The organism is Okeania sp. SIO3I5, from assembly GCF_010672085.1.
Classification (GTDB): Bacteria; Cyanobacteriota; Cyanobacteriia; order Cyanobacteriales; family Microcoleaceae; genus Trichodesmium.
Window position 1 is genome coordinate 27,837 of sequence record NZ_JAAHHT010000006.1, and the last position, 57,671, is coordinate 85,507.

Annotated in this window: 39 protein-coding genes and 1 pseudogene (1 of these 40 only partly in view); 16 read left to right on the forward strand and 24 right to left on the reverse strand. The window is 34.6% G+C overall.

The window, feature by feature from the left end:
- The first annotated feature begins 57 nt into the window (after positions 1 to 57).
- Positions 58 to 375, forward strand: coding sequence for a hypothetical protein (locus F6K40_RS02205; RefSeq protein WP_293130730.1), 318 nt, complete (start codon positions 58 to 60; stop codon positions 373 to 375).
- 208 nt (positions 376 to 583) lie between these two features.
- Here F6K40_RS02205 and F6K40_RS02210 read toward each other — a convergent pair whose 3' ends face one another.
- On the reverse strand, positions 584 to 2,977 hold the full coding sequence (locus tag F6K40_RS02210; protein WP_293130733.1) for a caspase family protein: 2,394 nt from the start codon (positions 2,975 to 2,977) through the stop codon (positions 584 to 586).
- Positions 2,978 to 2,983: 6 nt separating this feature from the next.
- The gene (locus F6K40_RS02215; protein ID WP_293130736.1) at positions 2,984 to 3,406 is read right to left on the reverse strand and encodes a hypothetical protein; all 423 of its coding nucleotides are present in this window, start codon (positions 3,404 to 3,406) and stop codon (positions 2,984 to 2,986) included.
- Between the two features lie 413 nt (positions 3,407 to 3,819).
- On the opposite strand from F6K40_RS02215, the gene F6K40_RS02220 reads away from it, so the two are divergent.
- On the forward strand, positions 3,820 to 4,014 hold the full coding sequence (locus F6K40_RS02220) for a hypothetical protein (RefSeq protein ID WP_293130739.1): 195 nt from the start codon (positions 3,820 to 3,822) through the stop codon (positions 4,012 to 4,014).
- A 114-nt stretch (positions 4,015 to 4,128) separates the two neighbouring features.
- Here the strand turns inward: F6K40_RS02220 and F6K40_RS02225 are convergent, their stop codons facing one another.
- From F6K40_RS02225 to F6K40_RS02245, 5 genes are all read right to left on the reverse strand, one after another.
- Positions 4,129 to 4,890, reverse strand: coding sequence for a hypothetical protein (locus tag F6K40_RS02225; protein WP_293130742.1), 762 nt, complete (start codon positions 4,888 to 4,890; stop codon positions 4,129 to 4,131).
- 128 nt (positions 4,891 to 5,018) lie between these two features.
- Entirely contained in the window at positions 5,019 to 5,360 is a 342-nt protein-coding gene (locus F6K40_RS02230) for a DUF4365 domain-containing protein (protein WP_293130908.1), read from the reverse strand.
- A gap of 21 nt (positions 5,361 to 5,381) precedes the next feature.
- Positions 5,382 to 5,522: a DUF4365 domain-containing protein gene (locus tag F6K40_RS02235; protein WP_293130745.1), complete on the reverse strand. Its 141-nt coding sequence runs from the start codon at positions 5,520 to 5,522 to the stop codon at positions 5,382 to 5,384.
- Positions 5,523 to 5,799: 277 nt separating this feature from the next.
- Positions 5,800 to 7,401 carry a hypothetical protein gene (locus F6K40_RS02240; protein ID WP_293130748.1) on the reverse strand — a complete coding sequence of 534 codons (1,602 nt, stop codon included), beginning with the start codon at positions 7,399 to 7,401 and terminating at the stop codon, positions 5,800 to 5,802.
- Between the two features lie 396 nt (positions 7,402 to 7,797).
- Positions 7,798 to 11,094 (reverse strand): TIM-barrel domain-containing protein, encoded by a 3,297-nt coding sequence (locus tag F6K40_RS02245; protein ID WP_293130751.1) that lies wholly within the window; start codon positions 11,092 to 11,094, stop codon positions 7,798 to 7,800.
- Between the two features lie 949 nt (positions 11,095 to 12,043).
- Between F6K40_RS02245 and F6K40_RS02250 the strand changes: the two genes are divergently transcribed.
- Together F6K40_RS02250 and F6K40_RS02255 are read left to right on the forward strand one after the other, a co-directional pair.
- Entirely contained in the window at positions 12,044 to 12,184 is a 141-nt protein-coding gene (locus F6K40_RS02250; protein WP_293130754.1) for a hypothetical protein, read from the forward strand.
- Between the two features lie 145 nt (positions 12,185 to 12,329).
- Positions 12,330 to 12,470: a hypothetical protein gene (locus tag F6K40_RS02255; RefSeq protein WP_293130757.1), complete on the forward strand. Its 141-nt coding sequence runs from the start codon at positions 12,330 to 12,332 to the stop codon at positions 12,468 to 12,470.
- Positions 12,471 to 12,771: 301 nt separating this feature from the next.
- Here F6K40_RS02255 and F6K40_RS02260 read toward each other — a convergent pair whose 3' ends face one another.
- The 5 genes and pseudogenes from F6K40_RS02260 to F6K40_RS02280 form a co-directional block, all read right to left on the reverse strand.
- Complete coding sequence (locus F6K40_RS02260; protein WP_293130760.1) at positions 12,772 to 14,343, reverse strand: SdrD B-like domain-containing protein; 1,572 nt, start codon at positions 14,341 to 14,343, stop codon at positions 12,772 to 12,774.
- Positions 14,344 to 15,181: 838 nt separating this feature from the next.
- Positions 15,182 to 15,607: pseudogene (locus F6K40_RS02265) on the reverse strand (tetratricopeptide repeat protein); the annotation flags it as partial.
- Positions 15,608 to 15,627: 20 nt separating this feature from the next.
- Positions 15,628 to 16,590, reverse strand: a complete 963-nt coding sequence (locus F6K40_RS02270) for a histone deacetylase family protein (protein ID WP_293130766.1) — start codon at positions 16,588 to 16,590, stop codon at positions 15,628 to 15,630.
- Between the two features lie 879 nt (positions 16,591 to 17,469).
- Complete coding sequence (locus tag F6K40_RS02275) at positions 17,470 to 17,928, reverse strand: helix-turn-helix domain-containing protein (protein ID WP_293130769.1); 459 nt, start codon at positions 17,926 to 17,928, stop codon at positions 17,470 to 17,472.
- A 489-nt stretch (positions 17,929 to 18,417) separates the two neighbouring features.
- Positions 18,418 to 18,558: a hypothetical protein gene (locus tag F6K40_RS02280; protein WP_293130772.1), complete on the reverse strand. Its 141-nt coding sequence runs from the start codon at positions 18,556 to 18,558 to the stop codon at positions 18,418 to 18,420.
- A gap of 636 nt (positions 18,559 to 19,194) precedes the next feature.
- Between F6K40_RS02280 and gatA the strand changes: the two genes are divergently transcribed.
- The 6 genes from gatA to F6K40_RS02310 all read left to right on the forward strand — a co-directional run bounded on the left by gatA (position 19,195) and on the right by F6K40_RS02310 (position 23,995).
- The gene (gatA, locus tag F6K40_RS02285) at positions 19,195 to 20,652 is read left to right on the forward strand and encodes an Asp-tRNA(Asn)/Glu-tRNA(Gln) amidotransferase subunit GatA (RefSeq protein WP_293130774.1); all 1,458 of its coding nucleotides are present in this window, start codon (positions 19,195 to 19,197) and stop codon (positions 20,650 to 20,652) included.
- Between the two features lie 778 nt (positions 20,653 to 21,430).
- Positions 21,431 to 22,057, forward strand: a complete 627-nt coding sequence (locus F6K40_RS02290; protein WP_293130776.1) for an alpha/beta hydrolase — start codon at positions 21,431 to 21,433, stop codon at positions 22,055 to 22,057.
- Complete coding sequence (locus F6K40_RS02295) at positions 22,050 to 22,346, forward strand: NUDIX hydrolase (RefSeq protein WP_293130779.1); 297 nt, start codon at positions 22,050 to 22,052, stop codon at positions 22,344 to 22,346. Before F6K40_RS02290 ends, F6K40_RS02295 begins: the two co-directional genes overlap by 8 nt.
- Before the next feature lie 13 nt (positions 22,347 to 22,359).
- The gene (gene hpxZ, locus F6K40_RS02300; RefSeq protein WP_293130782.1) at positions 22,360 to 22,731 is read left to right on the forward strand and encodes an oxalurate catabolism protein HpxZ; all 372 of its coding nucleotides are present in this window, start codon (positions 22,360 to 22,362) and stop codon (positions 22,729 to 22,731) included.
- A gap of 237 nt (positions 22,732 to 22,968) precedes the next feature.
- Entirely contained in the window at positions 22,969 to 23,562 is a 594-nt protein-coding gene (locus tag F6K40_RS02305; protein WP_293130785.1) for a tetratricopeptide repeat protein, read from the forward strand.
- A gap of 151 nt (positions 23,563 to 23,713) precedes the next feature.
- Positions 23,714 to 23,995 (forward strand): DUF3288 family protein, encoded by a 282-nt coding sequence (locus F6K40_RS02310; RefSeq protein ID WP_293130788.1) that lies wholly within the window; start codon positions 23,714 to 23,716, stop codon positions 23,993 to 23,995.
- 42 nt (positions 23,996 to 24,037) lie between these two features.
- On the opposite strand, the gene F6K40_RS02315 is transcribed toward F6K40_RS02310, so the two are convergent.
- The 6 genes from F6K40_RS02315 to F6K40_RS02340 form a co-directional block, all read right to left on the reverse strand.
- The gene (locus F6K40_RS02315) at positions 24,038 to 24,565 is read right to left on the reverse strand and encodes a hypothetical protein (protein WP_293130791.1); all 528 of its coding nucleotides are present in this window, start codon (positions 24,563 to 24,565) and stop codon (positions 24,038 to 24,040) included.
- Between the two features lie 737 nt (positions 24,566 to 25,302).
- Positions 25,303 to 26,043 carry a class I SAM-dependent DNA methyltransferase gene (locus F6K40_RS02320; RefSeq protein ID WP_293130794.1) on the reverse strand — a complete coding sequence of 247 codons (741 nt, stop codon included), beginning with the start codon at positions 26,041 to 26,043 and terminating at the stop codon, positions 25,303 to 25,305.
- 1,331 nt (positions 26,044 to 27,374) lie between these two features.
- Positions 27,375 to 34,916, reverse strand: a complete 7,542-nt coding sequence (locus F6K40_RS02325) for an O-linked N-acetylglucosamine transferase family protein (RefSeq protein WP_293130797.1) — start codon at positions 34,914 to 34,916, stop codon at positions 27,375 to 27,377.
- 582 nt (positions 34,917 to 35,498) lie between these two features.
- Positions 35,499 to 35,636, reverse strand: a complete 138-nt coding sequence (locus F6K40_RS02330; RefSeq protein ID WP_293130800.1) for a hypothetical protein — start codon at positions 35,634 to 35,636, stop codon at positions 35,499 to 35,501.
- 742 nt (positions 35,637 to 36,378) lie between these two features.
- Entirely contained in the window at positions 36,379 to 38,076 is a 1,698-nt protein-coding gene (locus F6K40_RS02335) for an FkbM family methyltransferase (protein WP_293130802.1), read from the reverse strand.
- A gap of 592 nt (positions 38,077 to 38,668) precedes the next feature.
- A complete protein-coding gene (locus F6K40_RS02340; protein WP_293130804.1) occupies positions 38,669 to 38,992 on the reverse strand; it encodes a hypothetical protein in 324 nt (107 codons plus the stop codon).
- A gap of 180 nt (positions 38,993 to 39,172) precedes the next feature.
- Here F6K40_RS02340 and ftsH3 point away from each other — a divergent pair, with 180 nt between their 5' ends.
- Positions 39,173 to 41,014, forward strand: coding sequence for an ATP-dependent zinc metalloprotease FtsH3 (gene ftsH3 / locus F6K40_RS02345; RefSeq protein ID WP_293130806.1), 1,842 nt, complete (start codon positions 39,173 to 39,175; stop codon positions 41,012 to 41,014).
- Positions 41,015 to 43,815: 2,801 nt separating this feature from the next.
- Here the strand turns inward: ftsH3 and F6K40_RS02350 are convergent.
- Positions 43,816 to 44,097 carry a type II toxin-antitoxin system ParD family antitoxin gene (locus F6K40_RS02350; RefSeq protein ID WP_293130808.1) on the reverse strand — a complete coding sequence of 94 codons (282 nt, stop codon included), beginning with the start codon at positions 44,095 to 44,097 and terminating at the stop codon, positions 43,816 to 43,818.
- Between the two features lie 172 nt (positions 44,098 to 44,269).
- Between F6K40_RS02350 and F6K40_RS02355 the strand changes: the two genes are divergently transcribed.
- From F6K40_RS02355 to F6K40_RS02365, 3 genes are all read left to right on the forward strand, one after another.
- A complete protein-coding gene (locus tag F6K40_RS02355) occupies positions 44,270 to 44,893 on the forward strand; it encodes a hypothetical protein (protein ID WP_293130810.1) in 624 nt (207 codons plus the stop codon).
- Between the two features lie 498 nt (positions 44,894 to 45,391).
- Positions 45,392 to 47,281: a bifunctional serine/threonine-protein kinase/formylglycine-generating enzyme family protein gene (locus F6K40_RS02360; protein ID WP_293130812.1), complete on the forward strand. Its 1,890-nt coding sequence runs from the start codon at positions 45,392 to 45,394 to the stop codon at positions 47,279 to 47,281.
- 125 nt (positions 47,282 to 47,406) lie between these two features.
- The gene (locus F6K40_RS02365) at positions 47,407 to 48,060 is read left to right on the forward strand and encodes a Uma2 family endonuclease (RefSeq protein ID WP_293130814.1); all 654 of its coding nucleotides are present in this window, start codon (positions 47,407 to 47,409) and stop codon (positions 48,058 to 48,060) included.
- A 475-nt stretch (positions 48,061 to 48,535) separates the two neighbouring features.
- Here F6K40_RS02365 and F6K40_RS02370 read toward each other — a convergent pair whose 3' ends face one another.
- The 3 genes from F6K40_RS02370 to F6K40_RS02380 form a co-directional block, all read right to left on the reverse strand.
- Positions 48,536 to 49,345 (reverse strand): phytanoyl-CoA dioxygenase family protein, encoded by an 810-nt coding sequence (locus F6K40_RS02370; RefSeq protein WP_293130816.1) that lies wholly within the window; start codon positions 49,343 to 49,345, stop codon positions 48,536 to 48,538.
- Between the two features lie 1,629 nt (positions 49,346 to 50,974).
- Positions 50,975 to 52,723, reverse strand: a complete 1,749-nt coding sequence (locus tag F6K40_RS02375) for a hypothetical protein (protein WP_293130818.1) — start codon at positions 52,721 to 52,723, stop codon at positions 50,975 to 50,977.
- Between the two features lie 260 nt (positions 52,724 to 52,983).
- The gene (locus F6K40_RS02380; protein WP_293130820.1) at positions 52,984 to 53,220 is read right to left on the reverse strand and encodes a hypothetical protein; all 237 of its coding nucleotides are present in this window, start codon (positions 53,218 to 53,220) and stop codon (positions 52,984 to 52,986) included.
- Positions 53,221 to 53,860: 640 nt separating this feature from the next.
- On the opposite strand from F6K40_RS02380, the gene dndE reads away from it, so the two are divergent.
- Positions 53,861 to 54,247, forward strand: coding sequence for a DNA sulfur modification protein DndE (dndE, locus tag F6K40_RS02385; protein WP_293130822.1), 387 nt, complete (start codon positions 53,861 to 53,863; stop codon positions 54,245 to 54,247).
- Positions 54,248 to 54,398: 151 nt separating this feature from the next.
- Positions 54,399 to 54,806: a late competence development ComFB family protein gene (locus F6K40_RS02390; RefSeq protein WP_293130824.1), complete on the forward strand. Its 408-nt coding sequence runs from the start codon at positions 54,399 to 54,401 to the stop codon at positions 54,804 to 54,806.
- A gap of 518 nt (positions 54,807 to 55,324) precedes the next feature.
- On the opposite strand, the gene thiD is transcribed toward F6K40_RS02390, so the two are convergent.
- Both thiD and ftsZ read right to left on the reverse strand, forming a co-directional pair.
- Positions 55,325 to 56,191: a bifunctional hydroxymethylpyrimidine kinase/phosphomethylpyrimidine kinase gene (gene thiD, locus F6K40_RS02395; RefSeq protein WP_293130827.1), complete on the reverse strand. Its 867-nt coding sequence runs from the start codon at positions 56,189 to 56,191 to the stop codon at positions 55,325 to 55,327.
- A gap of 1,016 nt (positions 56,192 to 57,207) precedes the next feature.
- Positions 57,208 to 57,671, reverse strand: the final stretch of a protein-coding gene (ftsZ, locus tag F6K40_RS02400) for a cell division protein FtsZ (protein WP_293130830.1). 805 nt of this gene lie beyond the right edge of the window; only the last 464 of its 1,269 coding nucleotides appear in the window; its start codon lies beyond the right edge, outside the window; the stop codon is at positions 57,208 to 57,210.

Here is a 57,671-nt window from a genome sequence, read left to right on the forward strand (position 1 = left end):
TTCTATTTATTTATTGTCCAATAGTTACAGTAGTTTCCGCGCGTTATTCTTGTACATATGGGTCCCAAGTGCGGCAGCTATATTTCATGCAACAAAGACTTTACAAGGTTTGAATTTGGCTTATCTCCTGAAGCTTATTATGGTTTGCAAGATTTGGAAAAAGCTGTTTTTGCTGGTTGTTTGGGTATGTATCTTTTAGAGCAAATTGGTAGTAATGAATGGGGAAAAACTGTTGGGTTGATGGTTGTATTGAAAGGTAAATTGGGAGAAGAGTTTAATGAAATTTCAGAGCATAAACTCTCAGAAATTTTGCCTGTTATTGGAGTGGATAGTTATGATTATATCCCTGAAATTTTGGTGAAATATCAACAGTGACTTTAGTTTTTTGGGGAAACAGTATTTAGCATCAAGCTTTAAATAAAACTTAGAAATATTTAAGTTAGCCAACCCTAGTTGATTAACTTTCTACCTACTATTCCCTAAAGTCCTAAAAGTCGTAAAAATTTTTATCTGTTAACTTCTATAACTAGATTTTTCTAGTTATTTTCAATCCCTATTATTTATAAATTAGATTATCAGTTAGTTAATCGTACAACTCAGGACAAAATTCTTTACCCCAGTCAGGTAAACCTACTTTTGAATATTCCAATGAACGCTTAAGTAAGTCAATTATATTAGGCATTTTATTTAACAGCTCGAATGCAAGAACGTTGCATGGTTTTGAGTTTTTATCTATAAAGGAATTCGCATTAGCATCAAGCATTAAATAAAACCTCGGGTTGTGATTAACATCACTACCAAATCCAATAATCACAACTTTTAATTCATCTTGACTGTTAAGTTTGCCACAAGTTTCTTGAATATGGTTAACAAAAGCATGGTAATCGTCAAGTTCCCCATCTGTATAGATAATTATAAATCCTCCTTCATTTGGCATTCGCGTACCAAACCATTGTCCGACAATTTTTTGAAAAGTAGGAGCTAAAAAAGTGTTACTATCGGGTTGGTTTTCTTCAAATAAAGCAGGTACTTGAGAGTCATCTTGAATAGGACGAATTACTGTTGGAGGACGATTGGGACTGAAAAATGTTACGGTAATTTCATCGCAAATTTTTTCACCATTCATACCTTCCTCATTGAGAATATTATAAACATGACTTTCTATAACTTCTGCAATAGCTTTCCAACGACGCTCATTGTTGAATAAACGGTCTCTTTTCACCATTGAACCGCTTTGATCAATTAACATATAAACCTTGCGGTTATAAATTTTTTTGCTCTCCCTAATAATTCCCCTTTTTGTAACTATTTGCTTTGTTTCTTCTGTGGAAATATAAACTTCTGGGTTTATAGCTTCTTTAAATTCTATACGTGGAGGTTTCAAAACAGATGTTAATTGTTGATTTTTGGCACGACGTAAAACACGAATATATGTAGTAGGTCCTGGCAATTCTTGACAAATAATACTATCAGATCCGTTATCTTTTATGTACTCCTTAAATACATCAAAACCACGACCAATTCCTTCAAATACTAATAAGTTTAAAAGATACAAAGCAATAGCTTCATCAACTGGATTTGATACAGGTGCTATACCATCAATTAGCTTATCCCAAGATAATTTTGGTGAGAATGTACCCGGACTATAAACTTCAAGTGCTTCTGGTGTGATGGTAACTTTTACTGTTCCTGATAATTGGTAATCTCTGTGAGCAATAGCATTAGAAATTAGTTCCCGCGCCACTTGAATATCAATGTCTTCTACTTCTCTCCTAAGTCCATTTTCTGCTATATATGATATAGTTTCTGAATACTTTTTGACTCTTTCGACTAGAGCTTCAACTTGAAAACTTAAAGGACCAAATATATCTTGTCTAACAAAATTAGATTCTTTGGGTCTCCCAAAAACAAAAACAGACCTAGCCTGGGGGTATATCATTTCAGGTCTTTTATAAAAGCAGAGAACAGCAGATTTATGAAGTACATTTCTACCTCCATATTGAATGGGGGAATAAAGCTTTAGTTTCGATAGGACTTCCTCTAAATTAGCTGTCTTGTAAAGTTCTGGTTCGACTTTATTAGCGTATTTCTGTAGAAGCTCTAAATCTATATCTTTAGTAGTAGCTTGTGGAGAAGGATGTCGATTAGGGTGAGTTTGTTCGTAGAGAATTTTTAGTTCTTCAGGTGTTCTAATAGAATGACTTGATTTAACATTGTCCTGAGTAGAATATTCCATCTTTTTCCCTTGAGCAATCCAAATTTTTTTCTCAGCTCTATCCAGATGAAAAACTGAACGTTGTGGAAACTTTGAGTATCTTTCTTCTGTTTCCAATTTATAATTAATATAACTAACTATATCTTCAACATAAATTTTTCCATCATTTGTTCCTTTTTCATCAAGACTTGTTTCAATACCCATGCAAAAAATATCTGTGAATACTCCAGATGAACCATCTAATAGTTCTTGACTTGTTTGAGTCTTTCGAGACGAAGCGATAATAGCAATTCCTTGAGGAATATCATCTTTTTTTATAGAGTTAAAAACATTATCATCTGAATTTCTACTCCCTTCAACAGCAGCTCCACTATGGCAAGCATCAAGAATAATAATTGCACGTTGAACTCCTGCTAAATCTAACTCATTCATTAAATTTTTGAAGGGATACCACTCAGAATTATCCAACCCCATTTTTAGACAATATTGATTATTTCCCCGAATATCTCCATGTCCTGAAAAGTAGAAAACTAACTGAGTTTTGATATCCCAACCTTGGAGAGTAGACCTCAATTTTTTTTCAAAACTGTCTCTATTTTCACAATCATGTATTGGTTTAGATTTATTGGGAAGACACATCCCCTGCTGTGGATTAGTCAAAATAGAGTAAACTCTTGAAACATCTCGGTTTCCTCCCTTTAGCTCTTCACCAGTTGAGGAGTTCAAGACTAAAGCAATTCTTTTCGGTGAATCTTCTGACATTAACCTTTACCTCTGCTTCAGTATTTGAACTTCAATATATTCATCTTCAAGAGAAGGTTGAAGTTGATGCTGACGTATTATTTCTTGCAGTTCTATAACCTTTTCTGCCGACAAATTTTTAAGTAAAAGTCTTTCCTTAAAAGTCCGAGTGTAGACAACAACAAATACAGAATACTTCAGTTCTAATTCCCCATTTCGTTGTTTTGATTCCCAATATTGTAAAGTAGTGAACAAAGTTTGAATAGTAGTTAGAGTTAATGAAGCAATGTTTAAGACTATTGCTAAACTACCTTTCACCCCAGGTTGAGACTCTATTCCTTCAATTTTTACAGATAAGTCACATTCTCTTTCTATAAGATTAGTAAGTTCTTTAAAATAAAAAGAATCCTCTCCTGTAACATCTCCCTCTAGCTTAATGTAAGCTTTCATAGCAATATTATTTAGTCAAATAAGCTGATTTTAGATAAATGATCATATTATAGCACCACAATTAAGACCACTGTCAATATTTGCGAAAGCTATCAATAGATTATCAAATATAGTTATAAAACTCTAGAGCGATCGCTCACCCAGAATAAAGATAATTTTTAACACCAACCTCTTTAATTTATGATTTTATACCCTCTGTCATCCACACTAAAAAAACCTGTTTTAGTAGTCTAGGAATTGCATTTATGGTGTTAGAAAAACCTGAAGATGCACTGTTATATTTAGCCGGGGTTTGGCAAGCAGCTCAATATTCTGGAGATTTATATTTACAACGTTTAAATTTGGCTTATCTTGCTTAGGTTTACTATAATTTACAAAATTTAGAGAAAGCTGTTTTTGTAGGTTGTTTGGGTATGTATCTTTTAGAGAAAATTGGTGCTAATGAATGGCGAAAAACTGCTCGATTAATGGTTGTATTGAAAGGTCAATTGGGAGAAGATTTTTATCAAATTTTAGAGCAGAAACGGTCAGGAATTTTGCCAGTTATTGGAGTGGATGGTTATGATTATATCCCTGAACTTTTGGTGAAATATCAACAGTCACTTTAGTTTTTTGGGGAGGAACACAGTTAAAGAAGTAGAGTATGTTTTTGTTTCTAAATTAAGCAATTTTTCTCAACTTCCAATTTAGATGTATTAGTTTGAGTCAAGAGGAAACAAAATTCACTCTGGTTTTCTCCACCCCTCAATAATGGCCTTTACAATATTGACATAGGGGTTGTCTATAAGTTTTTCAATAGGTGCCCTACCAGCAGCTTGTAACGCAACAACAAGCCGGCGTTTAAAGCTAGGTGTAGTTTCATCATTAACATAGGTAATTTTTTCACCGCCAGTAGCATTAGGGTTACTTTGCTCTAACTGATTTAGGAGTTTTTGAATTTCTTTTGCTGCCTCAGCTAAAGTCTGCTTTTGCTCAGATTGATAGAATGTATTGTTATCTAAACGAGGGTTTTTCCTGATAGCACCAGCTTGTTTAACATTGTAAGTATCTCCTATAATTTCCTCTCCTTTTACATTAACTAGTAACGGAATATCTTCATCACCAAAACTACAAACATTTTTCAACACAAAATTATTATTTTCTTTCACCAAATTACCCCTACATAACACCGGAAAACGTTCTTGATATGCCCTAATAGCAGTCACATAATCCCGGTCAAATAATACCAATTTTATCCGCTCCAATTTATTCATAACTACTCCCATTAAATCAACCTCTCCACTCAATTTATCTCCTTCAGGAGACCTCACCCCCACAACTAATCCTTGTATCTCCACATTAGGAAAATTAGTAATTAAGTTTTGCAGAATTTCTGACTCAGTTTTCTCCTCAAACTTAGCTAAATTTTCCACCAATAAATTCATAGTTACAGGAAAATCTGCTACTTCTGGATTCAAGGGTAAAACCAAAGTTAAATTAGACAATTCATTGCTCCAAATAATTGCCTCATTTTCAATCTGCCTTTGCTGTTGCTAACCTCGCTTTTCTAAATAATTAGCTACAACTTCCGGCTGAATATTTTTCAATAAATCAATATCTTTAATAATTAAATTCATAACCCTTCTCCTTGCAAGATTTTCTGCATAATTATCTCCAAGGCTTCAGCAGTAAACATATTTTTTCTAGGAATTGAAACTGTAATATTATCTTGATTTTCCGTAGCAACAGCTCCCGCTAAAGACAACCAATAACCACAATGTTGAAGACAAAGAGATACCTCAGATTGTTGTAGCCATTCTTCTACTTTTTTCGGCACAACCACAACAATTAAAATTATCGGCGGATAACGATTAACTCGTCTCAATTCATTATAGTTTTTCACAGACAAAGGAAAGCGGACTAAATCATTATTAATCACCTCCCTAGAAGTACATTTTACCTGAGTATAAAGAATGGGAAAACTTTCTCGTGGTGATTACTTTAACCCAGTTAAAATTAAATCAATTCCTAACCCATCTAAAGATGGAGTAGTTCTCTCACAAAGACAACCTGCAACAGTAGCAACTGCTCGAACATAAGCATAACTAAACTCCTCTTTTTGCAGATTGATTTTCACTCAGTAACCTCTTTAATTTATCTAATACTGTTTGTAAGCATTTAGCTATCAGCTATCAGCTATAAATTATACCATTTATATAGAATCCGGTTATATAATATATGTTCATAATTCTATCTACGCTTCAATATTCAATCTCCTCATCTCTCCATCTTTCCCAACTATATAACAACTATATAATTTAAGTATTCAAGCAGATTTGTATTATTTGTCAGAAAAAAGGGTTGCTATTAACAACCCCTCTCTCTCACACTTTCAGAATGATTATTATTTTCACTTATTGTGAATTTCGTTTCATAAATTGAGCTTTTAGCTGTGGTAACCAACTAAAATCAGCAGATAAATCTCCACCAAAAACTGGCACTTTTGTTGAATGACCATTGGTATTTTTAGTTATATAACCAGTAGCAATACCAGCCGAGAAATGACACGCCATACAACTTTCTGTTCCAAAGACTTGAGTATTATCAAAAGGGAAACCATTTTCTTGGAAATGGGCTTCTTGATTCCCAGTTTGGAAGTAGGTCTCCATGATACTGTTAGTTAAGTAAACAGGAGCAGGTGAACCAGTAGACTTTCTGGTAATTCCTTCAGGAAGATTATCAGGAGATGGATTCCCTGGGACAGCTGCGTAACAACTATCAGTAGGAAACCTACACTTATCAGTAGGAAGCGGTGCAGTTGGCCATTGGGTATCGATTAGTTCATAATATTGTAATGGGGAGCTAACTGCAGCTAATATTCCTTGGGCTTGTTCGTTTAATTGTTGTTTAGCTTTAGGAATAGGAATAGGACGAGATACCTGAGTTCTCTTCATTCCACTGATATCAGGTTTACCCGTTTTTATATCGCGAGGTATAGGTGGAACATTCACTGGTAAAGTCTGTCCTGCTGCACTGTAGTCGTGGAATAACGGATATAAAGGCCGACCATTTACACTTTCCAAATCATTAACATCGAGATTATCAACTTGCTCAAAGGTTGCCCAAATCCACTGGGGAGAAGATTTGGTTTTGTGAGAAATGTGCATTCCTACCAATCCCATTTGTTTCTCTTCACAATTCTTAAAGTTGCCATTACGATCCAAAATCGGCTCCCCATTATCATCCAAATCAGGTAGTAAAACTGTTTCTGTATAGAAGCGACTAGGGATGTCTAGGTGGGGAAGGCTGCGATCGTCAATATTTAATTCCTTCCAAGCCAATTTCAATTCAATCACTCCTACTTCTCCTGTGGCATTATCCCCAGTCGGAAAATTTACAGGCAGATGGCTGTTTTGGGAATAGGCAATTTGACCATCAAGGTTATAGAGCTTATTGTCTACTATGTAGTTGTACTCCTCGTCATTGATGAAGATTTCGTAACGGACTTCTTTACCGTTTTGATCGTAGAGGGGAGAGGTAAAAGCTTGATCGACTTCATCGGCAATATTTTGATCGACGGTATTGGAAAAGATAGAACTGGTTACATAAAGCTCTCTCATATTTCCTGGGTTATTATCACAACGCCGAGGAGTATCCTGCATAGGATCGCCTCCATCAGGACGAAATACCTGAAGACTTTCCTTCCAAGTTTGCCACTCGGGAGTTCCTGAATCAGTGATTTCTGGAAGAGGATTACCCTCAGAATCAACAGGCCAGTTGAAAGCAATAAAGGACTGCCAAGAAAATACATCAAAGATCCGCTGTAAAAGAGGAAAATTGTTATTTAGTAATTTTTTTTCTCTCTGCTGAGTAATAGGAATATCAATGGGAATATTTGGACTTAGAGATAAAGATTGAGCTTGAGCAGTAGTAGTTCCCGCTTGAGCTGGAAACCCGTAAATTAACAAAACAAAACTGAGCAAACAAGCAGTACAAATTTTATTGATTCGATTCATGTTCTTCTCTGAAATTAAGCTGATCAAGCTTATCAAGGTACAAATTTTACATCGTGTGCAACTTTTTCCAGCCAACAAGATTTAAGGACTTTTGAGCAGTATATTTTCTGCTAAAGACCTAGAAATGTTGATGATTCTGTAGAAAGTTGCACATCGCGTAAATTTTACAATTACCAAGCTGTGTGCAAATTTTTCCAACCAACGAGATATAGCGATTTTTGAGGAGCATATTTTCCGCACCCAAGTCATTGCAACTGGAACGGAGTGGAAGGAAGCAATCTCAGGGGTTTAGAAGATTACTTCCTAGAGATAGTTAGTTTGGAAACTAAAATTACTAACCTCCGGCAAAAGTTTCAAAAACTAACTTTAATCTCTACCATATATAAAATTGGTAATTTATTGTGCACCTGACACAAAAAGCCTCATCGTTGGTGTTGTATCAAAGACTTTGATATAGACAGTTTGGCTATTACTGTCATAGTAATAAGCATTAATATTTGAATCAGCTAATGCTTGGAGACTTCCTGCTGATGAATAGAGTTGACTACCATTAGCTGTAACTGAACTTGGTGCTTGTGTTTGTCCTAATAAAGCCACATAATAAAACTCTTCAGGAGGTTGATAGTTATCATAAGTCCGAGTCAAGGTAATTTGCTTACCGCCATCTTTTTGCTGATGTTCAATCCGAGTAGTCCGATAAGCTTTATTTTTCTCAGCATCCGTACTGATGTGGTCATCTTGATACCAAGTATAGCTGGTATCCTTCGCTGGATCTTGACTATAGACTCTTTCCTTGCCTGGATAAATGTTGAAGGTAAGGTAATTTTTCTCCCATTGCCCAACATATAACTCTAGTTGACGCACTGGAATAATTGCCCCTTCCCGAATATAAACAGGAACTAAATCTAGTGGTTGCTCCTCAAAAAACCACGTTATTGTGTAATTACCTGGAGTAGAAGGCTGTAATTTACCATCCAGTACAGTAGGTAAATTAGTATCTGAAATAGGAGAGGTTGCTTGGCTAGATGGGAAAGAAAAATTGCCGGTGAAGGTATACCAATTAGAACCACTAGGCAAATAAACAGGTCGGGAAGGTGCGCTATGCTTTTCTCCTGGACCGTAAGAATACTGTTCTTGCCAACGCTGAAGAACAAGAGGAGCTACCAGTATGTCACGTCCCACGAAGAATTGATCCTGGTTACGGTATGTTGGGGTTGTGTCATATGTCTTCTCATTGTCGTCGGGCCCGACATAGATTACGCCATTAACATCAGTTAGGGGGTAGAGGCTTGAATCTTGAGGATCGTTCACGAACATTGCCCGAGAAATAGGCATACCTGTTTGAGTACACTCATACATCGCATCATAGAACAATTGCAAAAGTGCATAGCGAATTCGGATGTATTTAGCACAAGCTGGAAGGACTCGCGTGTCACGAGGATTAGGAGTCTGCTTCGTTATGTAATAGGTGTAGTTGTAAGGTTCCTGATAAGCTTTGGTATAACCATCATAATGGTTACGATACCAAGGCAAAAATGCACCCATGGTCATCCAACGAGCCAAGAGTGTTGGTTCTGTTTCACCTCCAGTAATGTATGGTGGGTTGTTTGGATCGGTGTTAAACTTATTATGAACTGTTACCCCATACTTGTCCTCACTACCAGAACCATTAGCAAATCCTCCAATATCACAGCCACTTAAAGGTTGAGCAGACATTCCCCAGTTTAGGACTTCAGGAATGTTGATCGATAAGAAATCCCATGAAGAAGCTGAATCTCCTGTCCAGTTTGCAGCATAGCGGTGTACTCCAGCATATCCACCCCGAGCTATAATAAAGTTACGCTTATTTTTGTTGTAGTGTCCCTCTGGTAATGCTTCCTTAATAGCAGTAAGACCGTGGTAAGTTGCATCGATCATGTTGAGAGCATAGGCATTGTGAATCTTGGCATTAGGAACTTGACTACCATCAAGATCGCTCATTAAAAGATCGCCAGGTAAAGTTTTGTAATGAGCAGCAGCTTCCGTACTTTGAGTCACAGCAGGACAAGTCATATCTTGCCAAATCATGTCTAGCCCATTGTTGATTAATTCATAATAATTGCCAGTCCACCAAGCCTTGACCTCACCTCTAAGAAGATCCCCGTAGTGGCCGTAAGTTCCCAGAGGGATATTAGGACAACTACAACCAGGAACATTTTTGACATTTGGTATTGTAGATTCAGGATTAAAACCTGTATTACAGCCGTAGCTTTCGTTGGTGATGAATGGTCCTCCTTGCCCTTGTTTCTTTCCATTAGCATCTAGATAGTAGTCGGTAATAAAATAGTTCTTTTCTGTACCTTCCTGAATCACATTTCTATTGTAAGGCTGCCCCACTGCAGAATAGCCATTTTCGTTGTAGCTAAGGTTGATAGCCTGCACAGAATATGGAGTATCTCGGTCGTAATCATCTTTCGTCACCATAGTCATGATGCCTGTGATGTTGGTGCTACACTTAAATCCCATTTGGTGTAATTGGCTAAATAGGACTGTAGTACCATCAGGATTGCTAGGATCGGGCTGTGTTGCTTGGGGAAATCTTTTCTTGCTAGCAGTGAAAGTACGGTAGTTATCTTGAAAATCAACATCAATGTGTAAGCCGTCAATAGGAATATTGTACTTACGATAGGAGTTAGCAACCTCCATCAAACGCTCTGTGTCGTAATACCCATATCCTCCTTGTTGATAGCCCAGAGCATACATTGGTGGCATAGGGCATGGTCCAGTTAAGATTATATATTGCTGCAACACTGAAGGGATATCGTCTCCCGCCATGAAATAGTAATTCATCTCCCTATACAGCGCACCCAAGTAGTATTTGCCATCCATGTATTCGGAGTAGTCATTGCTCTGAACGTTAAAGAAGGTTTGACCAGGATTATCTAAAAAGATAGCGTAAGCGTAAGGATCTCCAGCAAAATATCCTGACGGGTTAGGATTCCACTCTACTAAAATCGGCATCGAATTGTAGAGAGGCTCTTCTACATTGAGAGGACCTGGTCCTGATGGCACAACAGGATAACTATCACCTTGGATTGTATCAGGTCCCTCATAGGTAAAGTTGTCATAATTGAAAAAGGTCATGGTGCCGAAGTTTTTGTTGAGATTAACTCCCGCTTTTTCTCCAAAACCGTAGTATCCTGCACCAGGAGCAACTTTCATAAAGCAGGCCGTTACTTCCGGCACTAAAGTAGACGGCTCTAAAAATTTTGGTATGTAAACTAAGTTATAGCTATAGCAAGTTTCATGGATGGTCTGAGAGCCACGCTTGACTTGAATACCATAGGGTTTTAAACCAACAAAGATTGTAATATTGTTGAGATCAATACGTATGACTGGATTGTTGGTCTCATTTACATCCTCCTTATAGGATACATTGACCGAACCCAAGTTACGGTTGACTACAGCACTAGATAAGTTATTCGAGTAGTCGGTAGAGTTGGGATTAAAACGGACCTGAAAAGCAGAAGGACCGAGAATATAAATCTTGATTTGAAGAGTATTACTGCTCTCGGCTGTTAGAAGAAAGCTTTTTTCCTGAGCATTGTAAGACCAATTAGCAATATTACCTATACTGCGCCAAGGATTATTTTCACCATTAGGCGCTGGGGTAAATTCGTTGACTTGAGTAAATCCATAGGGAACTTGAGACATAATTTGCTACTAAATCTATAAAACTAATACAAAGCTTCGGATAATGTTGCAACCTGATGTTTACTTCCTGCTACGATCGCTGTTCATGGCAAGACCTCGACAGGGATAAACAGTCAAGATTCACGTATCTTTGCCATGCATTTAATTTAAATATTACACAGTTTCGGATCAGAATTTTCCACATTAATAAAACTTAACTTTTTTTCCTGAAATTGAAACTGTATATAGTGATATTTATACCATTTCTAAAAAGTATTGCTACATCTCCTTAAGCAGAAAAAGTAGGAAGTATGGAGTAGAGAGTATAGTTTAAAAATGTCTTAAATATTTATTTAATGGCAAAAAATTGTTAAAAACATTATTTTTACTGATTTATTAGTTAGTAACTGAAGTTTTGAGCAAGTATAGCATTGTTTTGGGGAATTTGTATTACCTGGGAATGAAGATATTTTTGGTATTGCTCCTAGGAAAAATTCCTGAATACTTGGTTCTTTTACCAAGGAAATTTAATTGGATAAAAAGTCATGTGTATAGGCGAACAACCCCATTTAATCTTTAAGCTGATCACAAAAATTGTGAGAATAGAAGGGAAAATTCTTTGACGCGCGATTTTTTTCGGGAGCTTCAGACAATGAAAATGTTGAGAGTTTTCGACGCTAGGATGGATGGAAAAATTTGACGATGGGAAAAATCAGCACATAAGTTTATCGGAAGCTTCAGAAGATGAAAATATTTCTGCTCTTGCTCCTGGGGAAAATTCTTGAATATTTGATTGTCTACGATCAAGAAAAATAGGTTGAATAAAAAGTCATGCGTATAGGCGAGTTACCCCAGTTAATCTTTATAATATCACAAAAATTGCGAGAATGGAGCCGAAAATTCTTTGACGCGCGATTTTTTCGGGAGCTTAAGGCAATGAAAATGTTGAGAGTTTTCCACCCTAAGATGGATGGCAAAATTTGACGATGGGAAAAATCAGCACATAAGTTTATCGGAAGCTCCAGAAGATGAAAATATTTCTGCTCTTGCTTTGCCAAAGAAAATTCCTGAATACTCGCTCCTCTACTACCAAGGAAAGTTGGTTGAATAAATAGTCATGCGTATAGGCGAGTTAGCCCATCTAATCTTTATAATATCACAAAAATTGCGAGAATGGAACCGAAAATTCTTTGACGCGCGATTTTTTCGGAAGCTTAAGGCAATGAAAATGTTGAGAGTTTTCCACGCTAGGATGGATGGCAAAATTTGACGATGGGAAAAATCAGCACATAAGTTTATCGGAAGCTCCAGAAGATGAAAATATTTCTGCTCTTGCTTTGCCAAAGAAAATTCCTGAATACTCGCTCGTCTATTACCAAGGAAATTTGGTTGAATAAAAAGTCATGCTTATAGGCGAGCGACCCCAGTTAATCTTTATAATATCACAAAAATTGCGAGAATGGAACCGAAAATTCTTTGACGCGCGAAATTTTCCAGGAGCTTCACAGAATGCAAAAGTTAGCACTAGCTAAAATGGCGATCTAACCGAATAAATCTTCTGATTCTAATCTTAAAAGTAGAGAAGTAGGGGAGTATTTTTCAATCTTTTTCCTGTATTGCCTCTATTCCACTCCCGAACTTTAACTCAAAAATTTAATCACAGACAAAGAGACGATCGGGGGTTCTATAAAGCATAGCTTAAAGAAATTCATTGAAGTTGCCAATGTTGACATTATTAATATTACTGCCAGGAGTTACATCAACAATTGGATCTACAGTAGTTTGAGAGAAACCAAATTTTTGCACTTCTCGAATTGTGTAAGTATTAGGAGGTAAATCCTCAAATGAATAGAAACCAAATTCATCAGTGATAGTTGCAGGTTCCCCAATATCTAAGAGACTATTGTTATTCAAATCTAGATACAAGGTGAAGTTATCTAAACCATTTTCTCCAGAGTCAAATATTCCATTTGCATTTTCATCATTAAATTTAATCCCATTAATTTCACCACGGTTACTTACATTCCCAATATCAACATTTGTGATGTTACTTCCGGAAGTTACGTTAATAATTGGATCGGGAGTAGTTTGGTCAAAATTTGCTGATTGAGTTTCCCTAATTATGTAAGTATCTGGCGGTAAATCTAGGAAAGAATATTCACCATTTACATCAGTAATAGTCGGAGGTTCCCCCTCATCCAAAAATCCATTTTGATTCAAGTCTAAATATAGAGTAATATCTGCTAAACCCAATTCTCCAGAGTCAAATATTCCATTAGCATTCGTATCATTAAATTTAGTACCGCTAATTTCACCGCGATTATTTACATTCCCAATATTGATATTTGTCAGATTACTTCCGGGAGTTACATCAATAATTTGGTCGGGAGTAGTTTGAGCAAAACCTGGTGGAGAAATTTCTCGCAAGATGTAAGTATTAGGAGGTAAATCTTGGAAAGAATATTCACCATTAACATCAGTAATAGTCGGAGGTTCTCCCTCATCTAAAAATCCATTTTGATTGATATCTAAATATAGAGTAATATCTGCTAAACCATTTTCTCCAGGGTCGAATATTCCATTAGCATTCGTATCATTAAATTTAGTACCGCTAATTTCACCGCGATTATTTACATTTCCAATATTGATATTTGTCAGATTACTTCCGGGAGTTACATTAATAATTTGGTCGGGAGTAGTTTGAGCAAAACCTGGTGGAGAAATTTCTCGCAAGATGTAAGTATTAGGAGGTAAATCTTGGAAAGAATATTCACCATTAACATCAGTAATAGTCGGAGGTTCTCCCTCATCTAAAAATCCATTTTGATTGATATCTAAATATAGAGTAATATCTGCTAAACCATTTTCTCCAGAATCAAATATTCCATTAGTATTCGTATCATTAAATTTCGTACCGCTAATTTCGCCTCGATTATTTACATTCCCAATATTGATATTTGTCAGATTACTTCCGGGAGTTACATTTAAAATTTGGTCGGGAGTAGTTTGGTTAAAACCTGGTTGTTGAATTTCTCTAATTGTATAAGTATTAGGTGGTAGGTTATTGAATAAATAACCTCCGAAATTATTGGTAATATTAACAGGTTCATTAAAGTCTAGAGAACCATTGTTATTAATATCCAAGTAAATTGTGAAATTAGGTAAGCCAAATTCGTTAGGATCTAACCTACCATTGGCGTTAATGTCATTAAATTTTAAACCACTAATATTACCTGTAGGGTTAAACTGAGACGCTGTTAATGTCTCCATATATTACTCCTTTGATTATAGATAAACTAATATTTTTGAATGTTAGAGATTGAAGGATTGGGAAATATAAAAAAGAAATATCTAATACGGAGTAGGGAGGAGGGGAGTGGCAAGAATATACAACTATTGGTTACCAGAAAATATTCCTGAAATATTGACAAAAATATAGCTAGTATTCTGTAGGAATATAGATACCAATACCCTACGTTTGCTCTTAGCGATTAATGTATATTTATCCCATCGGTTTCAGCGTTAATATTTTCTTGAAAAACACTCTCTTATTTTCGTGTTTAGTTAAAAATATTTATAAGTAGTTGTGCTTTTAGGAATTTCCTAGTTGAGAGATGGAACAAGGAAAACTTAACTGGGAAAAGGAAATCAATAAGATGTGTAATTAATTTTGCATATAGCAGTCGAAGCAAAGGTTAGGACAATTAATTATAAATCCCTTTGGTAATCTGCTGTTCCCTGTTCCCTGTTCCCTATTCCCTAGTGCGTAGCGCTAACTTATTGAGGAAAATATTTTTGTCTTTTAAATCAAGTCAAAAAGAATTTCATCTGTTAGTTTTAATTTAAAATTCTGAGCTATGTTGATAAATCCGGATAGATAACTGAGCTTTATTACTAACGCCTCAATAAATCTTAACTATCAAACAAATGTTGAGGCATTTCCCATAACATTCCAGATTTTTGTAGGTTAATCTGTAGGATATGCCGACTTTTATGATTGGGATTGTAAATGCTGATTAACTGTGTCAAATTAATTACAATTGTTCTTATTTTTATTTCTCCCCTACTCCTCTACTCCCCCACTTCCCTGTTCCCTTACTCAAGAAAATTATATTGATGACCAGAATAAATTAGGTGGTTGACGAGGAGAATAATTTCTTCTTTCAATCTCTATTTGATTTGGTATCCACTCCATAGAATGAGGTGGTAAACGATTTTTCTCTAGAGCATTTAAAAAATTCAAAACTTCCGGATTGTTAGGCTTAAGTTTGACTGCTTCTTGGGCAGCTTCTCTTGCTTTTTCAGAATTCCCATTACGATAAAAAGCTTCCCCTTTTCCCATACTTGCATCAGCCAAATCAGACTTTAATTGAATTGCCTTATTATAGACAGCGATCGCTTGTTCATCTTCTTGAAAATTTGTTGTTAAAATATTTCCTTTCAGATACAAAACTGCCAAATAATTTGGTTTATATCTAATTACTTGATTAAAAGATATTAATGCTTTTAATGGTCGCTCTAAATAAGCAAATAAAGAGCCTTGGTCTCGCCAAGCTAAATAAAAATATGGAAAAGATAACTTATACTATTTGCTATTAATTTATAACTTTGCTGAGTATATCCTCCACTTAGTACCATTACCCAAGGAATATTGGCTTCTGTAAGATTTTTAAACACAAATTTATCTCGTTCTAAAACACCTTTTGCTGATATCTTTAACCCTCCTAAAAGATCTGATTTATAAATGTCTGTTCCAGCATTATAGAACGCTATTTTAGCTTCACTTGCTTCGTTTAAAAATGATGGTAATTTTTCCTTTAATAAACCTAGATATTGGTCATCTTGAGTTCCTAAATGTAAGGGAATATCATAGTTAATGCCTTCTCTAGCCAAAGTATCTTGAGGATATATGTCTTGATTATACATATCAAAAATTAAAACATCTGGGTCATCATAGAAAATTCTTTCTAATCCGTTTCCCTGATGAGCATCTAAATCAATAATAATTACTTTTTCTCCTTTTTTTATCTTATTTGATTTTTGTAATAAAGCAATGGAAATGGCAATGTCAGAATAAATACAGAACCCTTCACCTCTTTCCTGACTGGCGTGGTGATAACCTCCTGAAAGATTAATAGCAATGCCACTTTTTAAGGCTTCTTCAGCAGCTATTATTGTACCTTTCGTCGCCCAAAGCATGGGAGTTAATACAAATTTATTTTGTATCCAATTAGGTACAATGGCTAAGGGAAGAAGTTCTAAGGCTTGAGCAACATATTGAGAGGACTTAAGAAGGTTTAAATAGTAATCATTATGAACAGTTAATAATTCACTTTTACTAGCTGTTTTTTGAGGCTGAGTAGTTATTTTTTTGAGAAGTTGGTAACCAAATTCTGCAATTAGTGTTTTCCATACACGACTATATTTACAACTATCAAAAGGATGCAGTTTTTCAATGCCAAAGAAACGGATGTCATATTTGGGACTATATATAATTTTGGGTTGAATATTCATCATAAAATAGTATTTAATTTTTCTATTTTTACCTTAACAAAAAGAAGCGATAGTCATCTAAAAACGGAAACAATCGCCTTAATTGGATAACTACAAGTTAACATTTTGTTTGATTATTTGACAGACTGAATGTATCAGGAAATATAAAAAGGAGATAGGGAACACTTAACTGGGAATAGGGAATAGGGAATAGGGAATAGGGAATAGGGAATAGGGAATAGGGAGGAAGAAATCAAGACAAGTATTGAAGAGTTAAAATAAAGGGAATATATATACCTTTACACCTAATCAATCTACCAAATTTCAATCTATTGAAGTACCTTTTACTTTTAGATTTTAGTCACTCAACAACTCTCTTAAGACTTATTTTACAAACAGTTTATTATTCAAAATGATTTTTAAGCTGTTGTGCGATGATATATAAAGTTGTAGAGCTTTAGGCAATAGAAATTAGTATTAAAATAGTAAGCATTCAGCTATTAGCATTCAGCAATCAGCTTTTGAAGTAATCAAGCAACGACTAAAGCTAGTTGATAGGACTATTTGATTCATCAATTTTCATTTTTATTGAATACTAATTCATCCTGAAAAAATAATGATGAGTTAATAAATCATAGCTGATAGCTGATAGCTGATAGCTAATGGCTGAATGCTTACTTAAAATATACCTCAGCATCCCGACAAAGTGCTGCAATTGAATCAGTTTCTTCAATAAAAAATAAGTAAGGTAGAAGGAATAAATTAAGAGACGATACAAATTTTTTTTGATTTATACAATAGTAGCTAATTAGCTGACAAAACCTTGTTTTTTTAATATATATTTGAGGTAGCTAAATTCGTGAAAATTCAATCAAAGCTGAGTGTTGAACGCTGAATGCTATATCAATCATTTTTATATTTTTTTTTCCAGTCAATCCCCAGCTTTTTAAGATAATCCCAACCTCGTTGAGGCCAGACATGCTCCCGGCCAGTTTTGTTTGCTATCCAACGAGCTACTTTTGGGCCAGACCATGATCCACCATCAGGAGCTGGCCCTTGTAAAGCCACCGATAGTTCCTGTTGTTGCTCGGGAGTCAATAAAGATCTGGCAGGTGGTGGTTGACGATCCTTGCTACGATTCTTCACAGACTCTGGCCCTTCTCGGTTGTAACGCCCAAGAATTTCCTTAGCATAATCATAGTTAAGTCCAACAACTTCCGCTGCCTTTTTAATAGACCAATCTTGAGCAATTAGAAGCAGGAGATGCCACCGACGAGATTCGATGGCGTCTAAAGCTTGTCGGTAGCGAATTTTTAATTCTTCTATCGTCAGATATTCTTTCAAACGAGCTTTTGGTGGCATAGCTCCTACTAGGAAATCATGGGATTTTCCTAGTTTCTCAAGCTATTTGTGTCATTTTCCGGATAAAAGTTAAATTTGGATCTAAAAAATTAGTATCAGAAAAATTCTTTGATTTAAACTTAAAGCTTAATGTTTATAGCAATTCCCAAGAAGCGCGAGGTACAAAATTCATTAGTTATAGAGAACAGGGAATAGGAAATAGGTAATAGGTAATAGTGAATAACTAAATTTAGAATACAAAGGGGAAATTTTTATTATCTTTCCAGTTATATCTCCCCATCTCTCCATTGCCCCGTCTATTTTGAAATACAGGGGATTCCACTTTTGTGAGATACACCAATCGCCGGCAAGATGCCCGCACTGATAGGATTTAACTGTTAATTTCTGTACTTATTATGCTGGGAATATGCTGTATATCCTTAATGGGTTCTATAGAAGCTATTTGGTATCTCTAGAAAAGAGGGAGTAGGCATTGCTGATTCATTGTCGTCAGAGAATATTTACAACCTTACATTTTTTGAGTCCTTTACGGACTACACTTCCCACACCTCCCACACCTCTCACACCTCCTACACCTGCCACACCTCCTACACCTCCCAATAATAGATCCTCAATGGGTTCTATAAACACTCATAAGATTTGTGGTATAATCCAGATTGCGATAATCCAGCTATATTATACCAATTACCAAAAGTATTGCTATACTTGGGTGGGACTTCAATTATTAAGTAATTAACACGTTTCGGAATGACTTTTTCGATAATTATTAGCTATTTAGTATTAATTATTCTTATGTTGACAACTCCCTTAGGGACTAAGGATGCTTAGTCCCTACCACTCCCGTACGGACGTTACTTGAGCATTAATGCGTTTTCCGTTCCGGAATGCTGCGCTTTCCATGTCGCTCCGCGTTAACGGAGTTATGCGCCAGCAAAACGTCCCTACTCAAGAAAATGTAGAGAATTTTTTGAGAAATGGTATTATGGGGAGTGGTTTTCTGACCCAACCCTTGAAAATTTAATGGTAACCTGGCTCGTTAGGATAAAAAACTCTCTAGCACAGCCAAAAAATACTCCCAAATTAAATTTTTAAATCCTTTCGCTACCTGACAGTCGGTAGAAGTAAAAACAAGTGCTTGTGGAGAAAATGGACAGTAGCTCTTAATCAGCAATGACTTCCATCTTAGACCAAGAATCTCCTGTAATATCAATAATTATTAACGGTGACTGTCAAAATCTCATAGCTAAACTTTAGGAATGATGGTATATGGCATCCATTAGCGAGCTGCATCAACAACTAATCAGTAAAGAACGCTCTGCAGTAGAAATTACCCAAGAAGCTCTGGAACGCATCAACCAGTTGGAGCCGAAGTTGAAAAGCTTTATCTGTGTTACGGCAGAAAAGGCAATCGAACAGGCCCGTCAGGTGGATGCCAAAATTGCTACAGGAGAGAAAATTGGACCACTAGCAGGGATTCCGATCGCTGTGAAGGATAATATGTGTACTAGAGGTATCCCTACTACTTGTGGCTCTAAGATTCTAGAAAATTTTATTCCGCCTTATGAATCTACAGTAACTCAAAAACTTGTAGATGCTGGGGCAGTAATTTTAGGTAAAACCAATTTAGATGAATTTGCTATGGGCAGTTCAACGGAAAATTCTGCCTATCAAGTTACATCTAATCCGTGGGATGTGGAAAGAGTGCCTGGGGGATCTTCGGGAGGATCGGCAGCAGCAGTAGCATCTGAAGAATGTGTAGTGGCATTAGGTTCAGATACAGGTGGCTCGATTCGTCAACCAGCATCTTTTTGTGGAGTGGTGGGAATGAAGCCTACTTATGGTCTGGTTTCTCGCTATGGGTTAGTAGCTTATGCTTCTTCTTTGGACCAAATAGGTCCTTTTAGCAGAACTGTGAAAGATTCTGCAATTTTATTGCAGGCGATCGCTGGTTATGACCCTAAAGATTCTACCAGTCTTAATGTTTCTATCCCAGATTACACTAAAAATCTCAGACCTAATTTAAGACCTAAAGGGCAAATTAGAATTGGCCTAATTCAAGAGACTTTTGGTGAAGGTTTAGATTCATCTGTTCTTCAAGCTTTTACTAAAGCAGTGGAACTACTGCAGGAGTTGGGAGCAGAAATTCAGGTGGTTTCTTGTCCAAGATTTCGCTACGGTTTACCTACTTATTATATTATTGCTCCCTCGGAAGCTTCTGCAAATTTAGCCCGCTATGATGGGGTGAAATATGGTTTCCGTTCTCCTGAGTCGGAAAACCTCTTGAATATGTATGCTAAGACTCGCGCTGAAGGTTTCGGTTCAGAAGTTAAACGCCGAATTATGATTGGTACTTATGCTTTGTCGGCTGGATATTATGATGCTTATTATCTGAAGGCTCAAAAAGTCCGTACTTTAATCAAGGAAGATTTTGATAAAGCTTTTGCTCAAGTAGATATTTTGGCTTGTCCCACTGCTCCAACTACAGCATTTAAGGTGGGTGAAAAAACTGATGATCCACTGAGTATGTATTTGTCTGACTTAATGACTATTCCAGTTAATTTGGCTGGTTTACCTGCTTTGAGTTTACCCTGTGGTTTCGATCAGGAAGGATTACCTATTGGTATGCAATTAATTGGTAATGTTTTGAAAGAAGGTTTACTATTTGAAGTTGCTCATGTTTATGAACAATCTAATGATTGGAACAAATTCCAGCCTCAACTTTAAAAATTTAGTTTTTAGTTTTTAGTTTTTATTGATGAGGTATTATATCATGTCCGGTTGAATACTTACAATGCATGAGAAGGTAAGGCATTTATGCATCCTCCCTACCCCCCGATGATGCGCTATCCCTGATCAGGAACTCCTGAAACCCTTGTGGGAGGGTGGGGAAGATGGGGAGGAGGGGGAGGAGGGGGAGGAATAATTCTGTCTACAGTTATCAAAAAAATGTATTTTTCAACACATTTTTCTCCCAAAAAAAGCCTTTGAGGAGCTTGGGCATAACTTGTCTATGTTGTCAAGTTTTATGAAAAGAGAAAGATGTTTATAAAGCATAGCTTTGAAAGGGAGGAGAGGCAGAAGGAAAGAAAAGGTACTTACGGGAAAAGGTTTTTTGGTCGCGTAAGCGGAAGGTCGTTCTATCACTGATTATCCGGACATGATATTAAGAGTCGATCAAGTTTATTGGTTAATAACTGCAACTAGAATTCAGAAGTCAGGGAGATAGAGTTAGTAGTCAAATCAATTAAAATTATAACCTCTACCTAAAGCTCAGAGACTTGAAATAAGGAAAATATTTTTGATTTTTTCGTGGTTGTACGAACGAGGTTTGAATCCTTAATTAAACAATTATTGAAATTCACTTAGAATCAAAATTTTTGAACTTTGAATGCGTAAATTTTGAATTCAAAAAGTGGATATGATATAATTATAAATTTTCTTTGTTATGTGGCAATCTTATCTTTTTTCTCTTGTAAAGTTGCTTTTAATTTTTGGAATAGTTTTGGTTATCGCATATATTGCTATTTGTATATTTCTAGTATTAGTACAAAAGCAATTTATCTTTTTCCCTAGTTCAGTTATAGAAATAACACCAGAAAATGTAAATCTCCCATATCAAGATGTTTGGTTACCTGTCTCTGAGAAAAAAGGCAAGTTGGAACAAATACATGGGTGGTGGATACCTGCTAGTTCTTACAGGTCAGATTTTGAAGGTGTGGTTTTATATTTCCATGGTAATGGTGTCAATATAGGAGCGAATGTTGAACAAGCTTATAAATTTCATAAATTAGGTTTTGATGTCTTGTTAATAGATTACCGAGGTTATGGACTTAGTACAGGGAATTTTCCTAGTGAAGCGCAGATTTATCAAGATATAGAAATTGTCTGGAATTATTTAGTTAATCAACGCCAGATTAATCCGCAAAGTATATTAGTTTATGGTCATTCTTTAGGTGGAGCTATTGCTATTGAGTTAGCTACAAGACACCCAGAAATGGCAAATCAAATACAAGAGTTAACTTTTTGGGAAAAGGAACGAAAAAAAACGGCGCTTTGGGTTTCGATAGATAGATTTAAGTCTGGAGAATTGAAAATAGTTCCAGAAAATTTTTTAGAATACTGTGATTAGGAGGATAATTAAATTAGAAAGAGAATTTAAAGAGGAGATTGAAGCTGAGTTGATTAATATTAAATATTTGGGATGTATGGAAAATATTTTTATGTTTAATGGAGAGGAAAGACATGAATTAATTCAATTATATAAATGTGATTTTGCTGACTCAAAGTTTTATCAAATACAAGAGTTAACTTTTTGGGAAAAGGAACGAAAAAAAACGGCGCTTTGGGTTTCGATAGATAGATTTAAGTCTGGAGAATTGAAAATAGTTCCAGAAAATTTTTTAGAATACTGTGATTAAGAGGATAATAAAAATGGAGATTAATATTCCTAATGTCGTTGCGGAGGTAACAGCAGCATTTGAAAAATATGAAGCTGCTTTGATTAGCAATAATGTGGATATTTTAGATGAATTATTTTGGGATAGTCCCCACACTATCCGTTATGGAGTCAATGAAAATCTTTATGGATATGAGGCAATATCAGCTTTTAGAAAAGCACGTGGAAAAGTTAATTTAGAGCGAATATTAATGAATACTGTGATTACAACTTATGGTCAAGATTTTGCCACAGCAAATACTGAATTTCAGCGTCAAGAAACTGGAAAAATTGGTAGGCAAAGTCAAACTTGGATACGTACTTCTATTGGTTGGCGAGTTGCGAGCGCTCATGTTTCTTTTTTATAATACTAAACTCCCTCATTCTTGCTACATTTTTTTAAGAGTAGGGAGTAGGGTTAAACCCAATAAAATATCCTCGCTCTTTTCCTAAAATTATTAAAAACATTACTCTTACTTACTTATTACTTAATAACTGAAGTTTTGAGGAAGTATCGCATTATTTTTGGGAATTGGTATAAAGAAGAAAAAATGAAGTCAAGAATAAATCAAAAGGAAACGCTTGAGATAGATAGCTTCTAGAATATGAATCAAAATTTACAAGATAAAAAAACTTTTCAGCAGAATAATAAATCTCAAAATTATACTGAATTAAGTCAAGTAAAAAGTCATTATTCAGAGTTATGGAAATCTGAACAAGATGATGTTGATACTATTAACAAATTAGCCGAGACTTATTACAATCAAGGAAATTTTACTGAAGCGATCGCTCTTTGTCACAAAGTCTTAAAAGAACAAGCAAATTTTGCTCCTGTCTACAAAACTTTGGGAAATATTCTGCAAGCACAAAATAAAATTGATGCTGCTATTCGTGCTTATTCATTGGCAATAAAAATCAACCCGAATTTTATTGAAGCTATTGTTAATTTGGCGAGTATGTTTTATAAAAAAGGGCAAATTGATGCAGCAATGATTAATTATAGAAAAGCAATTAAAATGAAACCGGATCTAGCAGAAGCTTATTGGAATTTAGGCAAAGTTTTAGAACAAGAGGGTAGATTTTATGAGGCATTTTTTTTTCAAGAAAAAGCTTTAGAACTTCAGCCTAATTTAGTTTATAATACTCAAAAGAATAATCAAGATAGTCATTTTCAAAAGTGGCAGAATCTAGAAAATTAAACCTATAAGCATTTAGGTATTAGCTGTCAGCTATCAGCAATAAAATCCAACTTTCGTAGTAAGGTTTAATTATCCTTCAATTAATCAAACTTTTATCTAATAGCAAAAACAATAGCTGATAGCTGACGGCTAAATACTTACCCTTAGTTTTATGAAATCAGAAGAACAACAGCATCCTCAATATCGTAAAGATAGGGAAATAGTTGATAACCTATTAAAAGAAGAAGATACTGACTATAACTTAGCAGAATTGGCAAGGTTGAAAATTCGCTATCGAGGTTTTCCTGGGGCAAAAGATATTCAGGAAGACTTAGAGAAAGTCTTGCAAAAGTGGGAGCTAACTGAAGAAAAACTCTATGAAAAAACTCGTCAAATTCATCGGAATGGTAAGGTTTATAAAAAACACAATAACGACCAAGAAGATTGGTTTTAAGTAAGCATTCAACCGTCAACTATCAACTTCAAACCCTATTCCCTATTCCCTATTATTAACATTAACCTGTTTAGTAATAATATTAATAGGAGGGGAACAATAAACGCATAATTCATTAGCAATTTCTACAGCTTCTTGAGGATTTTTATCTAAATACATTGCTGTTAAAGCAAAATGTTCTCCAGCTCCAATAGCTGCAAATTCATTAATTTTTTCCACTAAATAACTATCGCAAATACGGAAAATTTCTCCCTCTATTCCAATTACATAATCATTCCTCTTAGAAAAAGAATCATCTTTAGATTTAGCCCAACTATAAAACTCAACAATGAAATCTAAAACAGCTTCTACAGTTGGTGCTGCTGGTTTATGATTTCTGGCAAAAATCTGCATAAAGCTTAATTCCATAATTAAACCAACACCACCAATAACTAAACCATTAACTTCAAAAAGTTTACCTTGTTCGTCTCCAGTAATACGATAATTTTCTTTTAAATGACCAGATACTCGAATACTATCAGAAGCAAATATTAAGCGATCTGAATATTTTCTAGCTGCAACAACACTCATAATATTTAATGAAATTTCCTCAAATTAATCTCTACTATAGCAGGGAACGGGGAACAGTTGAAAAAAGATTTCTTAGTCTAAGATTCATTAGAAATCTATGTCCTAACAAATGTAAGCATTCAGCAGTCAGCTATTAGCTATTAGCTATTAGCTATTAGCTATTAGCTTTATTACTTTTCATGATTCAAATCAAGCTTATTGTTCTGGTGCTTCAATTCTCTATTTGAAAATGTAGTAGAAGTTAAGGGAATGTTTGCTTCATTTATTAAAAAGCTGAGAGATGATTGCTAATAGCTGAATGCTTACTAAGAAATTCTTTCTTATATCAAATTCTTTGGCAACAGAAGTGTTATAAGAAACTGGGTTTATGGGAGGTAGATGTTAATGAAAGTGAGGCATTAATATAAACCTGGTTTCTGCTTTTTTGCACCGATACTACCGGATTTGATATTAGCTATATATTAACACAAGTATGGTAGTTCATTAATGGATAATTACCTCTCCCTAAAAGGAAGAGGATTGACTCAAAGGAAAAGATTTATTTTCTTCCCCTTTCAAGGGGAGGATTTTAACCTGAATCATTTAATTAATAATTATTAATTATTCGGTCAGTTTGAAGTAAGGATTTCAGCTATCAGATATCAGTCATCAGTTATTAACTCATTATTTTGAAAAGAGAAATTAATCTCCAACCAATCTTCCCTACTCCCTACTCCCTATTCCCTACTCCCTATTCCCTATTTTTTGCGATAAACATGAAACTTTTGGCTTTCATCGACACTAACAAAATTAAATCCAGCTTGTTCCATAATTTCTTCTTTTTTCCATTGCTTAATGTAATTCAAGTTAAGTGTTTGTTGAACTAATATTTCTCCGTCTTTCTTAAAAAAATAACTTTTCTGAATGGATTCAATTTCATCATTTTCGGCAATTTTTTTTATCTCCTGAGAATAAACAATTCCTGTAGGAAGATTTTGTTGATGACTTTTATGTTCTCCTTGAACACTCAACAGAAATAATCCATCTTGACGCAGATGTTTAGCAACATTAATTAATCCCTTAATATCCTCATCAATATCCTTAGTATGATTTCTTAAGTCAGTCCGATCGCCTCGTTTACTTATTACCCAAACTCCTCTATTAGAAACAGCAATATCAAAGGTTTCTTGGAGGTTCATATTATAGATATCTGCTTCTATTAATTTTCCCCATTCTCCCAATCTTTTTCTGGCAATATTGAGCATTGATGAGGTAATATCCACACCTGTAAATTTAGCTTCGGGAGCAAGTGCTAATAATTTTTCGGCAAATAATCCTGTTCCTACACCTAATTCTAGTATTTTTTTCCGGTTATTTTTCATCAAAGAATAGACTGCATTAGCCATTCCTTGATAATCATAATTGCCTTGAGTCATCAAAAGATCGTAATAATCAGTAAAACTATCGTAATAATCAGCGATATTGGTATATTTATTCATAGTTAATTTTGCAGAAGTAAAGTACCGTACCTAATAAATAATTTGGCTTTTAGTAACTATACCACGATAATTTGATTGTAAGCATTCAGGACTTAGCAGTCAGCTAGAACGCCAAGAATGAATAATTATTTCTAAGGTTAAAGGAGTTTAATTTTTCAGTTATTAGTTATCAGTAACAATGGGTTTGGAGACCAAACCTCTACAGTTTTTTTTCAGCAATAGCTGATAGCTGAATGCTTACATTTTATTTAAAAATCCGGATCAATAAATCAGCTATTTCTTTTCTCAATTTGAGGCAACTATTAAACTAAAAATTCATGGGAGGGGTAAATATTTCCAATATCCTCAAACTAAATGCAAATTTTCTAGATCGTAATACAGTTTTTCCTTAATAATGGAGATAATTACTCTTTGCCAAAAGAGAGTTAGCGGAAATAAACTTAGATGCAACTTCACAGAGAATTTGTATTAGATTGAATTTGGATACAATTATTTACGCGATGTGCAACTTTCTACGGAAAAATGGTGATTTACTTGCTATGAGGTTAAAAATTTTATTTCCAAAATCCCTAAACTCAGAACCCATAGATTTAAAAAAATTTGCACATCAGGTTTATTTGATTATCTGTTTCACTTTTTGCGATAAATATGAAACTTTTCGCTTTCATGGATACTAAGAAAGCTAAATCCAGCTTGTTCCATAATTTATGCTTTTTTCAATTGCTTAATGTAATTCAACTTAAGTTTTTGTTCAGCTAATATTTCATAGTTAATTTTCTAGAAGAAAGTGCGCTCCTAAATAAATAGGTTACCTATGTGTAATTACAAATACCTGTAAATAAACTATTAATTTAATATTTGGAAAAAGTACCTAGAGGCAAAAATAATATCGTTGATTAGTAAATGCACAAATAATTTTATCAATCTACTTAGCACAATAATTTGATTGAGAAATAAGAGACTGTTTAGCAAATAAGTATTAAGGGACTTGTATAATAACTAAATCTTAAAGCTTGAATAATGCCGGGATTAAAATCAGTCTACAGTTAGCGGGTATCAGTATTCATATTCCCAAAATTATGGTGAATTTCTTGATGGCAAATAATTTTTTATTTACCGAAAAATAAAGGTTGAAAGCCTCTCCTTTCAAGGAGAAAAGAAAAAACAAAAAAATTCCTTTTAACCAATCCTCTTCTTTTTAAGAAGAGGTAATTATTAATTATTAATTATTAATTATTAATTATTAATTATTAATTATTAATTATTGAACTATTCCCTGTTCCCTGCTCCCTATTTGATTTTTTATATTTCCCGATCTATTCAATCTCTAATTATTCATTTCCCGCAAATTTTTGATAATCTGCAAGTAACCAATGAGGCAGTTTATCCATATCTTCTATCTGCAATTGTTGTGGGCGACAATATAACATTGCAGCTAATAAATAATTAATAGCTTTCGGCGCTTCTATTCCTTGAGAAAGTTGGGTAGCTAACTCTTGTAAAAATTCCTGTTCGTACTCTATTAAAGATTCATTTTGAATCTGACTATTGAGTAATTCTTGATAACCTTTACCCATCTCACCCAAGTAGAAAGTTTCGAGTTTTTGCGGTTCTAAATTTATCCAAAAATCAGCCGTTTGTTTTCTCAGTTGACGCAACTCTTTAACAACAGATTCATCAGACGGATCTATATAATAAAGATTCACACTACCTAATAATTGATTCAGAAATTTTTGGTTGGCAGAATCTAAATTATCTGCCTTATTTTCTGTTAAAACTACATTAACTTGTAGGGGTTTGGTTTCCAAACCCTTGGTTTCCAAACCCTTGGTTTCCAAACCCTTGGTTTCCAAACCCTTGGTTTCCAAACCCCTACCAATAGAATCTTCTGATAAATGAGGTGACTTAGTTTGAAAAGCTTTTTCTAATTTCTGTGCAACTTCTCTACTTTCAAATACCTGTTTATAATCATTAATCAACCACTGAGGCAAACGATTTTTAGCATCTCGGACTAACATTTTACCAGGTGGAAAATATAACATTCCCCCTAAAAGTGCATTAATACCTTTCGGATTAGTTAGACCTATACTTGTATCTGCTAATTCTTTGAGAAATTTTTCTTCTTCTTCTGTTTGAGGTTCGTTTTGAATTCCACTTGCTAATAATGCTAGATATGCTTGTCGAACTTTACCTTGATAAATAGTTTCTAATTCTTTTGGTGATACATCTAACCAAAAATCAGCTATTTGTTTACGAAGTTGACGTAATTCTTCAATTAAAGATTGGTCAGTCGGGTCAATTTTGTACAGATTTACACAACCTACTAAACGATTGATAAATTCAGAAGTTAGAGAATTATTATCTTGAGATTCTATAGTTTTTGGCAGATGAACATTTTGCCATTCTTGGAATAATTCTTGGAACAATTCACCTATCTGTGCAGAGTAACTACGACTATCTAAAAATGAAGGATTTTCCTGCATTTTTTCTTGAATTTCTTGTTGCTTTTGTTGGCGAAACTCTGAATTATTAGCAAGCTTAATAGCTAGATTAATATACTCTGCTTCGCTGTCAGCTATTAGGTCAGGAATAGAAAGCGATCGCAACAATGCACTACCCATTAAAGAGCGGAATGAATTCCCATCTTTTGTAACTATTGGGATCTGTATTTCTAAAGGTTCTATCAGAGAATTTACTCCAGCAAATGGATAAGAATCTAAATAGACATCACATAATTTCAAGCACTCTTTAATATCAGCTCGACTTGGTAATGTCTTAATCACAATTAATCGTTTTTGATCGATACCGTATTTTTTAAATATGGAACGCATATCATTAACAAAAATAGTGCTAACTTGATAATTATTACTCCAATTAGGATTAAAGGGATATAAAACCAGAATAGAATTTGGCACGGCAGCAATAATTTTTGCCCAAGTTTCTCTTAGTTCGGGAATAATTTTATAAAAGTTAGCTCCGGAAACAAATACAATATTTTTATCGTTTACTCCCCAACTTTCTCGACTTGGTTTAACAACTGCTTTTTCTGGTTCAGTTGCATAGTAATTAAAACAATGAGCTGCCCCTTTTAAGGTAATTAATTTTTCCTGATATTGTTGTTGAGCTTCCTCTGGAGGTTCTGTTAATTTTCCAGAAATATAGTAATCAATATGTCTCATTCCTGTTGTGACGCAAGAAGAGGTTGAAGTTACTTGAATTCGTGCTAGTCGATGCAAAGCAAGTAAGGTAATAGGATTAGTAATAGCAGTAACATTAGTGCCAATTAAAAGTATATCTAAATCATCATTACGAATAGTTTCTACTTCGCTAATCAAGTTATCTGGTAATTTGATAAATCTCTCTGTACAACTTTGACAATATTTTTCTAGGGGATATTCACTGGTACTTTTAGCATATAAAATAATTTCAAATTTAGTTTTATCTAAATGTTCAAAAAATGGCAGAGTAGAAAAAGTTTCTGTTTGAGGAATAAAGTGACTACTGAGAATTCCTAAACGAATTTTATTTCGATTAGCTGCTCGCTCTGGAAATACATAATCAAGATTAAAGCCTCGACTTTGCAATCCTAGTTCCATTATTTCTGCACGTTTTATATATATATCTTTGAGATTTTCGTTATTAAAGTAGAGAGGAATAAAGTTAGATTTCTGGGTGACAAACCAAGCCATATCTTGCCAGATTTTTGAGTCGGAGTTACTGAAGATTCTTTGATGTAAATAGTTAATCCAGTCGAAAGTATAACGGTAATATTTATCCGCTTCTCCTATTTCTTGAAAGTAGTTAGGAGCATCAATCATAAATTTGATGTAGTCATTGACAAACCACTTAGGAATAGGAGCTTCTACAAACCATTTTGGCGAGAGTTGATGGGGGTAATAATAGAGAGTTGCAGCTAAAAGATATTGAATAGAATTTTGTCGAGCTAATCCTTGAGAAATATAAGTTGCTATTTGTTCAACAAAATATTTTTCTGTCTCTGAAATTTGTTCATATTTAATATTACTGCTAATTAACTTTTGATTAGCTCTACCAACATCCCCTAAATAAACACTTTCTAATTTTTCTGTGGGTAAGTTTAGCCAATAATTAGCAATTTGTTGACGGACTTGACGTAACTTATTTAAAGCTGACTTATTAGAATTATCTTTTTGATATTCCTGCACATATTTAGAAACTTCAGATAAAAGTTGATTTACATCTATTTGTGGAGTGGCATCTGAAGTAACAAACAGAGAAATTATCCCCTCTTTTACTTGGGAAGAATTACTACATTTTAAAGCTTCCTGAATTTGAGCGATCGCTACTTCTGCTTTTCCCACGCTCAACATTTGTTGTGCTGTTTTAGTAGCAGAAAGAGCATAATGTTCTCTAGCTAGATCGGACAATTTTTTAGATATTTCTTTTGGTAGATAAGACTCAGAAATTTCGATAGCTTTACGAGTATCAGAAATATTTCCGCCAAACTCAATTAATCGCGAAGTTTCCGAGGTTGAATGTAAACGATAACAAGCCAGAATTTGAGGTTCATAACTAACAGGATAATAAGCAGCAATACGTTTCCAAATTTCCCAATCTGCCGCCGACTTTGCTTCTAAACAAAATCCTCCTAATTTTTCATAAACGCTACGTTTTACCACCATTGAAGCGCATTGTATTCTCTGCATAACAACAATTTTTTCTAACCAGTTAGGAATAATACCCGGAGTTTCTTTTTCCAATGGGGAGACCATCTTTTGATTGTTATTTTCATCTATATAAGAATGACGACAAAATGCTGCTCCAACTGTTGTATTTCTTTCTATTACTTGACGTAGCTTTTCATAAAATCCAGGCAAAACAAAATCATCATCATGGAGTAGATGAATCCAATATCCTTGAGCGCGTTGTAGACAGATATTAAAAATTGGAGCTTGACCAATATCTTGTGGAAAATGTCGATAAAAATTAACTCTTTCTCCCCCAACTTTTCGGACAATAGCTTCTATTTCAGATTGAATTTTAACATCAGGACAATCATTAACTACTTCTATTTGCATTTCCTCTGGAGAAGGAGCTTGTTGCAAAACACTTTTCAGAGTTTGTTCTAAATATTTGACCTTTTTGTAGGTAGGAATCATTACGGAAAAAAACGGTCTCTTGCTACTAACAGACAAAGAAGTAATAGCTGGAAATTCATCTATAATTTCAGTAAAATTAGAATTATTCATATCTGGATTATCTATATTTTTATTTCTGTTTTGCCGTTGAGTTTGATAATAAACTTTCTCTGTTTTTTGATGAATATTACCCACAGTATGATGAGCAAATTGAGTTAACTCTAATTGTAACTGCCTGGGATTAGTAACCAATATTTCCTGAAATTTTTGACTCAGGTTTATGTTAAAAAAATCAGCAAAATGAATTCCCATTGTTTGCCAAAAATCGTTACTGTAATTTATCTTATGCTTCAAATGGTAAACAACTGGAGTCACCAAATATTTACTATTCAAACCTTTTTTTATTGCCATACTAGGAATCCATAAATCCCACCAAGGCAGACCCAAACAAAATTTAGAAATAGGAAACTCTTCTAGTAAAAGTTTATCAAAAAAGAAAATATCAAAACCTCTTTCATAAATCTTACCTCCTGTTAATTCAAAACTATCAATATCTACTCTGGAACCAAAAATTACAGAATTTTCTGCCTGTTGAGAGATAAAAGATAGAAAATTTTCCCCTGCTTCTAAACGAATATCGGAATTAATAATCCCACAAATTTTTGTGCCGTATTGTTTGAGATAAAGTAGTAGATCGTCAACATAAATCAGAGGTCTTCCTACTATTGCTTTAGCATCACGTTTAACTGGATAAAAAGTCACATCTTTATATATATATTCAAGCCGATTAATTTCTGCTTCATTATTTAATGAGACAACATTAAATCCAGATTTTTGCCAACTTTCAATCGCAGATAGCTGATTTTTTTCATTACCAGCTGCAATACTTGTAACTATTACTAAATTCTTTTTGATTGGTATTTGCTGTTTAATTAAATTAATTTCTGCTGATGTAATTTGCAAAGGTTGAGGTGCTGGTTTTGAAGTAGATAATCTTTTTACTTTAATCTGATTAAAAGTCTGAATAAACATATCAGTCATAATCTTAGCCATTTGAGACCAAGAAAACTTTTGAGCTTGTGCTAAACCAGCACTAATTAATTGTTGCCGAACCTCAGATTTTTGCACTTCACCCAAAGCATTTACTAACCCATTAATATCATTATCATCTATATATAAAGCTGCTGTTCCTGCCACTTCTGGAATCGAAGCATTTTTACAAGTAATAACCGGACAACCACAAGCCATTGCCTCCAAAATAGGCAATCCAAAACCCTCATATTTTGAAGGATAAATTAAAGCGATCGCTCCAGAGTAAGCCAATATTAATTCTTGGTCATTCAGTTGTAATAAATGAATTTTACTACCTGAAATATATTTGCTTAACTCTGGCTCTAATTTTTTATTTCCTCCGATACAAACAATCTCAAATTCTGGATATTTTTCCAATTTAGCAAAAGCTTGAAAAAATAAAATAGTATTTTTATAATCCAGGCAACCTATTCTGTCACCCACCATCAAAAAATATGGTCGATTAATCTGATATTTTTGTTTAAAATTAGCAACTTCTTGAGGAGTCGCTATCGAAAATTTAGATTCAATTCCACAGTAAGCTACCGTGACAGAATTTATAGAAATTTGAGGAAAATATTTTATTAAATCCCGAGCTGTATTTTCTGAAATTACAATATAAGAAACTGCCTGTCGAATACTACGATGTTTTTCTTGCCATGCAGGATCGTCAATATTTTTAGCAAAAATTTCTGGAATCATATCATAACCCATAAATATAGATGGCGTTGAAATAGGAGTTGTGTAATAAGTAGAAATGAAAATATCGGCATTTTCTTCATCACATATTTGCTGCAACATTTGACGATCTGCATCTATTTTTTCATAGTTATATCCAGGTACAACACGATAGTTTATGCCAGGAATTTTAGGTGCGGTTTTTGCTCTATCAAGCACTAAGATATTTTTACAAAAACTATCTTTTGACCATACTTCTAACAAAGATTTCCAGAGACGAGCGATACCTGTATTATTTAGTTGGAAAAATACACCATCGACCATAACCTTTAAATCCAATTGCTGCTGATTTTTGCGTTGCTTTTTTATAACTTTTTGATAGTCTAGTTGAGTTAAAGAATCTTTCCTTTTCTCAGGTTTATTTCTAGTCACCATAAATATGCTTTGAAGCTCGCGATTTGATAATCTTTTCTCTGTTAATAGATGCAAATGTTCTCCATTTGAACATAAATTAAGTTTAAACTTTTGAGCAATTATAGATAATGCCTTTCTCGTAAATATAGAAATATGTTGACCTTCTTCCAGAGCATAATACCACCAATCATTAGGACGAGGATTATGAGACGGCAATAGCTGTGTACTAAATAAAATATTTCTCGTTCTTTGCAAAATCTTCTCAATCTCAGCCAGAGGATTTATAAAATGTTCAAACACCTCAAAAGCCGTCACTAACTCATATTTTTCCTCCCCATTTATTCCCCCTTCCCATCCTTCATAAAAAATATTTTCACAATACTTATCATACCCATAAAAATCTAATCCCAAATCGCGCATCATCCTGACAAACAAACCATATCCACAACCATAATCCAAAAACTTATCATCAGCATTAAAAAAATTAAGAATCAAATTTTCTGTAATCAAAGAAAAACTCTGATTTCTAGACACCAAACCCACATCACTACCAGCTATTGCTGACCTATAAGCTTCATCTAACCAATAAGGATTTTCCGTTTGTATAAACCCGCAATTAGAACATTGAAAATAATCAACATTATATTTATTTAAAACCTTAGCAGTATCAAATTTATGAGACATTGAACCGCAAACTTGGCAACGAACATCTTGAAACTGTAAACTCCCACTAAACATTATTTTCTCTGTAAAATTGTCAGCTTGAATATTACGAATAATAGAATAAGGATGATTCATAGGAAAAATCATTTCCTCCACAGAAATATTGGCAAACTTACTATTTACATCTTTAGTATTAGTAGCTGTTGGACTAAAACCAATATTAGAAACCAAATTTATCTGAGGCAGAATTGTTAATTTACCATGACTCCAACCAGAAAATAACCAAGCATAATCCCAAGCTAAATAACTTTGATAACTCTTTTCAAAAATATTTGACCAATATCTAACTGCCAGAGTATTTTGAAGAATACTTTTTAACCTATTACTGTCTCGAAGTTGAGGCCAAGATTTTATTTCAGCATCAAAATTTTGCCATGCTCGTCGCCAAGTTGCCCAACCCCAACCATGAAAATAATGAGAAAAATAATAACTATATTCTGTATATTTTTGACCAAACAAAAAATTATCTCCAGAAATCGCCATTACCTTTTCATTATGATAATATCTGTCTAATAATTCTTGGCAAAACTGAAAAAAACTCAGATGTGGTAAACAGTCATCCTCCAATATAATTGCTGATTCAACCATACTAAAAACCCAATTCAAGCCACTAGGAATTCTTCTTTTACCAGTTAAATTAACTTCAGCATAATTAGTCAAAACTTCACACTTCCAATCAACCAGATTAATTATCTTTCTTGCTGCCATACACTTCTCAATTTCTCCTGGTTTATTGTGGCGAGGAGCATCAGCTATTACAAATAATTGAGGAGGTTTTACTTGACGAATTGCCTGAAATACTTTTGCCGTTGTATCTGGTCGATTAAATATAATTAAAACCACAGAAGTTGTTAATTTAAATTGAGTCATTTTAGTTATTTAGTTGATTTTTAGTTATCAGTTATCAGCTATTATGGCTGAACTCAGAGAATTGAAATACTGAAGTTTATCTTTTTCATCTCCTTAAAAATGGAGTTTTGATACCTGAGTTTTCAGTTGTCAATTATCAGTTTCTTTACCTGAACTCAGAGAATTGAAATACTGAAGTTTATCTTTTTCATTTCCTTAAAAATGAAGTTTTGAAACCTGAATTTTCAGTTATCAATTTCTCTGGCTAAACTAAGAGGCTTGAAATACTGAAATTTATCTTTTTCATTTCCTTAAAAATTGAGTATTGAGAGCTGAATTTTTGGTTAACTAATTTTAGCAAGATGTAGGAGATTTTAAAGAATAAAGTTTTTCTAAATGTGACAATAAATTGCCCTGTACCCTAACTTTTAGGAGCTTAAGAAAATGAAACGACTTTTTCCCCATCCGCAATAATCAGAGGTGCTTCCCAAAATGAAACGACTGTTTCTCCATCCACAATACTCAGAAATTCAAACCGGACTCCCACTCGCCGGTGCTTGAGAAAATGAAACGACTATTTCCCCATCCGCAATAATCAGAAATTCAAACCGGACTCCCACTTGCGGGTGCTTGAGAAAATGAAACGACTATTTCCTCATCCGCAATAATCAGAGGTGCTTGAGAAAATGAAACGACTATTTCCCCATCCGCAATAATCAGAAATTCAAACCGGACTCCCACTTGTGGGTGCTTGAGAAAATGAAACGACTATTTCCCCATCCGCAATAATCAGAAATTCAAACCGGACTCCCACTTGCGGGTGCTTGAGAAAATGAAATGACTATTTCCTCATCCGCAATAATCAGAGGTGCTTCCCAAAATGAAACGACTATTTCCCCATCCGCAATAATCAGAAATTCAAACCGGACTCCCACTTGCGGGTGCTTGAGAAAATGAAATGACTATTTCCCCATCCGCAATAATCAGAGGTGCTTCCCAAAATGAAACGACTATTTCCCCATCCGCAATAATCAGAAATTCAAACCGGACTCCCACTCGCCGGTGCTTAAGAAAATGAAACGACTATTTCCTCATCCGCAATAATCAGAGGTGCTTGAGAAAATGAAACGACTATTTCCCCATCCGCAATACTCAGAAATTCAAACCGGACTCCGACTCGCCGGCGCTTGAGAAAATGAAACGACTATTTCCCCATCCGCAATAATCAGAAATTCAAACCGGACTCCCACTTGCGGGTGCTTAAGAAAATGAAACGACTATTTCCTCATCCGCAATAATCAGAGGTGCTTCCCAAAATGACACTACTATTTCCCCATCCGCAATAATCAGAAATTCAAAGAGCACTCCGACTCGCCGGCGCTTGAGAAAATGACACTACCATTTCCTCATCCACAATACTCATAAATTTACTTGAGAAAAAAAGAATTTTGCTCCTGAGAACTGACAACTAATAGCTAAATACTTACCCCGCTTTTTTATATAAAATATCCTGATAAGACCGTTCCGGTAAAGTCTCATTTATAGAATTAGATAGTGCTGCAATAGGTTCATATAAAGGCTTCAAAAAAGAATCAACTGCTTTTCTATCTGCATAACGTACCTCTATCAACATAAATTTTGGTTGGTACTTATCAAAATCAATACCCTGCAAAACATCTAATTCAAAACCTTCAACATCCAACGAAAATAAATCTATATTTTTAACTCCATGCTTATCAAGAATTGCAGTTAATGTTGTTGCTCGTACATTTATTTCATAACTATGATTAATATTTTGAACTTGGCAACCCCTTTCTAAATGAACTTTTTTTTCCTCCTCTGACTTCATAGCTCCATCAACAAAAGACATGAGATTACAATAATAAATTTTTATATAATCCAGACCATAATCAAAAGGAACCAAAGCATAATTTTCTACCACAGACTTAGAGCGATTAATTCTACACTTTTCCGCTAAATCTGGTATTGCTTCTATCAAAATACCTTGCCAGTTTTTGTACTTCTCAAAATATAAAGAATTACTTTGACGTATTCCATCATTCGCTCCAACTTCAACAAAAAAACCATATTCCCAAGTTAAATAAGGAGTAAGTTTAAGATCCAGCTTATTCAAAGCATAATATTTTGTAGTTATATCAGGTTTTATTTCCAATGCTTTTAGCTGATAAACATTAGCTTCAAATAGCCTGCCTTGTTGCTGTAAAATCTCACTAATACTCCAATATGTCGCTGCCAAACTAGGTTCAAATTTAATAACTTTTTGATAGTAAGCGATCGCCTGTTCTAATTTACCTTTTTGCGAATAAATTCCACCTAACCTTGCATAAACTCTTGCCAAATCTGGTTGTAATTCTATAGCTTTCTGGTAAGAACGAATAGACTTTTCAATTTGACCTTGGGAATAATAGATATCCCCCAATCTCTGGTAAGCGTCAGCAGCATAAGGTTGACTTTTAATAGCTTCATAACAAGCCAAAATCTGATTATTATGACTACCTTGATTTTGATTTTGTCTTTTAGTTATTGCTTCACCTTGCCCCAGAGAAATTCCCAAACAATATTTTTTTTTACTAGGTAAACTACCCCGATTAAATACTTCCTCATTCTGCAAAAAAATCGAAGTACAAATCTTATATTTTTGAGTAGGAAGTAATCCGTAAAAATCTAACCGTTTAAATTTTTTTTCTTGCAGAAACTCTAAAGCTACATCATTTTCTTCTCGAGCCGAATTATCAAAAATTATCAAGCCATTTGCTGTTAATTTCCGATAACAGACCTCGGCACAACCTACCCTATTAATTCCATCAATTGCAATTATATCAAAATAACCATCATTATATTTGTTAATTTCGGCAGCATATTTTTCTCTATCCTCCAATAAAGAAAGTATGACATTTTCTGGCGTATAACTTTTAATTTTGAGAAAATAATCAGGATTATGTTCTACAGAAATTACTTCTTTAACTCTTTGAGCATACCACAAAGTTGATTGTCCACTCCCATATTCAAATACTCGAAAATCACTCTTTAATTTATCCTCAATAAATTCAATAGCAGGATAAGAATACCAAGGTAGAGGATTATAATTGTAATCTATTGACTTTCCCTCTGTTAACGACTTCAGCCATCCTGAAGTTTCTAGATAGTTAAAATTAATCATTTCAGTTATTAGTTATTAGTTATGACAGATGAAGTGAAAATCAGGAAACTTATATTTATAACAATAGCCATCAGAAAATATTTGCTAAAAAAACTGTAGAAATTTAGTTTCCCCACCACATTTTTGCCAGAGGATTGTTTCATTTTCCTCCCTCAAATTTCCCGTAAATTTTCTAGATAGTTAAAATTCATCATTTCAGTTATCAGTTATTAGTTATAACAGGTGAAGTCAAAATTAGGAAACTTATATTTATCAACAATAACCATCAGAAATTATTTGTGAAAAAAACTGTAGGGGTTTGGTTTCCAAATCCAATTGTTGTCGTCGGATTGTTTCATTTTCCTACCTCAAATTTCCCGTAAATTTTCTAGATAGTTAAAATTCATCATTTCAGTTATCAGTTATTAGTTATAACAGGTGAAGTCAAAATTAGGAAACTTATATTTATCAACAATAACCATCAGAAATTATTTGTGAAAAAAATTGTAGAAGTTGAGTTTCCCCACCACATTTTTGCCAGAGGATTGTTTCATTTTTCCACCTCAAATTTCCCGTAAATTTTCTAGATAGTTAAAATTCATCATTTCAGTTATCAGTTATCAGTTATGACAGATGAAGTGAAAATCAGGAAACTTATATCTATAAAAATAGCCATCAGAAAATATTTCTGAAAAAAATTGTAGAAGTTGAGTTTCCCCACCACATTTTTACCAGATAATTGTTTCATTTTCCTATACTTGAAAAAAGGGTAGTCCTGCATAGTAATGGCGAAGACTAAATACATAAGTTTTGTAATTTCTTCCCACACCTCCCACACCTCCCACACCTCCCACACCTCCCACACTTCCCACACCCCCCACACCTCCCACACTTCCCACACCCCCCACACCTCCCACACCTCCCACACCCCCCACACTTCCCCACCCTCTCCACCCATCCATATATCCGTGGCCCAATCCCCGTGTGCTGAATTCTTACTTCCTAGCACCATAGCCAACAATGTGATATTATATGAGAAATAAATTAACATAAGTTAATATACCAGGATTAAATAACAAAGTCCCCATACCATAAAAAATTAGGAGGAGCAAACCTAGTGAATAATAAAAAGTGGAGAAATGCCGGTCTGTATGCCCTACTAGCAATAGTAGTCATCGCCCTAGCAACAGCATTCTTCGATCAACAACCCCAAACTCGCGAAACCTGGAAATACAGTAAATTCATTCAGGAAGTAGAAAGCAATAACGTAGAAAAAGTCTTTATAAGTGCTGACCGGACAATAGCTAGAGTCAAAGCAGCAGATGGCACTGACTTCCAAGTTAATTTACCCAACGACCCTGACCTAATAAACATCCTCACTGACAAAAAGGTAGATATTTCCGTACTACCTCAGAACGAAGAAGGATTCTGGGTCAGAGCATTAAGCAGTTTATTCTTCCCCATCCTATTATTAGTCGGACTATTCTTCCTACTACGTCGCGCTCAAAGTGGACCAGGTAGCCAAGCAATGAACTTTGGTAAATCCAAAGCCAGAGTCCAAATGGAACCCCAAACCCAAGTCACATTTGGGGATGTAGCAGGTATCGAACAAGCCAAACTAGAACTAACCGAAGTAGTAGACTTCCTCAAAAATGCCGATCGCTTCACAGCAATAGGAGCCAAAATACCCAAAGGCGTACTATTAGTAGGTCCTCCCGGAACAGGTAAAACCCTATTAGCAAAAGCAGTTGCTGGAGAAGCAGGAGTACCATTCTTCTCCATCTCCGGTTCAGAATTTGTCGAAATGTTCGTAGGTGTAGGTGCTTCCCGCGTCCGCGACCTATTTGAACAAGCCAAATCTAACGCTCCCTGTATCGTATTTATAGATGAAATAGATGCAGTGGGTCGTCAAAGAGGCGCCGGTTTAGGTGGTGGTAATGACGAAAGAGAACAAACTCTCAACCAACTACTCACCGAAATGGATGGTTTTGAAGGCAACACAGGCATCATTATTATTGCTGCAACTAACCGCCCCGACGTTTTAGACGCTGCTCTACTTCGTCCTGGTCGTTTTGACCGTCAAGTAGTAGTAGACCGCCCCGACTATGCAGGTCGTCTAGAAATTCTCAACGTTCATGCTCGTGGCAAGAGTCTTTCCAAAGATGTAGACTTAGAAAAAATTGCCCGTCGGACACCTGGATTTACTGGAGCAGATTTATCTAATCTATTAAATGAAGCAGCTATTCTGGCAGCTCGTCGCAACTTAACAGAAATCTCTATGGACGAAGTTAATGATGCTATTGATCGGGTATTAGCTGGTCCAGAGAAGAAAGACCGAGTAATGAGCGAGAAGCGTAAGGAATTAGTCGCATATCACGAAGCTGGTCATGCTTTGGTTGGAGCTTTAATGCCTGATTATGACCCAGTACAGAAGATTAGTATTATTCCTCGTGGTGGAGCTGGTGGTTTAACTTGGTTTACTCCTAGTGAAGACCGGATGGATTCTGGTTTGTATTCCCGTGCTTATTTACAAAATCAAATGGCAGTTGCTTTGGGTGGTCGTATTGCTGAAGAGATTATTTTTGGTGATGAAGAGGTAACAACTGGTGCTTCTAATGATTTGCAGCAGGTTGCCCGTGTTGCTCGTCAGATGGTGACTCGCTTTGGAATGAGCGATCGCCTCGGTCCTGTGGCTCTCGGTCGTCAGAATGGTAATATGTTCTTGGGTAGAGATATTATGGCAGAACGTGATTTTTCTGAGGAAACTGCTGCTGCTATTGATGATGAGGTACGCAGTTTGGTAGACGAAGCTTATCGTCGTGCGAAGGAGGTTTTAGTAGGCAACCGTCATGTTTTGGATAAGTTGGCTGAGATGTTGGTTGACAAGGAGACTGTAGATTCTGATGAGTTACAGGAGTTATTGGCAACTAATGATGTGAAGATGGCTGCTTTAATTTAGTAATAAGCCATCATTCTCAACTGATAACTGATAACTGATAACTGATAACTGAAAAAGTAGGGTGCGTTAATGAAATGTAACGCACCACCTCTGCCAAATATTTCTATTCCAAATATTTTGTTTGGTGCGTTACGCTTCCCTAGCTATCTATCTACTCTGGTAGGGTGCTTCAGAAAATTAATTAATTATCATCTCCATCTTGTGAAGGCTTCATAAAATGCAATTATTGCTGTATAAGCAACAGAAGGAATTTTTTACTACCCATCTTTTCTGGGGGGTGCTTCAGCAAATGAATTGACTATTGCTCTCTACGCAACAGAAGGAAAATTTCACTAACCAACTCCTCAGTCCGGGTGCTTCACAAAATGAATTGACTATTGCTCTATACGCAACAGAAGGAAAATTTCACTACCCAACTCCTCAGTCCGGGTGCTTCACAAAATGAATTGACTATTGCTCTATACGCAATAAAAGGAAAATTTCACTATCCATCTCCTCTAGCGGGGTGCTTCATAAAATGAATTGACTATTGCTCTATACGCAATAAAAGGAAAATTTCACTACCCAACTCCTCTGACTGGGTGCTTCATAAAATGAATTGACTATTGCTCTAGGCGATCGCTATTGAAACACAATCATAGGCAAAACCACCAACCGCCAATACCAGAAATATCTTCATCTTATGAAGATCCCAGAAATGTTTTTTCCCTCATCAAATCTTTCCATCCATTCCTGCTGAGTGGAAAGCGAACGACATTGTCATTCTCTGAAGCCCCCGAAAAAAATCGCGGGTCAAAAGATTTTCCCTTGCATCCTCACAAAAATTCTGATACTATAAAATTTAGCTGGACTCGTTCGTCTATACGCATGACTTTTTATTCAACCAAAATTCCTTGGTAAAAGACAATCAAATATTCAGGAATTTTTCTGAGGAGCAATAGCAGAAATATTTTCATTTTCTGAAGCTGCGCAAAGATTTTTTCCCTCATCAAATCTTTCTATCCATTCCTGCTGAGTGGAAAGCGATCGACATTTTCATTTTCTGAAGCACCCGAAAAAAATCGCGGGTCAAAAGATTTTCCCTTGCATCCTCACAAAAATTCTGATACTATAAAATTTAGTTGGGGTCGTTCGCCTATACGCATGACTTTTTATTCAATCAAGAAAAATTCACTACTCATCTTGTCTGATCTAGTGCTTCCGAAAATGAACTAACTCTGGCTTTAGACGATCGCTACTAAAACACGATCATAGCTAAAATCACCAACCGCCAAAACCAGAAATATTTTCATTTTCTGAAGCTCCGCAAAGATTTTTTCCCTCGTCAAATCTTTCTATGCATTTCTGCTGAGTGGAAAGCGATCGACATTTTCATTTTCTGAAGCTCCCGAAAAAAAATCGCGGGTCAAAAGATTTTCCCTTGCATCCTCACAAAAATTCTGATACTATAAAACTTAGTTGGAGTCTTTCGCCTATGCGCATGACTTTTTATTCAACTAAATTTCCTGGGTAAAGGACAATCAAATATTCAGGAATTTTTCTGAGAAGCAATAGCAGAAATATTTTCATTTTCTGAAGCTCCGCAAAGATTTTTTCCCTCGTCAAATCTTTCTATTCATTCCTTCTGAGTAGAAAGCGATCGACATTTTCATTTTCTGAAGCTCCCGAAAAAAATCGCGGGTCAAAAGATTTTCCCTTGCATCCTCACAAAAATTCTGATATTATAAAACTTAACTGGGGTTGTTCGCCTATACACATGACTTTTTATTCAATCAAATATTTATACTAAAAAGCCATCAAAACATTCAAGAGTTTTTCTATAGAGCTATGTTCAAGGAAATATTATCATTTGTTAAAGCACCCCGGCCGACTTATTTATCTAACCCTGATCAAATATTTCCATCAACCTCATAGCATTAGGAAAGCATCAACATTGTCATTCTCTGAAGCTCCTGAAAAAATCGCGCCTCAAAGAAATTTCCCTTCCATTTTCACCCCAATTCTGATATTATGGAAGTTAAGTGGGGTTGCTCGCCTATACACATGACTTTTTATTCAATCAAATATTTATACTAAAAAGCCATCAAAACATTCAAGAGTTTTTCTATAGAGCTATGTTCAAGGAAATATTATCATTTGTTAAAGCACCCCGGCCGACTTATTTATCTAACCCTGATCAAATATTTCCATCAACCTCATAGCATTAGGAAAGCATCAATATTGTCATTCTCTGAAGCTCCTGAAAAAATCGCGCCTCAAAGAAATTTCCCTTCCATTTTCACCCCAATTCTGATATTATAAAACTTAAATGGGCTCTTTTGTCTATACGCATGACTTTTTATTCAACTAAGTTTTCTTGCTAAGTAGTAAATGAACTCTCATCTCCATCTTCAAAAAGTGCCTCTAAATCTCAGTATCCACTCACTACTCATACAATTTCAATTCTTTTTTGAACCTAAAAATAAAAGATAAGATAATCATCCACAGAAAAAGTTCTTAATCCTGAAGCTAGCTCTTCACGATTACCGAAAAATCAAAGTATAAAGCCTTCTATTTCAAGAAAAAATCAAGAAATAATATTTCCTTATATTCTATTATGTTTCAGTTTTAACCAGAAGTAATTATCAATTATCAATTATCCATTAACAAAGTCTCATTCCTAGAAAATCTGCTAATTATCTGCACTTTTCTCTAATTTTTGCTTGTAGTTTTCTTGCTGCTTGTGGATTTTTTTGAGCTAGATAAGTATTAATTTATTTTAAATCTAATCGTGCTGGAGAAACAAAAACATACCTACCCATTTAATTTTCACCTCTATTTTCCATGGAAACTTCTATTTGCCTAATATCTTCTTCTAATTCATCAAATACTGCTTCACCATCAAATATTTCACCACGCTTTAGTGCTTCAACACCAATTTCCACCTCCTGTTTAAGTTCCTGAAATTTTCCCTTATAAATTCTTTCTCTCTCTGCCAATAATTCTAATCCTTCCCGAATAACTGCTAGTGCATCCTGATAGTTTCCACTCTCAATTTGCTCTTTCACAAATTTTTCTATATCTGGAGTTAAGACAACATTCATAGTTTTACTCATTAGCTAAATAATTTTTTGATACTAATTATAAATTATAGCAATTCTAATAAGTTGTAATATTTTATCATAGTGGTTTAGTCTCCAAACCCAAGTAAAAATTGGATAAGGAGATCAAAGCTACCCTTAATTGAAATTTTGGAATAGTCATTGTAGTAATTACATGAGCAATCTTTCTTACAGTAAATTTACATTAGAAAACGCCAAGACAAATTTTGAATTAACCCTGGAAGAAAATCAAAATTTATTTGAAGAAATTAAACCAGTTCAACCTTCTGAAATTCTCACAACTATTTTACGAGAATATATTCCATTAGCAACTGCTATTAATACAGAAAAAGCTCGTTCTGAATTATTAATTTCTCAAATTTTAGCCGATGTTAGACGACAATTAAATTATCAAATTAGTCTTTTTTCAGGAACAGAATTTAATGTAGAAGCAGAATTAGGATTACAAGGATATTGTGATTTTTTGCTCAGTTGTTCTCCCGAACAATATTTCATTACAGCTCCAGTTATTACCATCGTTGAAGCTAAAAATGAAAATATTATTCGAGGCTTAGGACAATGCGTTTCTAGTATGGTAGGAGCGCAATTATTTAATCAGCGATCAGGTAATCAAGTTAAGGTTATTTATGGTGCAGTTACAACTGGAACAAATTGGAAGTTTTTAACACTTGAAGAAAAAATTGTACGTATAGATGCAGGGGAATATTATGTCAAAGAAGTTGATAAAATTTTAGGAATTATTTTGGAACCATTTCAAGAATATCGAGAAAATTCTTAAATCCATGTGAGAAGAAGCACTTTAGCGCAGTTGCCAAATAAACCAAAGTCAAGTTTATCCTTGGTTATTGAAGGAATTTCAAGAAATAAATCCTCAATAATTTTCATTGTGTATAGCTACCTAAAAATTGCACCGAAGGGGTTGCCTGCTACCAAAAACTCCGATCATCTAAAAATAAGAAATGTTATTGTGCTAGTGCCGCTACGCGGAAGTCAAAATTCAAAATTCAAAAGTCAAAAGTATTGATTAGTAAGGCTTTTAGGATTTTGTAACTGGTCAGTTATTTCCGCCATTCTGCACTAGGTTCGTCTACACACATAATTTTTTATTCAATAAAAAAATAGGTAATAATGTAGGTTGGGTAGAACAAAGTGAAACCCAACATACAGTATTATTGTTTATTGTTGGGTTTTGTTTTCGTTATTATATTATTGGTTGGGTTGAGGAACCCGAAATCCAACCTACTAGACTGATAACTGAAAAAGCTGATAACTGAAAATGACTCAATGTTTAAATCCTAACTGTTTAAAACCTAATCCATCACAAACAAAATTCTGTTACAGTTGTGGTGAAAAATTAGTTTTAAAAGAACGTTACCGCCCTCTAAAAATTATCGGACAAGGAAGTTTTGGTAGAACTTTTCAAGCTGTAGATGAAGACAAACCTTCAAAACATTTCTGCGTAATTAAACAATTTTTTCCTCAAGCACAAGGAACTAAAAGTTTGGAAAAAGCTGCGGAATTATTTGCTCAAGAAGCTCAACGTTTGGATGGTTTAGGTAGACATTCACAAATTCCCGAACTTTTCGCATATTTTACTCAAGATAATCGACAGTATTTAGTACAAGAGTTTATCGACGGGCAAAATTTACAACAGGAATTAGAAGAGTCGGGAGCGTTTGATGAAAGTCAAATTTTAGAGTTGTTAAAAAGTTTATTGCCGGTGTTGGAATTTATTCATTCTCAACAGGTAATTCATCGAGATATTAAACCAGAGAATATTATTAGGAGAAAGAATAATAATCAATATCCAATGCAAGCTCCAGTGCGAGCTTCTAGCTCGCCAGATAATATTATATTGGTAGATTTTGGTGCAGCTAAATATGCCACAAAGACTGCTTTAGCTGTGACAGGAACCATTATTGGTTCTGCGGGATATGCTGCACCGGAACAAGCAATAGGAAAAGCAACTTTTGCTAGCGATATTTATAGTTTGGGTGTAACTTGTATTCATTTATTAACTCAAGTAGAACCTTTTGATTTATTTGATGTGAGTGAAAATGACTGGGTATGGCGAGATTATTTAAAGTCGAGTGTGAGTGATGAACTTGGAGAAATATTGGATAAAATGATTGTTGCAGGAACTAAGAAAAGGTTTAAAAATGTAGGAGAAATTTTGTCTATTATTCTGCCTAACTATCAAAGAAAAACAGAATCTACTTTTCCATCGGAAATATCTCGACAATCAATTATTCAGCCTACCTCTCAACCACAAAAACAGTTGACTTCTCCACGAAAAATATCTCAATCATCAATGCCCTGTGTTTTATCTTCAACAGAATCAGAAAAAGGAGAGCTATTTACTTTTGAAGTTCCAACTGTCAATATATCCGGCTATATTACTCACCGTACCCAGGGAAGTGCTAGGCAAAAAATAGAAGATTTAGGTAATGGTATTAAGTTAGAAATAGTTTATATTCCTGGAGGAAGTTTTATCATGGGTTCCCCAGACAATGAAGAGGGAAGAGAGGAAAATGAAAGTCCGCAACATGAAGTTACTCTCCAACCTTTTTATATGAGTAAATATCCTATTACTCAAGAACAATATCAAGTTTTGATGGGTCAAAATCCTTCGCATTTTCAAGGAGAAAACCGCCCAGTAGAAAGTGTTAGTTGGTATGACGCTATAGAGTTTTGCAAAAAGCTTTCTAGGAAAACTGGGAAAATTTATAGGTTGCCCAGTGAGAGTCAGTGGGAATATGCTTGTCGAGCAGGAACAACAACACCTTTTTATTTTGGAGAAACTATAACGTCTTCTGAGTTAGTTAACTACGACGGTAACTATCCTTATGCTTATGCTCCTAAAGAAGAATTTCGACAAGAAACAACCGATGTGGGAAGTTTTCCTCCCAATGCTTTTGGTTTATACGATATGCACGGCAATGTGTTGGAATGGTGTCAGGATGTTTGGCATAATAATTATGATGGAGTGCCTACCGACGGAAGTGCTTGGGAAACTGGAGGAGATAGTAATAAAAGACTGCTCCGTGGCGGTTGCTGGAACTACTATTCTTGGAATTGCCGTTGTGCCTGGCGTATCTATTACGGTGCGGGCATCCCCTACATCAATGGGGGTTTTCGTGTCGTCTCGTCTGTCTCTCGTTCCTAGGATTCTTCCCCTCTTTTCTTTTCCCCTTTTTCCCTTTCTCGTTTTTTCTATAAGCTACACTAACAATAAAATATGCTGTAACTGACAGACTAATAGACATCTCCCAAAATTAAAATTATTTGACAATGAACAAAACTCAAACCCAACTAACCACAAATACCTGGGTAACAGCAACTTGGCAAGAATATATCCAAACGATTCAAGACCCAACTTACGAAAAAGCTAAAAGTTACTATCACAAAGGAAAACTTAGAATCGAAATGTCACCATTAGGAAATGACCATGCTAATGACCATGCAGTTATCACTATTGCAGTTGGCCTCTTTGCTGCTACTAGAAATATTAACCTCAACTTTAAAGATAACTGCACTTATCGCAAAACTGGGTTTCGAGAAGCTCAACCTGATGTCTCCTGTTACATTGGTGAAAATGCAAATGTTATTCCTAGGGGAACTTCTATTATCAATCTAGATATTTATCCTCCACCAAATCTTGTTATTGAAGTTGCTAATACCTCTCTTCCTGATGATAAAGGTGAAAAACGTTTGTTGTATGAAGCAATGAATGTTTCTGAATATTGGATAGTTGACGTACAGAATCTAGAAATTATTGCTTTTGCAGTTACGAATGGAGGAAGTAGAAAAATCGATCAGTCTCAAGTTTTGTCTGGTTTACCTATTTCTTTGTTAGAAGAAGCACTTCAGCGCAGTTGCCAAACAAACCAAGGTCAAGTTTATCCTTGGTTATTGAAGGAATTTCAAGAAATAAATGCTCAATAATTCTTATTTTGTATAGTAATGCTAAATGATTTGTGAAAAAAAATACGATAAAATGAACCACACTCAAATTCAACTAACTACAGATACCTAAGTAGCTTGCTGATTAAATATCAAAGCATTGACTGATATTGGTTTGTTGCCTTTTTTGGTCGAAAAAAATGCAAGCTTTTCGGTCTAAAAAGCTCAAAAAGCTAGTATCTTGGGATAATTATGGCAGAAAAATCTTGGGACAATTTTTACGACTACCTCGTCTATAATTTCCATTTCTCCTGTCTCCTGTCTCCTGTCTCCTACCCCTACCAAAAGACTTTATTCAGCAAACCCTAAGTAACAGCAACTTGGCAAGAATATATCCAAACTATTCAAGACCCAACTTACAAAAAAGCTAAAAGAAGTTGATAAAATTTTAGGAATTATTTTACAACCATTTCAAGAATATCAAAAAAATTATTGAATGCTTCATTGCTAGATTTTCTTACCAATATTTTTGAGATGTTTCTATAAAATAACTAAAAAACTCCCTAGCATTCGGACTTAATTTTTCTAACAAGTATAACTGCTCAAAACAAGTAATAAGCGGTATACAATAATCACAATGATGACCCCAACTATAGATAATATCTAAAGTACGTCTAGGTTTATTAAAATCATAAACTCCCCGATGAATTCCCCAAGCATGAAATAATAAAGCATCTCCTTTATTCAGGAAAATTTTCTGTTTACCCGGCATATTATCATCTGTATTTAATTTCCCATTTTCTGATTTTATAATTGATAATTCTTCTGGAGTATCCCACCTTTTTTCAGAACCAGGTACATATTCCAAATAATCATCCGCCAGAAAAGCTACTCGGAAATGTACACCAGTATTATATTTAATTCTTTGTTTTTCTAGTTCAGCTTTTGGAGCTAAAAATTGTGTGTCACGATGCCAAATACCTTTCCAAGATTTATCAGCAGGATTAAAAAAATATTGGGTATTATGGAAAAGAATTTTTTCACCAGAAATAAATTCTAATATATCGATAATTTTTCGATCGGCAATAAATTCTAATAGTTCTATTAACCAACTAGAGTTTTTGTAAAAGTAGTTAGGCTTAGTTAAATATGCCATATTTGTTGTATTTGCAGCTTCTTCAATATTGGGTGATGCTGCTAGCCATTGTTGGAAAATATCATCACAGATAAGTTGTAATTTTTCTAGTTTTTTTGGTTCTAGGAAGTTGGGAAAAATGCAAAAACCTTGGTTTTCCCATTGATGTTTAATATTAATTAGATTAGACATTTGGATGACACAAATTTTGAGGTGAATTTTAGGATATACACCAATTAACAATATAGTAATCCTAAATAGGTTGTGAAAAATTCAAAAGTAGATAAAAAAACTGAAACTTCTACCTGTTCCTTATTGCCTGTTCTCTAAAAGCAACTAAATTTTTGATACGAATAATAGGGTTACTATATATAGCAGTTAAACCAAAGATTAGGACATTTATAAATACTGTTTGCGGAGCATTTCCGTAGGAAAAACTCAGTCACAGATTACTTTTGACTTTTGAATTTTGAATTTATAACCCTACTCCATTCTTCAAAATACAATTAGTATCCAAAACAAATAAACTATCATTCTGAAAAACAGTACAAGAAGGAAAGTTAATATTTCTACCTAGAGGAATATTCTACAATCCTATTTACCGAAAAATTAAGATTTAAAGTCTCTCCTTTGCTGTTACCTTATAGGGAGAAAAAGCAAAAATTTACTTTCAACCAATCCTCTTATTTTTAAGAAGAAGTAATTATTAATTGTTAATTGCTAATTATTAATTTCTTCTCCCTCCCTCAAAACACAATTAGCATCCAAAACAAATAAACTATCATTCTAAAAAACAGTACAAGAAGGAAAGTTAATATTTCTACCTAGAGGAATATTCTACAATCCTATTTACCGAAAAATTAAGATTTAAAGTCTCTCCTTTGCTGTTGCCTTACAGGGAGAAAAAAAACAAAATTTACTTTCAACCAATCCTCTTATTTTTCAAAATAAGTAATTATTAATTGTTAATTTCTAATTATTAATTTCTTCTCCCTCCCTCAAAACACAATTAGCATCCAAAACAAATAAACTATCATTCTGAAAAACAGTACAAGAAAGAAAGTTAATATTTTTACCTAGAGGAATATTCTACTAGCATCCAAAACAAATAAACTATCATTCTGAAAAACAGTACAAGAAAGAAAGTGAATATTTCTAGCTAGAGGAATATTCTACAATCCTAATTTAGCGAAAAATAAAGATTTAAAGTCTCTCCTTTGCTGTTGCCTTACAGGGAGAAGAAAAGAAAAAATTTACTTTTAACCAATCCTCTTATTTTTCAAAATAAGTAATTATTAATTGTTAATTTCTAATTATTAACTTCTTCTCCCTCCCTCAAAACACAATTAACATCCAAAACAAATAAATTATCACTCTGAAAAACAGTACAAGAAAGAAAGTGAATATTTCTAGCTAGAGGAATATTCTACAATCCTATTTACCGAAAAATGAAGATTTAAAGTCTCTCCTTTGCTGTTGCCCTATAGGGAGAAGAAAAGAAAAAATTTACTTTTAACAAATCCTCTTATTTTTCAAAATAAGTAATTATTAATTGTTAATTGTTAATGGTTAATTGTTAATTTATAATTATTAATTTCTTCTCCCTCCCTCAAAACACAATTAACATCCAAAACAAATAAATTATCACTCTGAAAAACAGTACAAGAAAGAAAGTGAATATTTCTAGCTAGAGGAATATTCTACAATTATATTTACCGAAAAATAAAGATTTAAAGTCTCTCCTTTGCTGTTGCCCTATAGGGAGAAAAAAGAAAAAATTTACTTTTAACAAATCCTCTTATTTTTCAAAATAAGTAATTATTAATTGTTAATTTCTTCTCCCTCCCTCAAAATACAATTAGCATCCAAAACAAATAAACTATCATTCTGAAAAACAGTACAAGTAGATATAGTTGTTGCCAAAGCAGGAATATATCCCAACTGCAAAAAAGTAACCGCATCCTGTGCAGATTCATATTGCATTAACCAACTATTATCCTCAACATATTCCGGCGTAAAACCACCACGATGTACCATCCAAAAATCAACTCCATACTTTTGAATAAAATTTTTCACATCCATTAAATCTGAACTATATTGAGCAAAAATTAAATCTATAGTTCGTTGACGAAACTGACTATAATAACCAACCTGATAAGGAATAGCATATTCCCTCCCCAACAAAATAGAACGTTGAGCAAATGTCGGTAATAAATTTGCCTCCTCCTCCAAAGAAGCAATCAAAATATCTTCAGGTTGTTCTTGAAAAAATTCATATAAATCTATAGCCCTTCCTACCTTATATTTAACCAGAGGAAAACCTTTAACAAAAGCAGGATATAAAACCAGAGATGCCAGAATTAAACCAGTTAAAAACAAAGAAATAATAGGGCGAAATTTAATAGGAAACTTTTCTCTATTTTCTGCCCAATTAAACAAACCATCAATAATCAAAGTAAGAGCGATCGCCGTCGCCAAAGCAATAATAATACGGAAACTTAATCCTGTATATCTACTGGGAAGATGTAGTCGAAAAAGTAAAGCATGAGCAATAAAAAACATTCCCAAAGATGACATTAATAAATGCACTAACAACCAAATACGACTCGTAATATTTTCAATTAAACGAAAAGCAGAACCAAAAGACAATAAAAACGGTAAAACTAATCCCGCACATTGAGTAGCAGGAGTAAATAAAGACTTAGGAAACATCCCACTACGTTTACCAGTTAACCAAAAATCTTTAGGATGAACATGAAAAAATGTACTCCTCCCATTCGGATAAAACTCCCTTAACTTCATCGCTGCTTCTCGACTTATAGCAGGTCCGAATTCCGAAGAACTTAAAGCATAAGGCAATAAAACAAAAAATGCTGTACTTAAACCAATTCCACAAAGTAAAAAATCTAGTTTTTCTGATGATAATTCAAACCTGCCATCTCTCCAGCAAATTAACCTCAAAATTAACATTCCAGAAGCCACAAAAACATACTGCGGATAAAATAATCCCACCAGAGCGATCGCTATCCCCATTCTGACTAAAGAACCACGAATTAAATAATATAAAAAAGCCAAAAAAAATGGATAAACAAAAGCTCTAGGAGTAGCAGAAGCCACATCATCTTTCATCCAAATAGCCTGATTCATTACCAAAGCTGCAATAAATCCCGCCATGGGAACTGGTAAAATTTCCAAACAGATTCTAAAAATATAATAGGTGCAAATTAAACCCAAAATAAAAGGAATAATTTTTGCTAAAATAAACGGATTAACTCCTATAAATGCTGCACTTTTATAAAGCCAAGTATATCCTCCAGGAGCAACTGATTGAAAATAGTCAGCAATTAAATCATTAGGAAATAAATCAGGATTAAAAAAACGTTGCATCCAAAAAATATGTTGTCTGGCATCATCTTGAACACTCAGACTACTAGCAAAAGCTTTTTTTAGTGCCAAAAAACCATAAACTATAGCAAAAGTCATACTAAGACTCAACCAAAATATTACCCCTCGATCCGATTTTTTATTAATAGGATAAGTCAAAAATTTATGTAAATTTGAAATTAACATCTACCATGAAAAATTTATTGATTTTGCTGATTTTAACAGATATAGCAATAATTAATAATTAATAATTATTCATTGTTAATTATTAATTACCCAGGGCTATTTCGTTCTAATGTCTGACTTTTTGTGCATTAACCAAAATATGGCTTTTCAAGGATTGAAGTTTATATCAACCAATCCCTAAAAGCTAGTAAAATTGTCACTTTATTCTAGAATGAAATAGCCGCGATAATTACCTCTTCTTATTTTAAGGGGAGCATTCCCTATACGAAAAAGCTCCGCTTTGCCTCAGCAAAACGTTTTTCATGTCGGCGACAGCCGAAGTGCCTTTGCGTAAGCATTCCGATAGGAAAGTTATGCATAGCAAAACGACCGCTCTCTTGGTCTATTGGATATGGCGAGGTCTCCTCGGCATCCCATCCTGTAGCAAAACGACCGCTTTTTTCTCCTTGAAAGGAAAGGCTTTCAAGCTTTTTTTTCGGTGAATCATTCTCAGCCATATAGCCCAGTGATTTCGAGGATTTAAACCCAGGCATTTAAACAATCGGACATATATTTTTTTGGCTTTCTACTGACTGCTAAAAGTTGATAGTAAATTTACCATAATACTTAATTTGTTACAAAATTTTATGATTAATAGATTAAGTTTGGGTTATTCTTAAAGATATGTAGTTGTAAAGAATTTTAGGTATAAATAAAGACCTACTAAATTTTAAATTGTATCAATAGTCTCTAAAGATATTTTTAGTAAATATCAGCTCAACAACTTATTGAAGGCATCTAATAAACATAGTAAGTTTTATATATTGACTGATTTTGAGATGAAGTAATAGGCAATAGTCAAGGAATTAATAGAACATTTTGCTGATCAAATCAAACTTAATTAAAAAGGGTGCATCTCATATTTGCTATTTGCCAAAATACTTTTTTCCTATTCCCAAATCTGCTGTTCCCAGTTAAGTGTTCCCTGTTCCCTATGCATCAATAAATTTTTGGCTTTCTTCTTGCATTGAGATGCACCCATTAAAAAGTGTTTGACCAGAATTCCCAATAGATTATCAAGGAGAGAATAATAGATTAAAGCAACTGAAAAAAATCTAATATCATCCCCATCACCCATAGCTATATCTCATACCTTTTATGGAACCACCAATTGAAAGAATACGACTTTCTCAAGTAGCCAAAGAACAGTTAACCAAACTTAAACGTAATACTAAAATTGACCAGTGGAATATCCTTTGCCGTTGGGCATTCTGTTACTCTTTGGCAGAATCAAGTATTCCCTCTCCAATTCCAATTCCTGCTGATAGCAACTTAGAATTAACATGGAGAATTTTTGGAGGTAAATTTTCTGATATTCTATTAGTAGCTCTTAAACAACGTTGCTATAATGATGGAATAGGTATAGATAGAGAAACCTTGGCCAGTCAATTTCGTCTACACTTACATCGGGGTATTGGATATTTAGCTGGTAACCAAAATATAAAAGGGATAGAAGACTTAATTATAACTGTTATTTCCTCATAAATTAAATCAAATACCTATCAGTTAATTAATAACAGTTATTAGAATCAAATAAATTAATCAGTAGAAGTATTTTTATCCTAAATTTGAGGTTAACAGAGTTAGATAAGTTCAAAAAAATATTTGTACTTGAGTGGGAGATCCGAAAATAATTATGATAGTTAATTCTCAAAATCAAAAGAAATATATAAATATCATGGAAAAGATGGTGGCAGAGGAAGTAAATCGTCAAATTACCTTACTTCCTCAAAAGTTGGCAAAATATATTAAGCTAGCTGATGTAGAAACTTATGCCCTAAATCGTCTTCCACCCTTATATGCTTCAAGTCAGGAAGGTTGGCAATTTCAAACAAAAAAAGCAGAAGAAGATTATAAAAAGCAGATTACCGTAGGAGTACGTCATGCTTTTGCAGCAGTACAAAGAGATCTTCTGAAAAACTCAACTCCTTTATTCATAGAAGAAACTAAAAAAGTATCTTCTTCAGATTCTCAAGAAGACCAAAGTAAAAAATATAGCTGGCATCACGATCGCTATTATCGCCTAGGGAGTGCAAGAAGATAAATATATTTTATTGTGTTATTTTGCTTGAAATGGCTGATAGTTAGTAATTTACTACTAGCCATTTTCAGTAAATTCTAGAATATTTTTCATTAATTGACAATTGATAATTACCTCTCGCTAAAAGGGAGAGGATTGACTAAAAGGAAAAAATAAATTTTTTCCCCTTGCAAGGGAAGGCTAATAAAGCTGAATTATTTAATTATTAATTATTCGGTAAATTAGAATAACTTTGATTAATAACTAATAATATTAACTATTATTTGACTACTTTTCTTTTACCCATCAAAAACGGCTATTTTGATGAATTAAAGTTTTCAGTTTGATGAAATTAAGCTATCTTAAAATAACGGTCTATCTAAAGTTCTTAATATTCCCTATTATCCCAAAATTCTCCATCTCAAATTCTCCATCTCATCAATGCAAACCCGTGCAAGTATTTAATAGACATAAGCGTTAAAATTAAAAATCAAATCAATTCTCCCATAAGAAATTATCTCTTATTCCCCTCCCAGGAGGGGTTAGGGGTGGGTTAAGTGTTCCCAGTTAAGTGTTCCCTCTTTTCTGGAGATGTCTAATAACAAAGGAAAAAAATGTCCCACTGGGCCTTGGCCTTGACCAACTTCCAAAGCATACTTTAAAGCATTTGTGACATAATCCTTTGCCAATTTAACCGCAGAAAATAAATCTTGTCCTTGAGCTAAATTTGCAGCGATCGCTGCTGAGAGAGTACAACCAGTACCATGAGTATTAGTAGTCTCAACTATCGTAGTTCTCAAAATTTCAAAGCACTCCCCATCAAACCAAACATCTGCTCCTCGCAAATTACTCTTCAAAGCTCCCCCCTTTACCAAAACAGTCTTCACCCCTAATTTGTGAATTTTCTCAGCTGCCAGTCGCATATCATTAATATCATTAATATCTAAACCAGTAAAAATCTCGGCTTCATAAATATTAGGAGTAACAATACTGGCCTTTGGTAACAAAAAATCCCGTAAAGCTGCCACTGCCGAATCATCAATCAACTGAACACCTGCACGAGATACCATTACTGGATCTACCACCAATTGTTTTAAACTTAAAGCTTCCACTGCCTCAGCTACAGCCAAAATAATCTCTTGGTTGAGTAACATTCCTGTTTTAGTAGCATGGACACCTATATCTTTAACAACCGCTTCAATTTGTGCTTTAACCGCCTCTGGCAACAAAGCATCAACCCTATTCACTCCCAAAGTATTTTGAGCAGTGATACAAGTCAAAGCACTTGTACCATGAACACAGTGAAAAGCAAAAGTACGCAAGTCTGCCTGAATACCTGCTCCACCGCCACTATCAGAACCAGCAATAGTCAAAGCAACAGGAATACTTGATGCCATCAAATTAGTCATAACAATTGATATAATAAGTAGTCGTACTTTTAGGAATTTCCTAGCTGAGAGAGGGAACAGGTCAGAGGCAATAGGAAGTTAATAGAATGGATAATTAATGTATGCTTATGAACTTAGATTTCTTGGAAAAGTTTTAACCTACATTCGGCACTTCAGAATTCAGAATATAGTATTAAACTAGGAGTCAGTCCTCAGTCCTCAGTCCTCAGAATTCAGGAATAAATCATAGTGGTAACTTATAAGTAAACAATTAAGTAAGTGTTTATGCTTAATATTTTCTCATAATTTGACAAATTAGAAAGGTCAATGAATACGAGCTATATAGTATAAATACTTACCGAATAATTAATAATTATTAATTAAATAATTCACCTTTAAAGTCTCTCCAGTAAAGGGGAAAAAGCGGTCGTTTTGCTACGCATAACTACGTTTTTCATGTCGCTCCGCGTTAACGCGCGTTGTGCCCTAGCTAAACGGCTGTCGCAGACTTAAATTGCGGAGTTGTCCGTAGGATGGGATGGATAGGTTACCGGCGCCAGATCCAATCACCAATGCGAGAAATAAATTTTTTTCCTTCTTGGTCAATCCGAGCCCTAAAAGGGAGAGCTAATTAGGGTTTGCTGAACAAGCTACTCATTTTGATACTATTTTTAATGTTACAGGTTGACGTGCAGGATGTTGGTTTCATATTAAAACCAACAATTTTATCCCCCTATTCCCTATTCCTTTGCTATATCAAGAAATTTCCTTTGCTGTAATCTTTCTTTTCTGATCTATCTAGGGCTTGCTCATTAAATCTTAATGCCTTGACATATAAAGGTTTTAGCTTTTTGAGAGTCAAAAAAAGTGCTACTTTTTCAGCTTGAGCAAGAAAAAAGTTAGGATTTTGGGGTGACTATGGTAGAAAAATCAAAGGATAAAATATTCAACTACCTCCTCTAAATCGCCCATTTTTCCTGACTCCTGACTCCTGAATCCTGACTCCTACTTCTACCAAAAGACTTTTTCAGCAAACCCTATTTAGGTGGATTTCGTCGCCTTTGCAGAAAGTCAGGAATATCTAACCCTGATAATTTTTTCTGTGGTTCAGTAGTTTGAGTAGGAGTATGAGTAGGATTAGGAACTGGCCGTCTTGGTTGTACCACCTTTTCCTGGGTAGGTTGAGTTTGTACTTCCCCACTAAAACCAGTAGCTATGACAGTAATTTTGATTTCTCCCTGAAGTTTATCGTCAATTACAGCTCCAAAAATAATATTGGCATTAGGATCGACAACCTCATAGATAATCTCAGCAGCAGCATTAACCTCATGTAAGGTTAGATCGGTACCACCAGTAATATTAAATACAACTCCTCTTGCTCCTTCAATAGAAGACTCAAGCAAAGGAGAAGAAATTGCCATATTTGCTGCTTCCCTTGCCCTAGACTTACCAGATCCCATACCAATTCCCATCAACGCCGAACCAGCATCGGCCATAACTG

Bases quoted from the DNA above. Each gene is read 5' to 3' on its own strand.
- F6K40_RS02205 (WP_293130730.1), top strand. From the start codon at position 58: ATGGGTCCCAAGTGCGGCAGCTATATTTCATGCAACAAAGACTTTACA.
- F6K40_RS02210 (WP_293130733.1), bottom strand. From the start codon at position 2,977: ATGTCAGAAGATTCACCGAAAAGAATTGCTTTAGTCTTGAACTCCTCA.
- F6K40_RS02215 (WP_293130736.1), bottom strand. From the start codon at position 3,406: ATGAAAGCTTACATTAAGCTAGAGGGAGATGTTACAGGAGAGGATTCT.
- F6K40_RS02220 (WP_293130739.1), top strand. From the start codon at position 3,820: ATGTATCTTTTAGAGAAAATTGGTGCTAATGAATGGCGAAAAACTGCT.
- F6K40_RS02240 (WP_293130748.1), bottom strand. From the start codon at position 7,401: ATGAATCGAATCAATAAAATTTGTACTGCTTGTTTGCTCAGTTTTGTT.
- F6K40_RS02245 (WP_293130751.1), bottom strand. From the start codon at position 11,094: ATGTCTCAAGTTCCCTATGGATTTACTCAAGTCAACGAATTTACCCCA.
- F6K40_RS02250 (WP_293130754.1), top strand. From the start codon at position 12,044: ATGGCAAAATTTGACGATGGGAAAAATCAGCACATAAGTTTATCGGAA.
- F6K40_RS02255 (WP_293130757.1), top strand. From the start codon at position 12,330: ATGGCAAAATTTGACGATGGGAAAAATCAGCACATAAGTTTATCGGAA.
- F6K40_RS02260 (WP_293130760.1), bottom strand. From the start codon at position 14,343: ATGGAGACATTAACAGCGTCTCAGTTTAACCCTACAGGTAATATTAGT.
- F6K40_RS02270 (WP_293130766.1), bottom strand. From the start codon at position 16,590: ATGATGAATATTCAACCCAAAATTATATATAGTCCCAAATATGACATC.
- F6K40_RS02275 (WP_293130769.1), bottom strand. From the start codon at position 17,928: ATGCCACCAAAAGCTCGTTTGAAAGAATATCTGACGATAGAAGAATTA.
- gatA (WP_293130774.1), top strand. From the start codon at position 19,195: ATGGCATCCATTAGCGAGCTGCATCAACAACTAATCAGTAAAGAACGC.
- hpxZ (WP_293130782.1), top strand. From the start codon at position 22,360: ATGGAGATTAATATTCCTAATGTCGTTGCGGAGGTAACAGCAGCATTT.
- F6K40_RS02305 (WP_293130785.1), top strand. From the start codon at position 22,969: ATGAATCAAAATTTACAAGATAAAAAAACTTTTCAGCAGAATAATAAA.
- F6K40_RS02310 (WP_293130788.1), top strand. From the start codon at position 23,714: ATGAAATCAGAAGAACAACAGCATCCTCAATATCGTAAAGATAGGGAA.
- F6K40_RS02315 (WP_293130791.1), bottom strand. From the start codon at position 24,565: ATGAGTGTTGTTGCAGCTAGAAAATATTCAGATCGCTTAATATTTGCT.
- F6K40_RS02320 (WP_293130794.1), bottom strand. From the start codon at position 26,043: ATGAATAAATATACCAATATCGCTGATTATTACGATAGTTTTACTGAT.
- F6K40_RS02325 (WP_293130797.1), bottom strand. From the start codon at position 34,916: ATGACTCAATTTAAATTAACAACTTCTGTGGTTTTAATTATATTTAAT.
- F6K40_RS02335 (WP_293130802.1), bottom strand. From the start codon at position 38,076: ATGATTAATTTTAACTATCTAGAAACTTCAGGATGGCTGAAGTCGTTA.
- F6K40_RS02350 (WP_293130808.1), bottom strand. From the start codon at position 44,097: ATGAATGTTGTCTTAACTCCAGATATAGAAAAATTTGTGAAAGAGCAA.
- F6K40_RS02355 (WP_293130810.1), top strand. From the start codon at position 44,270: ATGAGCAATCTTTCTTACAGTAAATTTACATTAGAAAACGCCAAGACA.
- F6K40_RS02360 (WP_293130812.1), top strand. From the start codon at position 45,392: ATGACTCAATGTTTAAATCCTAACTGTTTAAAACCTAATCCATCACAA.
- F6K40_RS02365 (WP_293130814.1), top strand. From the start codon at position 47,407: ATGAACAAAACTCAAACCCAACTAACCACAAATACCTGGGTAACAGCA.
- F6K40_RS02370 (WP_293130816.1), bottom strand. From the start codon at position 49,345: ATGTCTAATCTAATTAATATTAAACATCAATGGGAAAACCAAGGTTTT.
- F6K40_RS02375 (WP_293130818.1), bottom strand. From the start codon at position 52,723: ATGTTAATTTCAAATTTACATAAATTTTTGACTTATCCTATTAATAAA.
- F6K40_RS02380 (WP_293130820.1), bottom strand. From the start codon at position 53,220: ATGGCTGAGAATGATTCACCGAAAAAAAAGCTTGAAAGCCTTTCCTTT.
- dndE (WP_293130822.1), top strand. From the start codon at position 53,861: ATGGAACCACCAATTGAAAGAATACGACTTTCTCAAGTAGCCAAAGAA.
- F6K40_RS02390 (WP_293130824.1), top strand. From the start codon at position 54,399: ATGATAGTTAATTCTCAAAATCAAAAGAAATATATAAATATCATGGAA.
- thiD (WP_293130827.1), bottom strand. From the start codon at position 56,191: ATGACTAATTTGATGGCATCAAGTATTCCTGTTGCTTTGACTATTGCT.